Origin of the sequence: Rhodococcus sp. KB6 (assembly GCF_001445685.1) — a bacterium.
GTDB lineage: Bacteria > Actinomycetota > Actinomycetes > Mycobacteriales > Mycobacteriaceae > Rhodococcus_F > Rhodococcus_F qingshengii.
Genome location: NZ_LNAK01000134.1, coordinates 459532 through 516557 on the forward strand (window position 1 = coordinate 459532; position 57026 = coordinate 516557).

The window sequence follows — 57026 nt, forward strand, 5'->3', positions numbered from 1 at the left end:
GCCGCGTGCCTGGGGCCTGGTCCGCCGCGTCGGAATGGCGCGGTAGATCCACTCTTACAGACGTTTGGGGTTTACGGGTTGTTCCCGAAGGCGTTTCTTAGTGTTGTGTCTCACTGGAAATGCGCTGGGCAGGCATTCTCGGGTGAAGATTGTTCGCTGACAGCTGATTCGGATCGCCGACCTCAGCCCGATATTCTGGGCGGATGAACCCGGGACGCGAACCACTTGTCGACGAGAGCGTCGAGTTGCTCCACATGTGCACGCGCGAGGAGTGGGCGCGGGCACAACAGCTCGGTGAACGTATCCCCGACGGATTCGAGGCGGAGGGATTTGTCCACATGTCGACTCCGGCGCAAGTTCATCTCCCGGCCAATCGGATCTTTGCCGGCCGTGACGACATAGTCCTTCTGGCTATCGATCCGGCCTTGCTCGGCGGTCAGGTCAAGTACGAACCGGGTGTCCCCTCGGACCCGGAATCGATGCGATTCCCGCATCTGTACGCCCCGATTCCCGTCGCAGCCGTCACCGCTGTCGTCGAGTATTTTCCGGGCGAGAACGGCGTGTTTTCGCCGGTTCGGTAGGTCGCCGGTTGGCCGGTCGTGAACTGTGCCCTGCGGATTACGGCCCTCCCGCGATGCAGGTCACCGATCGGCGCTACCGTTGGTATATGAACGTAGAAGTCACCCCACTACCGGGGATCGGGACGCGCAAGGATTTTGTTCTGTCTTCCGGTCGTCGCGTGGGTGTCGTCACCCATCGGGACGGTCATACCGACCTCATCGTTTCCAAGGCAGACGACCCTGACGCGTGTGCTGCCTCGCTGCCTCTGACCACCGAGGAAGCGGCAGCGCTCAGCAATCTCCTGGGTGCCCCCCAGCTCGTTGCTCAGCTCGAGGAAGAGCACCGTGATCTTCCGGGCATTCGAACCAAACAGCTCTACATCAAGGACGGTTCTCGCTACGACGGACAGACCCTCGGGGACACCGGCATGCGCACGCGTACCGGAGTGTCCATCGTCGCCGTCATGCGGGCAGGACAGGTGAGCCCGTCTCCGAACCCCGACTTCACGTTCACCGGGGGAGACCTTCTCGTGGCAGTCGGAACGCCGGACGGTTTGGCTGCAGCGGCAAAAATCTTGGCCAACGGCTGACTGGCGCGTGGACACAACCACCCTCGCACTGATCGAACTCGGCGCGGTCTTCTTCGCGCTCGGACTGCTCGGACGGCTCGCTGCTCGCGTCGGCATGTCGCCGATCCCGTTCTACCTGATCGGCGGCCTGTGCTTCGGACAGGGCGGTTTCATCCAGCTCGGCGACATCGGCGAGTTCTCCCATCTGGCAAGTGAGATCGGGATCGTCCTGCTCTTGCTGCTGTTGGGGCTCGAATACACTGCGGCCGAGCTCGTCACCGGTCTCAAACGCTCGCGGGTAGCCGGCATCGTCGACATCGTCCTCAACGCCACCCCTGGCGCGGTTGTCGGCTTGATGCTCGGCTGGGGCGTCGTGGGGGCGACGGTCATGGCCGGCGTCACCTACATTTCGTCTTCGGGAATCATCGCCAAGGTGCTCAGCGACCTGGGGCGCCTCGGTAACCGCGAGACACCGGTCGTGCTGTCGATTCTGGTGTTCGAAGACTTGGCGATGGCGCTGTACCTGCCGATTCTGACCGCGATGCTCGCGGGCGTGAGCTTCATGGGCGGGCTCGAAGCGGTCGGGATCTCGTTGTTGGTCATCACCGTGGTTCTTGTCGTGGCCCTCCGATACGGACGGTACGTCTCCGCCCTCCTCGACAGTCCCGACAGTGAGACGCTCCTGCTCAAGCTGCTCGGTGCCGCACTGTTGGTCGCCGGCATCAGTTCGGCGATGCAGGTGTCGGCGGCTGTGGGCGCATTCCTCCTCGGAATCGCGATCTCGGGGTCGACGGCGCACAATGCCAGTCGCGTGCTCGAGCCCCTTCGAGATCTGTTCGCCGCAATGTTCTTCGTGGTCTTCGGTCTCAACACCGATCCCAGTTCCATTCCGCCAGTCCTCGGATGGGCCGCGATCCTGGCAGTGGTCACGGCGATCACGAAGCTGGTAACCGGCGCTTGGGCGGCCAGACGTCAGGGTGTCGCGCGAATGGGTCAGGCGCGCGCCGGTGCCGCTCTGATCGCCCGCGGTGAGTTCTCCATCATCATCGCAGGCCTCGCGGTGTCCGCAGGCGCCGTCGACGCCGAACTTGCCGCATTGGCAACTGCTTACGTGCTCCTGATGGCGGTCATCGGCCCGGTGGCGGCAAGAGTTATCGAACCGGTCGCCTCGTTGTACATCAAGGTTCGTACGAAGTCCTGATTGCGGTCCTATTCTGTCCGGATGTCGAACAGAATCGCCCGTCCCGCCGCGACCGCTCTGTGTGCGCTGATCATCTCGTGTGCACCGGTCCCGGCGCTCGCCGGTGGAATTCCCGCTCTCGACCACGCCGGACCCACAGCTGCGCAGGTTGCCGCGGATCGATCGCTACACCTCGAGGGTGCGTCGAACGCGCGTGACATCGGTGGCTACGTCGCCGCGGACGGGCAGACCGTTCGGTGGGGGAAGGTATTTCGCTCGAATGCCCTCGACAAGCTGACACCGTCGGATCTCGCGTCGTTGAGCGAACGCGGAGTGGAATCGGTCGACGACTTCCGTACGGTCGTCGAACGAACGCTCTCGCAGGATCGCCTTCCGAACGGGGCGCGAAGCAACTGGTTCGACGTCATCGGAACCAACCCCGCCAACCTCCCGGCGCTGGTGGACATGCCGACGATGTACGCGTTGATGGTGACCGATCCGGGGGCGAGCCGCGCATTCCACGACGCGCTGGTGAACGTCGCGAACACCGACGGTGCAGTCCTCTACCACTGCTCGGCGGGCAAGGACCGTACCGGTTGGATGACCGCAGTTCTCCTGACCGTCCTCGGCGTGAGTCGCACCGACGTGAACGCCGATTACATGCTCAGCAATCAGTACCTCACCGGACCCCGCACGGGGAGCGCGTTCATCGACGGCGTCGAACAGTCTTGGCTGGACACGTCTTTCGCCACGGTGGATCGGGTGTACGGCAACTTCGACAACTACGTCCGGGACGGCCTTCAGTTGAGCGAGGACGATGTCGCACAACTCCGGGACACACTCTTGGTCTGAGGCGGCAAACGCACAAGAGCCGCTCTCCGGAGATCCGGAGAGCGGCTCTTGTGTGCATAGCTGGTGTGACTAGTCGAGGTAGTCGCGCAGAACCTGCGAACGCGACGGGTGGCGCAGCTTCGACATCGTCTTCGATTCGATCTGGCGGATACGCTCACGCGTGACGCCGTAGACCTGTCCGATTTCGTCTAAAGTCCTCGGCTGACCGTCGGTGAGACCGAAGCGGAGGCGAACCACGCCGGCTTCGCGCTCGGACAGCGTCTCGAGTACCGACTGCAGCTGATCCTGCAGCAAGGTGAACGAGACGGCATCGACTGCGACAACAGCTTCGGAGTCCTCGATGAAGTCACCGAGCTGGCTGTCGCCCTCGTCGCCGATGGTCTGGTCGAGAGAGATCGGCTCACGCGCGTACTGCTGGATTTCCAGCACCTTCTCCGGCGTGATGTCCATTTCCTTGGCGAGCTCTTCCGGCGTGGGCTCACGGCCCAGGTCCTGGAGCAGCTCACGCTGGATACGGCCGAGCTTGTTGATGACCTCGACCATGTGCACCGGGATACGGATGGTGCGAGCCTGGTCGGCCATTGCGCGGGTGATGGCCTGACGGATCCACCACGTGGCGTAGGTCGAGAACTTGTAACCCTTGGTGTAGTCGAACTTCTCGACTGCACGGATCAGACCGAGGTTGCCTTCCTGGATGAGGTCCAGGAACGCCATGCCGCGGCCCGTGTAGCGCTTGGCCAGCGAGACGACCAGGCGGAGGTTGGCCTCGAGGAGGTGGTTCTTGGCGCGGTTCCCGTCGCGGCAGATCCAGCTCATGTCGCGTCGCTGAGCCGCAGGCAACTTCTCGCCCTTGTCAGCGAGGTCCTGCATGATCTGCACGGCGTAGAGGCCGGCCTCGATGCGCTTGGCCAGTTCGACTTCCTCTTCGGCGTTGAGGAGTGCGACCTTGCCGATCTGCTTGAGGTACGCGCGAACCGAGTCGGCGGACGCCGTCAGTTCGGCATCCTTGCGTGCCTGGCGGAGAGCCTCGGACTCTTCCTCGTCCCAGACGAAGTCGCCGGAAGCCTTGTCCTTCTCGGACGGCTCTGCAGCGGTCTCTTCGTCTTCGCCGACTGCTACGACCTCGACGACATCGGACTCGACCTCGGCAAGGTCGCCGTCCGTGATGTCGATGTCTTCCAACTCGACATCGCCGTCTTCGGCGTCAGGATCGCCGGCCTTCTTGGGGCTGGCCTTCTTAGCTGCTGCCTTCTTGGCCGGAGCTTTCTTGGCCGGAGCCTTCTTTGCTGCTGCCTTCTTGGCGGGGGCCTTTTTCGCCGGAGCCTTCTTGGCTGCCGGAGCGGTGACGGTGGCCGCCTCCACGGCTGGAGATTGTGGCTCTGACTCTGATGGAGAATCAGCAGTCTGACGTGTATCGGTGGCTGCCACGTACGCCCTTTCGTGACGGTGTCGTGCGGCGTCACGCCAGAGTGGTGATCCGGCGGAGAGGTCAATGGTTGTTGGCCGGCGCGCAGCCGGACTTCACCATTGTAACGACTCTCAGGAAACTCTTACGTCACGGCGGGCCGTAACAGGTAGATTTTCCGCTTTTCACGTGCAGGTTTTCTCATCCGGCGACGGAGGCCGGCCTGGTCAGTCCGACCGATGCGAGCGCAGCTCCGGCGATTCCCGCGGTGTTGAGAAGGGTGGCGGGGACGACCTTCGTGCGGTTGGTCAGATGCGGAATCCACTTCTCGTGCTTGCGGCTGATACCGCCTCCGGCGATGAAGAGATCTGGCCAGAGCAGGTTCTCGAAGGTGGTCAGAACTCGCGAGACCTCGACCGCCCACTCCTTGTAGCTCCAGTCCTTCTTCTCCTTCACCGACGACGCCGCCCGGTGCTCGGCTTCCTTGCCGTCGACCTCGAGGTGGCCGAACTCGGTGTTGGGCAACAGAACTCCGTTGTGCAGCACGGCAGATCCGATTCCGGTGCCGAAGGTCAACAAGATCACGACGCCGGAGGTGTCTTTGCCCGCTCCGAACGAGTCCTCGGCGATTCCGGCAGCGTCGGCGTCGTTGAGGACGGTGACCTCGCGCCCGCCCAGTGCCTTGCCGAACAGAGCGGCGGCGTCGGTGTCGATCCAGGACTTGTCGATGTTCGCGGCGCTTCGCGCGACGCCGCCGGTCACGACAGCGGGCAAGGTGATGCCGACCGGACCGGTCCACTTGGCCTGCTCGACGATCTCGGCGACAGTGCCCGCGATCGCATCGGGTGTGGACGGCTGCGGGGTCAGGATCTTGATGCGGTCACCGATCATTTCCCCGGTGCTCAGGTCGATCGTGCCGCCCTTGACGCCGCTGCCGCCGACGTCGATCCCGAAACCTGTGGTTGTCATCGTCCTGCGCTCCTGAGTGTCGAATTCGAGGTCACGATCTACCGTTGCAAACACTAACCCGAACAAGGACCCGGGCGCGTCCTCTCGAACCGCCCACCTCGAGACGTTCGAGTGGTGCCCCTCGGTAGAGATGTGTTGCGATGGTCCGGTGCGCCCTTCAGAAAGAACATTGCCCGACTTTTCCGCCGATTCTCTGGACCCCGCACAGTTGCGGGAAGTAGCCGTAGCCGTCGCCGAACGCGCAGCCGAACACGTCCGTTTGCGTCGGCCCGAGGTATTCGGCCTGGTGGGTTCCGGTGCCGCCGAGGGTGGTTCGGTTGCGGCGAAGAGCACGCCCACCGATCCCGTCACGGTGGTCGATACCGAAACCGAACAAGTGATTCGCGACCTTCTGGCGCAATTGCGCCCTGCAGATTCGATCCTGGGTGAGGAAGGTGGCGGAGACACCGACGATTCCGCGGGAGTTCGATGGGTTGTCGATCCCATCGACGGCACGGTGAATTTTCTCTACGGAATCCCCGCGTTCGCCATCTCGGTCGCCGTACAGATCGACGGGTTCTCGGTAGCCGGGGCTGTCGTCGACGTGTCGTTGGAAACCACGTACGCCGCGCATCGGGGCGGCGGTGCAACCATGACCACGGCCGACGGCGTCGTCAGCGACCTGCAAGCCAATGAGGTGACCGAGCTGTCAATGGCGCTGTTGGCCACCGGCTTCGGTTACGGAGCGGATCGCCGGAAGGTGCAGGGCACGTTGATCGGGCAGATCCTGCCGCAGGTCCGCGACATCCGACGCATCGGTTCGGCTGCGTTGGATCTGTGCATGGTTGCCACCGGCCGGGTCGACGCTCACTTCGAACACGGACTGAGTCCGTGGGACTGGGCAGCCGGCTCCTTGATCGCTTCCGAAGCGGGCGCCGTGATCAACGTCCCGGCGCCCAATTCCACGTCGGCCGACGGCGATGTCGTTTACGCGGTCGCTCCGGCGATCGCCGAGCAGTTCGCGCACATGCTCGGAGCTACCGGCGCAGATCAGCCGATTCCGAGCTGAGGCTTGTCAGCAGCGCGCCGTGCGCGCTGCTTTGAGTAGTGCGATGTCCATGGGGGCGACTTCGGCGTTTGCGGGCTGCTCGGCCAGAGCATGCAAGATCGCGGTGGCGTCGGTGTTGGGGGTCAGGGCGCCCTTGTTGTACGTGCCGAGAGCCAGGTCGACGGTGTCGTCGCCGCGGCCGTCCTGGACCAGTTCGGCGCAGGGGGCGACCAGCCAGACGGAACTGGCGGCGGCGAGGCCGTTCGCTCCGAATCGGATCTGACCCTGGCACTCCATGTTCTGGTCGACGTAGACGGGGTCGTTTCCGACCTGGACGTCCGGCGCGCTGGAGAAGCCGAACTCGCTCAGTTGCGCTGCCACCTGGGCCGCCTGACCGTGTTCACCGTTGGCGTTGAACACACGAACCTTGGTGGCGGCGAGGGGAGCGGGATCCACGTCGAGCAGCTTCGAGCGGTCGACGACGGTTCCCAGCGGTAGTGGCGCCGCTGCCGAAGGATCGGACGAAGGTTGCGGCAGGTTGCAGGCGACGGTGTCACTGACTTCCGCCTCGGCGCTCAGGATGCGGACCCACAAGACACTGCCGATCAATGCGAGTACCGCGAACACGGCGATCACCGGCCACGCGCGCCGACGGCGGAACGGACGTCCCTGGTCATCGGTAGAGCTGCCTTCGGTGATCAGAGAAACCACGGTATCCCTCGACTTTCTTGACGAAACTTCTACTTCGCCATCGGGCCGAGCGGCGCCGGCATGACGTTCGGTGCCTACCTTAGAGGGCCTGTGTGACGAGACAGCCGAAGCGAGGCTCGACGCGTCGAGTCCTTGTCGATTGCGAAACGGCAGTTGGCCGATTACCGGCCTGTTTCTACCCGGATTCGGCCCGAAAACATCGTGGAAAGGTCACAGCTTGCTCTTGCCTTGGTGACAATTCGCAGTCATTTTTCGGAAATTTCCGATTCGGTTACTACTTTCGTGCTCACGTCGGCTACTGTCTGGCGGCCCAGGTCGTTCAACTGGGCATCGGCCGGACGCCGAAATGACAACCAAATGAGGCGCAGATCACGTTCTCGGAAGGAACTTCCGGGCACTAATTCCGGTCCTGCAGCGTTATGCAGCGACAGGGAATGATCTGGATGCCACGGCGGTTTCCATGCGCATCAAGGATCTACCGGATTCTCGGCGCACACGGGACCGGGATACACGAAGAGGATGGGGTAGACGAGATGGCAACTGACTACGACGCACCGAGGCGTACAGAGTCCGACGAGGTTTCGGAGGACTCGCTCGAGGAGCTGAAGGCGCGACGCAACGAAGCGCAGTCAGCCGTCGTCGACATCGACGAGACGGACACCGCGGAGTCCTTCGAGCTGCCGGGTGCCGACCTTTCCGGCGAGGAACTCTCGGTTCGAGTTGTTCCGAAGCAGGCAGACGAGTTCACGTGTTCGAGCTGCTTCCTGGTTCATCACCGCAGCCGCCTGGCCAGTGATGCCAACGGACAGCTCGTATGCATGGACTGCGCTGCCTGATCTCCCTTCCCGGTGGTCGACCCGTCAGCGCGAGGGTCGACCAAGGGTCGGGAAGTACTGCTTTGCTGTGACCGCGCTGGTCAGAGATCCAGCGCAGCCAGCAGATCAGCGGGACGACGTGTGCTCACCAACCAGTACGGCGTGGGATCCTCCGGGTCGTCGAGCACGATCAACACCATTGTCTTGACCCATGGGCGATGCTGGACGAACGCCGACGGATCGAGTTGGCGCCCCATCGCAGCACTCTTCGCGGAAGCCGGCACTGCTGCCGCCCGTGAAATCAATTCGACCGGCAGGTGGGCTCTACCCACGTGCAGTTCCTTCACCCCTGCTGTCTCCACCACCTCGACGCGCATCCGGCTGAGCCAGAATGCCGCCCAGATCGGGATCGGGAGTAGTACGACGTACGCCAGGTACGAGAGAAGCCCCGGGCGGCCCATGTGGACCTCGGCCGCGAGGAGTCCGGCTACGGCCAACCCGGCGATCCACCACCAGATCGGCACCCACAGGCGCTCGGAGTACAGCGTCGTGGACGGGGGCGTTGTGGTGGCGACGTCAGGTCGAGATGTTTCGGGCACCTGTCAAGGATAGTCCGTCGCTACGAGTAGTCTTGGCCCACGTGAGCGACCATCTCTCCATCGCCTTGAAGCGACTGGATCCAGACCTGCCCGTTCCACAGCGTGCGCATCCCGGAGATGCGGGTGTGGATCTGTGCTCCACCAGCGACGTCACCATCGAACCCGGACACCGAACACTGGTCGGAACGGGGATCGCGATCGCTTTGCCGGTGGGCACCGTCGGGTTGATCCATCCGCGTTCCGGACTCGCCGCCAAATCGGGACTGTCGATCGTGAATGCGCCCGGAACCGTGGACGCGGGATACCGGGGCGAACTCAAGGTCTGCTTGATCAATCTCGATCCGGCCACAGCCATCGACATCCGCCGCGGTGACCGAATCGCTCAGCTCTTGGTTCAACGAGTCGAACTTCCGGTTTTCGAGGAAGTCGAATCGCTGGACGACACGACCAGAGGAACCGGAGGCTACGGTTCCAGCGGCGGGCACGCGATACTCGATACCGATGCGCCTGGCGCGGTAGTCGGAGAGGGAGTCTGAATCATGTTCGGACGCAAGAAGAAGACAGACGTCGACGAGGAAACCACCAGCTTCTTCGGTGACGAGAACGACGAGTCGGTGGAGATCGACGAGGTCGAAGACGATCTCGAAGTCACCGGCGACGAGTTCGGTGACGAATCGGAAGGCCCTTACGACATCTCGGAGATCGATTCCGACGATCCGACGGCAGGCCGTGACGGTCAGCGTCTTGATCTCGGTTCCGTTCTGGTGCCGATGCCGACCGGCGGGCAGTTGCAGGTCGAGATGGCGCCCAACGGTTCGCCGCAGGCCGTGCACCTGGTCACCGAGCACGGCCGCATCACGGTTGCTGCCTACGCCGCCCCGAAATCGCCCGGTCAGTGGCGTGAGGTCGTTGCCGAGCTCGCGCAGTCGCTTCGCGACGACAATTCCGCGGTGAGCGTCGAGAACGGCCCGTGGGGCCGTGAACTGGCTGCTGTGACGGCCAACATGGACCTGCGGTTCATCGGCGTCGACGGTCCCCGGTGGATGGTGCGCTGCGTGGTCGCGGGTCCGAGTGGATCCACCGCCGCGAACGCTCCTCTGGTGGCAATCGCACGGGACATCTTGCGTGACACCGTCGTCAACCGAGGATCAGAGCCGCATCCGGTGCGGACACCGCTGCCCGTGGTGCTCCCGCAGGTGCTCGCCGAGCAGTTGGCGGCCGCACACGAGCAGCAGTTGGCGGCAGCGCAGCAGCAACAGGTCGCCGCCCAGCAGCAACAGCAGTCAGCACCGCCCGCTCCGCCGGCACCTCCAGCACGGCCGACCCCGCCGCCTCGTAGCGGCGAATCCGGTTCTGCCATGCAGCAATTGGGTCAGTAACAGAATTTTCTTCAGGCGCTCGCGGTGGTATCGGATTCGATCGCCGCGAGCGCTTTGATGCAGGTGGACCCGAGAATCGCGGGGTCGCGCCCGATCATGTCGAGCGTCGTCGTGGCGACTGCGCCGCGGGGGAGTGAAGCCGCCCAGGCCTGCGCCACTGACGCGGGATGAACCGGATCGTCCACCGCCGACGCAATGCCGACCGGAACGCCTACCGCCCGTAGCGCGCTCTCGCCGAGTGAGTGGTACGACGCCGCCTCGTCGAGCGCAGCCGGGAGATCGGGCCACTGAGAGCGCCAGGAGCGCTCGAGTTCGGCTCCGAGCCACGCCGGACTCGACGCGAGCATCGCAGCGATCACCGACTCCAAGCCTTCGGAGCGCAGTTGCCCGGCGGTGAACCGCGCGCTCGCTGCTGCGGGGGCGTCGTCGGCCGAGCCCGTCCAGGCCGGAAGCGCTGCCAACACACTCACCGTTCGATCGGGATTGTCGGCGGCCCACTGGAGTGCAACGGCCGCTCCGATCGAGACCCCTCCGACGATGATTCGGCCGTGCGTGTCCGCGGCTCTGTCCATCGCGTCCAGATAGCCGTCCACGACACGCCGAGGGTCCGGTTCAATTGCGATGATGCGCACACCCAGAGCCTCCAGCGGCGCCCGGAATGCGCGGTCCGCGAAGTGGGCGTCAGAGCCTGTACCTGGGAGAACGACGGCAACGGTCGCCGATTCAGAGTTCTGCATCTCTTGATCTTGCCCGGTGCCCCCGAGACGCGGACTGACCGGTGTGGTTACACGCTCGTAATGGGTCTACAGTGGCGATCACACAGCCCTTCACGTGACGCGAAACCCTTGCGTCACACATGTTCGCAGGAGCGCGCAATGGCACCCGCCGCCGCAGGATATTTTCGTCGACTGACCCAGCGTCTGACCGAGGACGTCGACCAGTTGGACGCCCAGGAGATGGCCGAGTCCAACAAGGCTTCCGGAGGTCAGAAGGCATGCGATTGTCGTCGCGGTGAAGAAGTCACGATGGTGGGCCGACTCCGCAGCGTCGACGCGTGTCCCAAGTCGGGAAATGCCAGCATCGAGGCCGAGTTCTTCGATGGCACCGAGATGATCAATCTCGTCTGGATCGGGCGTCGCCGGATCCCGGGAATCGAGACCGGTAAGACCCTGCTGATCCGCGGTCGTGTGGGCGAGCGTGACGGTCGCAAGGCGATCTTCAACCCTTACTACGAACTGCGCGGCGAATAGGCGCGTTTCCCGCATTTACCGTGCAACTCGGTGACTGTGGCACCCTCGACAGGTGACTGAAACACAACAGCGATCGGTAATCGACCAACTCGGCGGGCTGAGTGGTCTGATCTATTCGTCTTTGCCGATTCTGATTTTTGTCCCGGTCAACAGCATCTGGAATCTCACCGCGGCAATCTGGGCCGCATTGGGCGTCGCTGTCGCTATCGCGGCCTGGCGCCTCTTCCGCAAGGATTCCCTCCAACCCGCTATTTCCGGTTTTCTCGGAGTCGGAGTTTCCGCATTCATCGCCTACCGCACCGGCGACGCCAAAGGATATTTCCTCTTCGGTATCTACACGAGCCTCGCCTACGGTGCGGTCTTCCTGATTTCCATCCTCGTGCGCTGGCCCCTCGTCGGAATCATCTGGGGTTATCTCAACGGGCACGGCAATCTCTGGCGCAAGCACAGCTCCGCCGTCCGGCTCTACGACGTCGCGACGGCAGCGTGGGCGCTGGTCTTCGGTGCGCGGTATCTCGTTCAGTCACAGCTCTACGACACCGACCACACCGGATGGCTCGCAGTCGCGCGTATCGGCATGGGGTGGCCGTTGACCGGTTTGGTGCTGCTCGTGACGGTCTGGGCTGTGCGTAAGGCCGATCGCATCGTCGAGCCTGAACCGGTTGTGGAGCCCGAAAGCAGCGAGCCCACCGCCACGGACGCAGGGTCCGAAGAGGTGGGCTCGGTGAATCTGACGAAGCCGCGCGAAGACCGCGATCTCAGCTGATCAGGTCCTGGTACTCGGGGTGCTTGTCGAGGAACTTCACGACGTACGGGCACACCGGATGAACCTTGAGGCCGCGTGCTCGTAGGTCGTCCAGAGCCTGGCGGACGAGAACCCCGGCCAATCCGAAACCTTCGAAGGCGGGGTAGATCTCGGTGTGGTTGAACGAGACGACGTCACCGGAGGTGGTGTAGTCCTCGATCCCGGCGAGGTCGCCGTCGGCATGGATCTCGTACCGGCTCTGGGCCGGATTGTCGGTGACTACGGTGTTTTCGGGCGCTTGTGCCATGTGATTCCCTTTCGTCGTCAGTGTGTTCGTCGGTCAATTCTCCAGGCGGAGTGCAACGCGCAACTGATCCTCGGCGTCGACGGCCGCAACGAAGAGCAGTTCGTCCCCGCCTTCGATGGGATCGTCCATCTGCGGGACGATCACGCGTCCGCCACGCAGGATGGTGACCAGTGCGCAGTCTCGCGGAAGTTCGAGTTTCTTGACGGCTTTTCCGGCAAGAGGTGTGTTGTCGGGCAACGTGATCTCGACGAGGTTGGCCTGTCCCTGCCGCAGTGTCATCAGTTTGACCAGGTCACCGACCGAGACGGCCTCTTCGACGAGCGAAGCGAGCATCCGCGGTGTCGAGACGGCGACGTCCACGCCCCAGGACTCGTCGAAGAGCCACTCGTTGCGGGGATCGTTGACGCGGGCGACAACTCGGCGAACACCGAACTCGGTTTTCGCGAGCAGACTGAGGACCAGGTTTGCCTTGTCGTCTCCGGTCGCGGCAATCACGACCTCGTACGACTCCATCGACGCGTCCTCGAGTCTGCTGAGTTCGCAGGCGTCCGCGTGCACCCACTTCGCCTCGGGCACCGACTCCGGTTCGATGTGATCGAGTTTGCGTTCGATCAGCATGACGTCATGTGAGCTTCGAATCAGCTCTCGCGCAATGGAACGGCCTACGGCGCCGGCTCCGGCGATGGCGACCTTCATCGAGAACTTCCAATCACGTTGTAGTGCAACACAGTCGCAGTCTTGTTGTGGGGGGCGGCGTACGGATCAGTCATCTGCGGCCTCCCTCAGTCGTCGCTCGGCGGCGGGTTGCCGGCCAGTGCGACAGCTTCGGCGACGGTTCCCGACACGGCGGCGATGTAGACCTGATCGTCGGCCTGGATGACAGTCTTGCGGTCGGGGAGAATGCCGGTCCCGAAGCGGATGATGAAGGCGACTCTCGAACTGGTCGCGCCCTCGAGGAGCGCGATCGGCTTGCCCGCCCAATCCTCGTGCAGGGCAAGTTCGGTGATGGCGACAGTGCCCGAAGGATCGCGCCACTTCGCAGTCTGACTTTCCTTGGTCAACGTGTGCAGGAAACGATCCGTCGACCACGGCACGGTGGCGACCGTGGGAATGCCGAGTCGCTCGTAAACGGCGGCACGCTTGGCGTCGTAAATACGTGCGACGACGCGTTCGACGCCGAAAGTCTCGCGTGCGACTCGCGCTGCGATGATGTTGGAATTGTCTCCCGAGGACACCGCGGCAAAGGCGTCGGCCCGCTCGATTCCCGCCCGGACCAGCACGTCACGGTCGAACCCCATTCCCAGAACCTTGGTTCCCGGGAAGTCGAGATCGAGACGCAGAAACGCACTCTGATCGCGGTCGATGACGGCGACCTCATGTCCGATCCTGGTCAGAGACGCGGCGAGGGAAGAACCCACTCGACCGCACCCCATGATGACGACATACACGCCCTACTCCGTTCATGGACCCTCATGGCGCGATTGCACGCCGAATCGAACGGTACAGCCCCTCACGGGAAGAGCAAGTACAACGGTCGCTCGCGTGCCGGTTGTCACGACAAAAGGTGAAGTTGGGGCTCTGATGACTCCGAATCGGGCGAGACGGCTTACGCTTTGCACGTGTCTAAGCTCTCGACCGCTACCAAGCGGCTCCTGCTCGGTCGGCCGTTCCGAAGCGACAAACTCGGGCACACGCTGCTACCCAAGCGAATTGCACTACCGGTCTTCGCGTCCGACGCGATGTCGTCCGTCGCGTATGCCCCCGAAGAAATCTTCCTGGTTCTCTCCGTCGCGGGTATTTCCGCGTATGCGTACACCCCCTGGATCGGATTGTCCGTCGCCATCGTCATGGCTGTGGTGGTGGCGAGCTACCGCCAGAACGTCCACGCATACCCCTCCGGTGGCGGCGACTACGAGGTCGCGACGGTCAACCTCGGCCCGACCGCCGGTCTGACCGTCGGTAGTGCGCTGATGGTCGACTACGTGCTGACGGTCGCCGTGTCGATCTCGTCGGCGGCGTCGAACATCGGCTCGGCTCTGCCGTTCGTCGCGCAGCACAAGGTGTTGTTCGCGGTTGCGGCGATCGTGTTGCTGACCGCGGTCAACCTTCGCGGTATCCGTGAATCGGGGACCGCGTTCGCAATTCCGACCTACGCATTCATCGTCGGCATGTTCCTGATGCTCGGGTGGGGATTCTTCCGGATCTACGTCCTCGGTGAGGATGTGCACGCGGAATCGTCGTCGTTCACGCTCAACGCCGAGGATTCGCATCTGTACGGAATTGCCTTCGCGTTCCTGATCGCCCGCGCATTCTCCTCGGGCTGTGCCGCACTGACCGGCGTCGAGGCCATCAGCAACGGCGTACCGGCGTTCCAGAAGCCGAAGTCGCGCAACGCTGCCACGACCTTGCTGCTGCTCGGGTCGATCGCCATCGTCCTGCTGATGGGCATCATCATCCTGGCTCAGAAGATCGGCATCGTCTACGCACACAATCCGCAGGAACAGCTGGTCGGAGCGCCGGAGGGCTACCATCAGAAGACCTTGATCGCGCAGATCGCCGAAGCCGTGTTCAGTGGTTTCCCGATCGGTTTCTTCTTCATGGCGATCGTCACGGCACTGATCCTGGTTCTGGCCGCGAACACCGCGTTCAACGGATTTCCGGTACTCGGATCGATCCTGGCGCAGGATCGGTACCTACCGCGTCAGCTGCACACGCGCGGCGACCGACTGGCATTCAGCAACGGAATCCTCTTCCTCTCCGGTGCTGCCATCGCATTCGTCGTGGTGTTCGGCGCCGAGGTCACCAAGCTCATCCAGTTGTACATCGTCGGCGTCTTCGTCTCGTTCGTGCTCAGCCAGACGGGCATGATCAAGCACTGGACTCGGCATCTGAAGTCCGAGACCGACAAGGCGCAACGGGCCCGTATGCAGCGCTCGCGAGTGATCAATTCGATCGGTCTGGCAATGACTGCCACCGTCTTGATCATCGTTCTGATCACCAAGTTCGCTGCCGGCGCATGGATCGCCATCGTCGCGATGGTCGCGATCTTCATCGTGATGAAGATGATCCGCAAGCACTACGACAGCGTCGCAGCCGAGCTCGAGGAGCAGGAGTGGGACGGCGTACTGCCCAGCCGCACGCACTCGATCGTGCTCGTCTCGAAGTTGCACATGCCGACGATGCGAGCTCTCGCCTACGCGCGAGCCACGCGACCGGACACCCTCGAAGCCATCACGGTCAATGTCGACGAGCCGGACACCCGTGCACTCGTGCGTGAGTGGGAGAAGAGCGACGTGACGGTTCCGCTCAAGGTGATCGAGTCGCCGTACCGCGAAATCACCAAGCCGGTTCTCGATTACGTCAAGCGTGTACGACGCGATGCTCCGCGTGACGTCGTCACCGTCTTCATTCCCGAGTACGTCGTCGGACACTGGTGGGAGCAGATCCTGCACAATCAGAGCGCGCTTCGTCTGAAGAGTCGTCTGCTTTTCCAGCCCGGCGTGATGGTGACCAGCGTTCCGTGGCAGCTGAGTTCGTCGGCAAAGGCGAAGCCGCTCGACATCGAGAAGACCGCAGGTGCCACGCGTCGCGGTTACGACACCGGCGAGAAATGATCACCGGCGAAAAATGATCGGCAACATCGAAATGGCAGGCGTAGTTCGTTGAGTGAGAATTGGACCGGACAGACCTTCGAGGTCGATCTGGGCAACCCCGGTCACGGCGGGTTCGTCGTCGCCCGGCACGAGGGGCGGGTCGTGTTCGTCCGTCACGGTTTGCCGGGGGAGCGGGCGCTGGTCCGGGTGACCGAGGACAAGGGCGGATCGTTCTGCCGCGCCGACGCGATCACCGTTCTCGACGCTTCTCCGCATCGGATCGATCCGACATGCCCGATCTCCGGCCCGGGCGGGGCGGGCTGCTGCGACTACTCGCACGCGGATCTGAGCGTCCAACGTGAGATGAAGACCTCGGTCGTGCGGGAGCAGCTTCTGCGACTGGCTCGTGTCGAATCGGACGTCGAGGTAGAGGAACTGCCCGGAACCGGAGGCGGAACGGGTTGGCGCACGCGAGTCCGGTTGGCGGTGGACGGGCACGGTGTCGCCGGATACCACGCGTACCGCAGCAACCGGATCGTCACAGACCTGCGGTGCACCCAGATCGATCAGAGCGCGTACGACGGTCTCGGCGGTGCGCAGTGGGCGCCAGGTAGCGAGCTGCAGGTCGTTCTCGACGCTGCGGGCGAGCGGCACGTCGTGGAAATCGCGGCACCCGCGGTGGCCAAGACGGGACGGCGGACGCCCGGGCGACGCGGCGCGATGGCACGCCGAGCGGCAAGCGGCGGCCCGCGAAAGACCCGAGTTGCCATCGGATCGGACACAGTGACCGAGCGCGTCGGCAGTCGAGAATGGGCGCTGGCCGCGACCGGTTTCTGGCAGGCCCATCGCGGCGCTGCGGCCGCGTACTCACAGGTGGTCGGGGAGTGGGCCGGAGCCGCTACCGCGGACACGGCCTGGGATCTCTACGGCGGTGTCGGCGTGTTCGCAGCTGTGCTCGCCGAGCTTGTCGGGCCGTCCGGCGTGGTGGAGTCCGTCGAATCTTCGGCGCGTGCAGTCGCGGACGGGCAGGCAGCGCTGTCCGATCTCGGTCAGGTGCGCTTCCACAGCGCCCGCGTCGAGAACATCATCGCGGATCTGGAGCGTTCGCCTGCTGTCGTCGTGCTCGACCCGCCACGTGCGGGGGCCGGCCGTCCGGTCGTGGAAGCTCTCGCCTCAACGGGCGCTGAGCGGATAGTCCACATCGGGTGCGACCCGGCGTCGTTCGGTCGCGATATCGGCCTCTACCTGGAGCAGGGCTTCAGAATCGGTGGCCTCCGGGCGTTCGACGCGTTCCCCCAGACTCACCACATGGAGTGCATCGCGCTCCTCGAACGCTGAGACGTCCCGAAATCTTTCCCTGAAACGGTGTGACGCTTCTCGCGTTCACAACAGTTGCTTGCATTACGCAACTAATCGTATAGTTTCGTTCTGCAAGTAGTTTTCCGTTTTCAAGTCACGGCTCGTTCGGGCCACTCGAATTCAGGGGTAGGCAATGTCGGTACAGCCGGAGACGGCCCAAGCGCTCGTCGACACGATCTTCATGTTCGGCAGATCGCTGCGAGCCGCGGTCACCACCGGTGCAGACAGCCTGCTGCCGCCTGCGCTGGTCAGTGTGTTGTTCATGCTGGCAGCGCGTGGGGAGTGCCGACAGAACGAATTGGCCGTCGATCTGTGTGTCAGTCAGTCGTCGCTCAGCCGACAAATGTCGGATCTGGTCGACGCTGGGTATGTCGAGAGAAATCCCGATCCGGCTGACAAGCGGGCGTTCCGCATCCGAGTATCGGAAGAGGGACACGACGTTTTACGGAGAACCACGCAGCGGCGTGCGGCGCGTTTGCGCAACATGCTCGAAGACTGGAGCCAGGAAGAGGCCATGGCCGCAGTGACATCGCTGCAACGTCTCAACGAGACGTTCGGCGCATCGAATCGGCAGGCCTCACCGGCAGTTCCGCACACGGGCGTAGAAAGTATTGGGAGATAAGGCACATGGCAGCAACAGTAGGAGAAACCCGGGCAAGTACCGGAGGTGACGGATCGGCTCGCGAAGCGGGCGCGATGACTCACCGCGAAATTCTCGAAGCACTCACCGGACTCATCGCAGCGCTGTTCACCGCGCTGCTCAGTAGCACCATCGTTTCCACAGCGCTTCCCACGATCATCGGTGAACTGCACGGAACTCAGACGCAGTACGCCTGGATCATCACGACAGCGTTGCTCGCCACCGCGGCGTCGACGCCGATCTGGGGCAAGCTTGCCGACCTCTACAACAAGAAGGTCCTGGTCCAGACCGCGATCGTCATCTTCGTGATCGGCTCGGTCATCGCCGGCGCGGCGCACAACGTTCCGTTGCTGCTCGGTGCGCGTGTCATCCAGGGCATCGGTATGGGCGGTCTGACCGCTCTCGTCGTAGCCATCATCGGCACGATCATCCCGCCGCGAGATCGCGGTCGCTATTCCGGATACATGGGTGCGGCCATGGCCGTCTCGATGTCCGGTGGACCGATCCTCGGCGGCGTCCTCGTGGACACTGCCGGCTGGCGCTGGTGCTTCTATGTATGTGTTCCGCTGGCAGTCATCGCATTGTTCCTGCTTCAGCGCACACTGCACGTCGAGACCGTGAAGAAGGACAACGTCTCCATCGACTGGATGGGCGCCACCTTGCTCACCGCCGGTGTCAGCGTCCTGCTGATCTGGGTTTCGTTTGCCGGTCAGGACGACTACTACGCCTGGTTCTCGAAGGAGTCGGCCTTCTTCGTCATCGGTGGTCTGGCCCTGCTCGGCCTGACGATGTTCGTCGAATCCAAGGTCAAGGATCCGATCCTGCCGATCAAGATCATCACCGAGCGCACCACGGCTCTCGCGATCATCGCCTCGATCGCAGTTGGTGTCGGCCTCTTCGGCGCGACGACGTTCCTGACGCAGTACTTCCAGACCGCACGCGGATTCGATCCCACCGAAGCCGGATTGCTCACCATTCCGATGGTCGCAGGCATGCTCGTCGCCTCGGTCGGCTCGGGCCAGCTGATCACCAAGTTCGGTCAGTGGAAGCCCTTCATCGTCGCCGGCGCAGTTCTGCTGCTGGTCGGTTTCGGGCTGCTGTCGACGATCGACCACGCAACCAGCCTGTGGACAATCGGAATCTTCATCGCCATCGTGGGTCTCGGTACCGGCATGCTGATGCAGAACATCGTTCTCGCCGTGCAGAACACGGTCAGCGTCGAGAACATCGGCGCGGCCAGCAGTATCGTGGCGTTCTTCCGCACCTTCGGCGGCGCGATCGGCGTGTCGGTGCTCGGTTCGATTCTTGCGACCCGCGTCAAGACACTGACAGTCGATTCGGTCTCCACCTTGCCGCCCGAGCAGCAGGCAGTAGCTGGCAAGAGCCTCCAGGACGGCCTCGACCTGAGCAATATGCCTGACTTCGTCTCGCAGATCGTTCGGTTCGCCTACGGCGACGCAACAGGACGGATCTTCCTGGTCGCAGCGGTCGTCGCCGTGGTCACGCTCGTGTCGGTCATCTTCATCCCGAACCGTCCGTTGCGCACCACCATCGACATGGCAACCCCCGACGCCGAGCAGAAGTTCGAAGAAGAACGCGAAGAGAAGAACGAGGAGAAGAACCTCACTCGCTGATCCGCAAGCCCGGCTGGTCTACTGCCGGCCGCGTCTTCTGAATTACTGTTGTCACGCCATAGCCCATCGAACGCGGACCGAGATCGATTCTTCGATCTCTCCGCGTTCGACGGCTATCGGGGCCGAATCCGCTTTCATCGCCGCGACACGTCCGCGCATCGGCACGATCTGGTCGAAGTCCTCGAGCACCTCGAGGACTTCGACCAGATCTTTGTCTGCCAGGTCTGCGAACTGTCTGGCCTTCGATTCGGCTGCCGTCCAGGCCAATTCGCGTGCTCTTGTCGCCAGATCGCTGCGGTCGTCGAGATCGAACTCCAGTCCGTCGAGCCGAATCGCGTCGCCACCCACCGATACACATGCCGCGATGACGGCAGCGGGGGAGTTCGCCGCTTCCGGCTCCAGCTCTCGCAGTACGACTCGGAAAGTTGTCGATGCCGTGAATCCTGTTGTCTCCTGGCGGCCTCCGTCGCTCCACTGAGTCTGCGGATGGACGCTCAGCCCGGCGGTGGTGAGGTCCGCTCCGCGCACACCGCGCGCGTGCAGGGTCTCGGTCAGCGCAGTGGACAGACGCGCGACGGCGTCGAATGCGTCGGAAACGGCCGTCTGTGTCACCGATACTCCGATCGTCAATCGCACGATGTCGGGAACAGCTGTTGCAGTGGCAGTTCCGGTCACCGTGACAGTGGACGGCTCCGAGGTGAAGGCGGTGGTGGGCACGTGTGGCTCCTATCCGATTCGTCCGGCGGATATGACACTCCGCAACATCAGGTCCAATTGCTCGTAGGCGCCCGCAGCCAGTCGTTCGAGAAGCGCAAGTTTCAACTCGGGTGCCTGTGCGGTCAGTTCTGCATATCGCTCCGGAGTCAGCACGGCCACGGTGACCGTGGAATCGGCGCGGATGTCGTTGAGGAACGGAGTGTCGAGGAACATCGTCATCTCGCCGAACGTCATTCCGGCGGAGAGCGTCGTGATGCGGTGCTCGACCCCGTGCGCGTCGGTGAACATGGTGCTGACCTGGCCACTGAGAATCAGGTAGAAGCCAGACGCCGATTCACCTCGGCGGGCGATCTTCTCGCCGCGGGCATAGGTTCGCGTCTCCAACTCTGCCGAGAATCCCTCGATCTGTGCCGCGGACAGAGCATCGAGAACTGGGTGGTCCTCGATCGAGATCGTCGACGCCTGCCGTTCGGCCTCACAATGCACCGCAAGCAGCGTGTCTTCGCACCACTGCATGGCGGAATCGAGATCCGCAAAAACCCGACCACTTCTTCTGGCGGGGTCGATGCTCGAACTTCGTTGTCCCAGCAGTCCTTGCGGATCGACGACGGCCACAGCACAAGCCTGCTCGGCCAGCTGAACCTGCAGCGCAGTGATCATGCGCACCGCGACGTCGCTGGCGTCGTCGACGCGGCGGACGTCGATGACGACAACTTCGAGGCCCTCGTCCACCGAGCCGATTTCGCGGACCGCCGATTCGGCACCGGTGAAGAGGAGATCGCCGTGCAGTTCGTAGACCCGGCTGCGCTTGCCGACGTCGTCGAGCACGGCCTGTTCGGTCGGGGTGCGTCGTACTCGCGACGGTGCTTCGATGACGCTGTATCTGGCCCGGATCGACGAGCGTGACGCCCGCGTCACGTGGAGGAAGTGCAGTTCGAGTTCCTTCGACAGTGCCCGGGCAGAAGCAACTCCGCGAACACTGTTGCCGTGAACGTCGAGCCTGGGGGAGTACACGGCGATGCCGATCTGGCCCGGCAGAACCGCCAGCACTCCGCCGCCGACACCGCTCTTGGCCGGCAATCCGACCTCTACCAGCCACTTGCCGGCGCCGTCGTACATCCCGCAGGTTGCCATGACACTGAGGACCTGTTCGACGCCTGCGGGTGCCAGCGCACGCTCGTGGGTGAGCGGATTGACGCCGTTGTTCGCCATCGTCGCAGCCATCAGACTCAGATCACGGCAGGTCACGTCGATCGAACACTGACGGAAGTACAGGTCGACGGCCTCGTCGGGATTGCCGGTGATGACGTCGAAGGATCGCAGCATGTGGCCGATCGCACGGTTGCGGTGACCGGTGCGGGCCTCGGAGGTGTAGACGGCTTCGTTGAAGGTCAGCTCGCGGCCTGCGTATCGCGAGTACGCCGAGCGGATGCGCTCGAAGCGGGCCTCGGGATTCGGTCCGGCAACCAGTGATGCAGCGGTGATCGCCCCGGCATTGATCATGGGGTTTCGTGGCCGTTCGGTGAGCGGGTCGAGGCTGATTTCGTTGAACGGCTCGCCGGATGGTTCGACGTCGATTTTCGCGGCAACCGCCTCGCTTCCTCGATCGGCGAGAGCCAAGGCGTAGGTGAAGGGCTTCGAGATCGACTGAATGGTGAACGGGATTCGCGAGTCACCGATCTCGTAGACGTAACCGTCTACGGTGGCGATGCAGATTCCGAACGAATCGGGGGCGACCGCCGCGAGTTCGGGGATGTAGTCGGCCAACTCGCCTTCGTCGAGTGATCGGACTTCGTCGAACACTCGCGTTATCAGGTCGTCGACCACAGTTCCCATACGTCGACCTTAAGCTGACATGGCGGTCGTTTTGTGGAAGAAGAGTTGCCGAGTCGATCGCGACGGATCCCATTTGTCTGTGATTGCGATCACGAGCGATCCGCGGGATTTCGCTGTTACGCGAAGTCACACCGGAATCGGGCCGAGTCCGCGTGTCGGTTCGCCGGAACGCTCCGTAGACTGGCAGCACTGTCGCGAAGACAGCCGCGGCGCGCACCGGTGCAGCTGTGAAGCACGGAGGGAGCGATCTCGTTGGGTGTTCTTGCCCGCATTCAGGGTCCTGACGATCTACGTCAGTTGAGCCACGCCGAGATGACGGAGTTGGCCGACGAGATTCGTGAGTTCCTCGTGCTGAAGGTCGCTGCGACCGGTGGTCACCTCGGGCCCAACTTGGGCGTCGTGGAGTTGACCCTCGCACTGCACCGAATTTTCGACTCGCCGCAGGACGCGATCATCTTCGACACGGGCCATCAGGCCTATGTACACAAGATCCTCACCGGTCGTCAGGATCAGTTCGACACTCTGCGTAAGCAGGGTGGACTGTCCGGGTATCCGTGCCGCGCCGAGAGCGAACACGACTGGGTCGAGTCTTCTCACGCTTCCGCCGCGTTGTCCTATGCCGACGGCCTCGCGAAGGCCTTCGCGCTGACGGGTCAGAATCGCCACGTAGTTGCCGTCGTCGGTGACGGCGCGCTGACCGGCGGAATGTGTTGGGAAGCTCTCAACAACATCGCGGCAGGCAAGGACCGTTCGGTGGTGATCGTCGTCAACGACAACGGTCGCTCGTACGCACCGACCATCGGCGGACTCGCCGACCATCTCTCGGCACTGCGCACTGCGCCGAGTTACGAGCGCGCCCTCGACAGTGGCCGACGCATGGTCAAGAGACTGCCCTGGGTGGGGCGCACCGCGTACTCCGTCCTGCACGGAATGAAGGCGGGTCTCAAAGACGCGGTCAGCCCTCAGGTCATGTTCACCGATCTGGGTATCAAGTATCTCGGACCGGTGGACGGACACGACGAAGCCGCCATGGAATCGGCATTGCGCCGGGCAAAGGCCTACGGCGGACCGGTCATCGTCCATGCCGTCACTCGTAAGGGCAACGGTTACGCACACGCCGAGAACGACGTGGCCGACCAGATGCATGCCACCGGTGTCATCGATCCCGTCACCGGTCGCGGCACCAAGTCGTCTGCGCCGGACTGGACGTCGGTCTTCTCGGCCGCGTTGATCGAGCAGGCTTCGCGTCGTGAGGACATCGTCGCCATCACCGCGGCGATGGCCGGGCCCACCGGCCTCGCGGCCTTCGGTGAGAAGTTCCCCGATCGGATCTTCGACGTCGGTATTGCAGAGCAGCATGCGATGACCTCGGCCGCCGGTCTTGCACTTGGCGGACTTCACCCCGTCGTTGCTATCTACTCGACCTTCCTCAATCGGGCTTTCGACCAGTTGTTGATGGACGTCGCTCTACTCAAGCAACCGGTCACAGTCGTGCTCGACCGCGCCGGGGTCACCGGAGTCGACGGCGCCAGCCACAACGGCGTCTGGGATCTTTCGCTGCTCGGAATCATCCCGGGGATCCGCGTCGCGGCACCGCGTGACGCAGACACGCTGCGGGAAGAGTTGGACGAGGCGCTTCTCGTCGACGACGGCCCAACCGTCGTTCGTTTCCCGAAGGGCGCTGTACCCGAAGCGATTCCGGCCGTGAAGCGACTCGACGGAATGGTCGACGTTCTCAAGTCCAGCGAGGGTGAGCGCGGCGACGTGCTCCTCGTCGCGGTGGGCCCGTTTGCATCCCTGGCACTCGAGATTGCCGAGCGGCTCGACAAGCAGGGCATCTCGGTTGCCGTCGTCGATCCGCGGTGGGTTCTGCCGGTCGCGGATTCGCTGGTGAAGATGGCGGACAAGTACGCCCTCGTGGTCACCATCGAAGACGGTGGTCTGCACGGCGGCATCGGTTCGACGGTCTCGGCCGCGATGCGGGCAGCCGGAGTGCACACGTCGTGCCGCGACATGGGCGTTCCCCAGCAGTTCCTCGATCACGCCAGCCGCGAGGCCATCCACAAGGAACTCGGACTCACGGCTCAGGACCTCTCCCGCAAGATCACCGGCTGGGTGGCGGGGATGGGCAGCGTCGGTGTCCACGTCCAGGAAGGCGCGTCCTCGGCGTCGGCTCAGGGCGAAGTCGCGCAAGGCTGACAGCTCGTCTCACGATAATCTTCACTACGATCTCGAAAAGCGGTGGCCCACGGATCAATCCGAGGGCCACCGCTTTCGGTGAAATCGTGAGAGTTCGCTACTGGACGGATTCGAGTGTGCTGCCTCGCGTTTCCTTCACGAACCTCAGGACGACGAACAGCGACAACACTGCCATGACGGCGTAGCCGGCGTAGGTGTACGACAGATTCCAATCGGCCAGTGCCGGGAACGTCCAGGACACCAGGAAGTTCGCGACCCAGTTGGTGGCGGTCGCAATTCCCACTGCTGCAGCACGCACGCGGTTGGGGAACATTTCGGAGATCAACACCCAGACGACCGGGCCCCAGGACAAGGCGAAGAAGAACACGAATGCGTTCGCCCCGATAAGAGCGATAGTGGCATTGGCTCCGGTCAGCGTGGCCACGGATTCGCCGATCTCGTTCTTGGTCACTGTTGCCGAATGGAAACAGAACGCTGCGGTGCCCAGTGAGATGGCCATACCGGCGGAACCGACCAGCAACAACGGCTTTCGACCGACCCGGTCGATGACGGCGATGGCGACGAACGTACCGACGATGTTGACCAAGGCGCTCACGACGCTGATCAGCAGGGACCGGTCAGCGCCGAATCCGACCGCCTGCCAGAGGGTGCTCGAGTAGTAGAAGATCACGTTGATGCCGACCAACTGCTGCAACGCGGCGAGTGCAATACCGACCCACACCAGATGGGAAACCCCGAGCCGCTTCGAGAAGAGTTGGCGGACTGTGGTCTTGGCTTGCTTCTCCGTCAGAGATTCGCGGATCTCGTTCATGCGTTCGGTGACGGCGTCGTGATCTCCACCTTCGAGATCGGAGATGATCTTGCGAGCACGATCGTCCTTGCCCTGCGCCACGAGGAACCGTGGAGACTCGGGAATCGTGGTTGTCATGATCAGGTACAGGACTGCGGGAACCGCCTCGAGCATCAGCATCCACTGCCAGGCTTCGAGGCCTGCGATCTGATTGCGATCACCACCGGCCGCGGCCTGGAGGGCGTAGTTGACCAACTGTGACACGGCGATTCCGAGAACGATAGCCAGTTGGTACATCGAGCCGAGACGTCCGCGAATCGCGGCGGGGGAGATCTCCGCGATGTAGGCCGGGGCGATGACTGACGCGAAACCTACTGCCAGGCCGCCGACCACGCGCCAGAACGTGAGGTCGTAGACGCTGAACGGAATTGCGGAGCCTACGGCGCCGATGATGAACAACACCGCGGCTATCTGCATGACGCGGATGCGGCCGAGTCGGTCGGCGAGTGTGCCTGCGATCCAGGCGCCGAGTGCTGCGCCGAGCAGAGTCAGTGAGACCGTGAGCCCGGTGCCCGAGGCGCCGATGTCGTACTTGTCTCGGATCGCACCGACCGCCCCGTTGATGACGGCGGTGTCGTATCCGAACAGAAAACCGCCGAGCGCGGCGGCGCCGGCGAAGAGCACTGCATGTCCGACGTCGGCGCGAGTAGCGCCTGATCCTCCGCCGGAGGCGGTTCCGCTGAATGCCATTCCTGCCCCCTCAAAGGCCCTACGGTCGACACCCCGATGCGCCGATCCATCCGCGAGCACTCTGCACGCTACGCCCACCCGGGCAGATTTGGCGGGGACTCACGCGCCGTTACCCAGCTGAGTCCATTCCCGCAGCGAATCAGCTGGACACAGTAATGCCGTATTGATTGCAGTTATTATGCAAACAATATGGTAAGTGCAGGTGAGGGCGCTTTACTCGCCCGAGCGGCGCTCGGCTTTTGCTGCGATGTCTTCGAGATCCTTCGCCATGAATTTCCGGGTCACCCGCGCGCCCAACCGACCGAATACCGCTGTGAAGATCTTCGAGATACGTGAAGTGGATTCGGATTCACCGGAGAAATACATCTCGAGGATCGTGCCTGTGGCGTCAGGCTTCAGCGTGAACCCACTCGTGTAGTTCATGCCGTGGGAGTTGGCTTTGACGACGGTGCGGGTGGGAGCCTCGACCTCGGTGACCCACATGTCCTCGGTTGCTTCCTTGCCCATCATCTTCCGAGTTTCACGCCACTTGGTGCCGACGGCGTATCCCTCTCCGGCGAGCCGTTCGATACGGATCACGCCGGAGAGGGTGTCGGCAGCGTTGTCGAGGTCCGTCAGGACCTGCCACACAGTGTCCGCCGGTGCGTTGACGTGCCTGGTTACGGAGATCGAAAGTTCGGCCATGCAGGTGAGCATAAAGACCGTGACCGACACTGCATCTTTTCTAGGCGGAGGCGCGCTTTGCGGCTTCGCTCAACGTCGGTGTGATCTGGCCGAGGACCCAAGGCGTGCTCAGGACGTTGACGTTGCTCAGTCCGCCGATGACGCGGGTGTCGCTGAGGAATGCGGTGGATCCGCGTTTGACCGCGTCGAGTCCACCGACTGCGGGTATGCCGGACGGATCACCGGAGCCGTCGGTGAAGCCGACGATCACATCGGCGTCGATGTCGGCGATGTTCTCGTAGGAGATCGTCTTGAAGAACGATCCACCTGCATTGTCCGCGGCTAGCTTCTCGACGCCCGGTGCGTTGACGAACCCGAGTTCGGTCAGCACCTGGACCCGCGGATCAGTGGGCAGATAGACGTTGATGTTGCTCGAATCGGTGTCGAAGTTGACCACTGCCAATGTCTTTCCGGCGAACTCCGGGTGGGCTGTGGCGGTATCGGCGAGAGTCGCGTCGAGGCCGTCGACGAGCTTGTCGGCCTCTTCGCTCTTGCCGACTGCCTTGCCGACGATGCGGGTCTGGTCCTGCCAGGATGTCTGCCAGGCCGCGCCGGGGTAGGCGGCCGTCGGTGCGATCTTGCTCAGTTGGTTGTAGACGGATTCCTCGAAGCCCTCGTACGGCGCGAGGATGACGTCGGGGGTCAACGACGCGATGGACTCGATCGGCGGTTCTCCGCTGGCCGGCATGTCGAAGAGCGTTGTCTTGTCCGCGTCGAAGTAGTCCTGCGCCCAGGGCATGACGCCGTTGTCGTCCGCGCCGTAGGTGTACTTGGGCTGTCCGACCGGAGTCAGATCGAGTGCGTACAGGATGTCCTGCGCGTTCCATCCGAGGGTGACGAGGCGCTCGGGCTTCGAGTCGATGGTCGTGGTGCCGAAGGTGTTCTCGATGCTGACGGGGAATCCGCCCGTACCTTGGGATGGCGTGGATGTGCCTGAATCCGAGGAGCACGAGACAAGTGCGGTGACCGCGATTGCAGCCGCACCGAGGGCAGTGAAGCCCCGAACAGAAGTTTTCATGAAGGGCAGCCTAACCTACTGAATTTCGGCAGCCAAACGAAACCGATTGTGCCGTTTATGCAGGTGGGAGTCGGATCTGGACCGCGTTTCTCAGTGCACCGTTTCGGTGGGCAATACTTTCCTCGTGCGATCACAGCAGAAGATTCTCGGCGCCGCCCTCGGACTGATCGAAGGTGGCGGATTCGAGGCTGTGAACATTGCCGCAGTTGCCACCGCGGCCGGTGTCTCGCGCCAGACGGTGTACTCGATTTTCGGCACACGTGAGGAGGTCGTCTCCCAGGCGATGGGCGGTCTCGCTGTCGAGGTTCTCGGGGAGATCACGGCACAGGTGGAGTCGGTCGACACGGCGTGTGATTACGTCGTCGAATTCATCGTTGCCGCGCGAACTGCCGTGCGTGCTCACCCGGTGCTCGCGACTCTGCTCCTCGCCGAGCGGGGAAACCCTGTCTTCGATCTCGAAATGATGAGTCGAGCAATACCTTTCGCTGGTCAGATGCTCACCCCTATGGTCGAACGTGGCCTCGCCACCGAGGCGGAGTTGGATGAGATAGTGGAAATTGCCGTGCGACTGGGGCTTTCGGTTGTTGCATTCGACAGTGACCTCGTACATTCCGACGACTCCTTGCGGGCCTTTCTCTCGAGGTGGCTCGGGCCCGCAATCCGGTCGACCTCGTAGTTCCTTGCCTGCTCCGCCAAAACCTTGACACTCGAGCGTCAGAGTGTCTAGTTTTGGCGTGCCCGGAATTCTCTGGCGACATTCTTCGAGGGAGCACCAGTCATGTCCGGAGTGAAACGTAGATCGTTCTTGGCCGGTACGGCCGCCGTGGGAGTCGCGATGATGGCGCCACGCACTGCCAGGGCTGCAACAGGGATTCCGCTGACACGTGAAGTGCACCGTGTCGTGGTTATCGGATCGGGGTTCGGCGGCGGGGTGACGGCACTTCGCCTGGCCGAGGCGGGGGTTCCGGTCACTTTGCTGGAGAGAGGGATTCGGTGGCAGACCGGGCCGAATGCCGAAACTTTCCCGCACCCCGCCAGCCCGGACAAGCGCATCCTCTGGCATCAGTCCAACCCGACTCTGTTCGGCAGGCCGGCGATCTTCGAGCCATACGCGGGTTTGTTGGAGACGGTGACCGGTGAGAACATGACCGCGATCTGCGCAGCCGGTGTGGGCGGCGGATCGCTTGTGTACCAAGGGATGACGCTGCAACCGGAAGAAGCGGTCTTCAACACGCACTTTCCGGAGGAGCTCGATTACGCACGAATGGGCCGCGTCCATTACCCGCGGGTGGCGCGGATGCTGCAAGTGGAAACTGCACCAGACGAACTGATTTCCAGCCCGAACTACGAGGCGGCACGTGTATTCGCGCGTAACGCAACGCGTTCCGGTCTACCCGTGTCGAAGATTCCGATGCCGATCGACTGGAACTTCGCGTTGGCCGAACTGAGGGGTGAGATGAAGCCGTCTTACACCAACGGTGACGGCGCGCTCGGTGTCAACAACGGTGGCAAGCATTCGGTGGATGTCACCTACATTGCGGCTGCGGAAGCGACCGGATTGGTGAATGTGGAGACTCTGCACCAGGTCACCGATGTCGAGCGGGCCGCCGACGGACGGTGGCGCGTGTACGTGGACCGGACCGACATTTCCGGCAAGATTCTCGAGAACAAGATCTTGACGACGGATGCGCTCGTGATGGCTGCAGGCAGCATGAACACCACCAAACTCCTGGTCCGCGCCGCGGCGACGGGGCGGATCACGGATCTGCCGGACGAGCTCGGCGCAGGGTGGGGGACCAATGCCGATCGGATCTACATCTGGTCGGATCTCGCCGAGAACTTCGGTGCGACGCAGGGCGGGCCGGTCGTCTACGGCAGCCGGAACTGGGACGACCCGCATAATGCGTTCACCGTCATTCAGGCGTCGTTCCCGCCCGTTGCGTTCGACGCTCACAGCACGGTGATGGTCGGATTCGGTGTGAGCGGCGACCGAGGTCGGTTCGTGTACGACTCGGCGCGGGGTGAGGCGGTGCTCCGTTGGCCGAAGGACGGGGATTCGGCGATCCAGCAAGGCCACATCGGACCTGCGGCCCAGCAGATCGCGGCAGGAGGACTGCTCACCGACACCAACGCGTTACTGCCGTCCACCTGGCATCCCCTAGGCGGTGCCTGCATGAACTCGGTGTGCGATCTTGATGGGCGGGTTCTGGGCCAGCGGGGGTTGTACGTGCTCGACGGCGCTCTGCTGCCGGGGAACTCCGCTGCGTGCAATCCGTCGATGACCATCGCCGCCGTCGCGGAGCGCGCGCTCGAGAACATCGTGAAAGACGATGTGGGAACACTCTTCTGAGCCTGCAGAACGTCACGGACGGCGCACCCGAGGGCACGCCGTCCGTGACGGGTCGATCGACTGACTCAGACGCTGGCAACACCGGGCGCGAGGAAGCGCTTGCCGTTGACGGCCTCGGAGGTACCGGTCCGGTCCAGGTACGGCGTGATGCCGCCGTTCCAGAATCCGAATCCGCCGCCGAGCAGCAGGCAGAGGTCGATGTCCTCGGCTGCCGCTACGACGCCCTCGTCGAGCATGATCTGAATTTCCTCGGCAAATGCACGACGTGTGCGCTCGAGGACCTCTTCCGAAGTTGACACCTTGTCACCCTGCGGCCACAGTGCGGCGACCTCGGGGTCGACGGCCTGACCGTTCTCGCCCCAGGTCCACACGCCGGGCTTGCGGGCCTCGACGAGTGCTTCGAGTCCGGGTGAGCTCTTGAACCGGTCCGGGTACGACTCCTGCAGGGTCTCACCGGTGTGCAGTGCCACTGCGGGTCCGACGAGGGCCAGCAAGGTGAACGGCGACATGGGCATGCCGAGTTCGGCGATGGCATTGTCTGCGACGTCGAAGGGGGTGCCTTCGTCGACGGCGGACATGACCTCACCCAAGGTGCGGGTGACGAGGCGGTTGAAGACGAAGCCGGCCTTGTCGCCGCAGAGGACGGCGGACTTCTTCAGCGACTTCGCGGTGGCGAAAGCCGTTGCGAGAGTGGCATCATCGGTCTTGCTGCCCTTGATGATCTCGAGGAGGGGAAGAACGGCCACCGGGTTGAAGAAGTGGAAGCCGACCACACGCTCGGGATGCTCGAGGCCGGACGCCATTTCCGTGATGGAGAGCGAAGAGGTGTTGGTGGCGAGGATGGTTTCGGGAGCAATGAACTGCTCGAGTTCCGCGAAGACCTTCTTCTTGACGTCCATGTTCTCGAAGACGGCTTCGATGACGAAGTCGGTCTTGGCGAACGCGGCCTTGTCGAGGGAACCGGAGACGAGCGCCTTGAGGCGGTTCGCAGCGTCGGGGGACATGCGCCCCTTGCCCTGGAGCTTCTCGATCTCGGTGTGGACGTAGCCGACACCCTTGTCGATGCGTTCCTGGTCGATGTCGGTCAGGATGACCGGCACCTTGAGCTGGCGGACGAAGAGCAGCGCGAGCTGGCTGGCCATGAGGCCGGCGCCGACGATGCCGACGCCGCTGACCTTACGAGCGAGCGAGCGGTCGGGTGCTCCGGCGGGACGCTTGGCGCGCTTGTTCACCAGATCGAAGGCGTACAGACCAGCCCGGAGCTCGTCCGTCAGCAGAAGATCGGCAAGAGCCTCGTCCTCGGCCGCGAAGCCCTTGTCGAGCGAGGCGGCATCGGTGATGTCGGTGCTGCGAGCCAGTTCGAGCAACTCGACGGCCTTGACGGCGCCGGGAGCGTTGCCCTTGGTCTTGCCGTCGACGATCGCCTTCGCACGAGCAATCGCGTCGTCCCAGCCCTGGCCACGATCGATCTCGGGGCGAGCGGGGGACACTGTGCCGGCGAGGACCTGCGACGCCCAGGCGAGGGACTGCTCGATGAAGTCGGCGGAATCGAGAACGACGTCGACGACGCCGAGTTCGAGTGCCTTCTTGGGGGAGAGCACCTTGTTCTGGTTCAGCGAGTTCTCGATAACCACGGTGACGGCGTTCGACGGGCCGACGAGGTTGGGGAGCAACTGCGTTCCGCCCCAACCGGGGACCAGACCGAGGAATGCTTCCGGAAGACCCAGTGCGCCCGCATTGGCGGCAACCGTGCGGTAGTGGCTGTGCAGTCCGACCTCGAGGCCGCCGCCCAGAGCGACACCGTTGATGAAGGCGAACGTGGGAACGGACGACTCACGCAGGCGTCGGAACACCTTGTGGCCCAAGCGGCCCAGCTCGAGTCCCTGCTCACGAGAGGTGATCGCGGGAACACCCTTGAGGTCCGCGCCGGCGGCGAAGATGAACGGCTTGCCGGTGACGGCGATGGCAACCGGGTTGGCGGCAAAGGCTTCGTCGAGGGCGGCGTCGAATGCTGCGAGTCCGCCGGGACCGAAGGACGACGGCTTGGTGTGGTCGAAGCCGTTGTCGAGGGTGATCAGTGCAAACGGGCCCTCGATGCCGGGGACCGAGATGATCTTCGTGTAGGCGTTCGTCACGACCTCGTCGGCGAATGCTGTTGCAATATCAGACATTTAGTTGACTCCTGCCTGGTAGTCAGCGTGGTTCGGGTTCTCCCAGATGACGGTGCCGCCCATGCCGAGGCCGATGCACATGGTGGTCAAGCCGTAGCGCACGTCGGGGCGTGTCGCGAACTGGCGGGAGAGCTGCGTCATCAGGCGAACGCCCGAGGAAGCGAGGGGGTGGCCACACGCGATGGCGCCGCCCCACTGGTTGACGCGCGGGTCGTCGTCGGCGATTCCGTAGTGCTCGAGGAACGCGAGGACCTGAACGGCGAACGCCTCGTTGATCTCGAAGAGTCCGATGTCCTCGATCTTGAGGCCGGTGCGTGCCAGCAGCTTCTCGGTGGCGGGAACCGGGCCGATGCCCATGACGGCGGGGTCGACGCCCTGGTAGGCGAAGCCCACCATGCGCATGCCGACCGGCAGGCCGAGCTCGGCTGCGGTGTCCTCACCGGCGAGCAGTGCTGCGGTGGCACCGTCGTTGAGTCCGGCTGCGTTACCGGCGGTGATGCGTCCGGCCGGGCGGAACGGCGTCTTGAGCTTCGCGAGATCTTCGACGGTGGTTCCGGGGCGCGGCGGCTCGTCTTCGGTGGCCAGACCCCAGCCCGCGGAACTGCGGGTGGCGACGGGGACCAGGGTGTCGGCGATGAAGCCGGCCTTCTTGGCAGCGTCGTACTTGTTCTGGCTGTTGACGGCGTAGGCGTCCGTGCGGTCCTTGGTGATGGTCGGGAACCGGTCGTGCAGGTTCTCGGCGGTGTTACCCATCACGAGGGCGCTCGGGTCGACCAGGCGGTCGGCGAGGAAACGCGGGTTGGGGTCTGCGCCCTCACCCATCGGGTGGTGACCCATGTGCTCGACGCCACCGGCGATCACGACGTCGTACTGGCCGAAGCCGATGCCCGACGCGGTCGTGGTGACGGCGGTCATCGCGCCGGCACACATGCGGTCGATGGCGAATCCTGGAACGGTTTCGGGGAGACCGGCGAGGATCGCAGCGGTGCGGCCGATGGTCAGGCCCTGGTCGCCGGTCTGCGTGGTGGCTGCAACGGCAACTTCGTCGATCCGTGCGGGATCGAGCTGCGGGTTGCGGCGAAGCAGCTCACGAATCGCCTTGACGACGAGATCGTCTGCGCGCGTGTCGGCGTACATGCCTTTCGGGCCGGCCTTGCCGAACGGGGTGCGAATGCCGTCGACGAAGACGACGTTGCGTTGGTTGTTTGTGGATGGAGCCACGCGAATTCCTCCTGATGGAGCTGCCCACCGCACCGAAGGGCGGTGAGACGTTGGTTCGGCGATCACGGCCAGGCGTCCGGCCTCGTATCGAGCGTACTACTGCCCATTACTGACCGGTAACTTAACGTGCCGAATTGCTCCAACCTCACACCGGGGTCAGGTCAGGATTCCGGCTCTTCCACTTCGGGCTCGGCCGGGACCACGGAGTTCAGTGCCTCGGCGAGGACGGGAACGGTCAAAGTGCGTTGCCAGCCACGTGCGCCACCGGAAGTGAGCTTGGTCTCGATCGCAGTCTCGACTTCGGCGATGTCCGAGTCGGGTTCCAGTTTCCAGTCCCAGCACAGGCGCCTGACCAGGTCGGGTTGGAGCAGATTCTCCACGGGCACCGAAACCTCTTTGCTCAGGTCCGACAGTGCTGCGCGCGCCGCGGTCAACCGATCAGCCGCCGCTGGATCCTGGCGGGCCCAGCGACCGGCAGCGGGCGGCCCGACGATGGGCGGGGTTTTCGGCGGAAGCTCGCTGTCGGGGAGCTTGCGCGCGGCTTCCAGTGCATCCATCCAGATACGCGAATAACGGCGTTGACGTGGTCCGCCGAAGACGGGAAGCGAGCGGAGCGCGTCCAACGACCGAGGATCTTTGAGAGCGGCATCGATGATCGCGGAGTCAGGAAGAACCCGACTCGGAGACACGTCGCGCTTGCGTGCGAGATCCTCGCGCGCCTGCCACAGCGCCCGTACCGCCGCCAACTGACGGGTGGTCTTGAGTGAGGTGATGTGCGACGTACGACGCCAGCGGTCCGGTTTGGGCTTGGGCGGGCCGGCCAGACGGATGTACTCGAACTCTTCCTTCGCCCACTCGAGCTTGCCTTGGGATTCGAGTTCGGCTTCCATTGCGTCGCGCAGTTCGAGAAGCACTTCGACGTCGAGGGCGGCGTAGTTCAACCAGGCGTCCGGCAGCGGACGTGTCGACCAGTCCGCAGCCCCGTGACCCTTGCGAAGTTCCACTCGCAGGGTTCGTTCCACGATCGCGGCGAGTCCGACTCGCTCGAACCCGGCCAGTCGTCCGGCCAGTTCGGTGTCGAACAGCTCGGCCGGCGTCAGGCCCAGTTCGGCGAGGCCGGGGAGATCCTGATCGGCAGAGTGCAGCACCCATTGCAACGGGTTGATCACCTCGGCCAACGGCTGCAGGTCTTGCGCTGTCGGAATCGGGTCGAGCAGGAACGATCCTGCTCCTTCGCGTCGAAGCTGGATCAGGTACGCCCGTGCCGAATAGCGGAATCCGGATGCGCGCTCGGCGTCCACGGCGAGCGGGCCGTGGCCGGAGGCCAGCGCGGCCGCGGCGTCGGCGACACCGGCGGCAGTGGTGATGACGTCCGGAACTCCGTCACGCGGAACGAGCAGCGGAACTACGTCGGAGGTGGGCTCGGTTGCATCATCGGTGACTTCGGACATGGTCACTGACTCTACGTCGCAGTCGGGGCCGGGGTTGTCACCTCAGCGTCGAACAGTTCGTCGAGTGCGGCTCCGAAACCTTGCGCGAGCTGGTCCAATTCGGGTGCCAGATCGGAGCAACTGACGATGCCGACGTCGAGTTTTCCGTCGAGAGACATCACCGTCACGTTGAGACCTGCTCCGTGAAAGATCGGGCCGAGCGGGAACATTCCCTTGATCTGGGCACCGAGGAAGTAGAGCGGGACCGGCGGTCCAGGCACATTCGACACGACCAGGTTGGACACGACGGGGTGACGCTCGGCGAGTTTGAGCGACGAGTACACGCGCATGGCGGCGCCGAACACCGCCGGCGAAGCGAACTGCGACCAGTCCTGGAGCATGTTCGCGCCCAGAGCCTCGTTGTGGTTCTTCGAGGTGGCGTTGTAATCGCTGATCGCGTGCAGGCGTTCGACCGGATCGGCGATCTGGGTGCCGAGTTGCGTGAACATGCCCGAGATCTGGTTCGTGCCCGGACGATCGGATTTGCCGTGGACCGACACCGGCACCATGGCGACGAGGGAGTCCTCCGGCAGCTCGTCCCGGTCCTCCAGATACTTACGCAGTGCCCCGGCGCAGAGCGCGAGAACCACGTCGTTGACCTTGACGCCGTGACGGTCCTTGACGGCTTTGACCTTCGCGAGATCGAGTTGGCTGAACGCGACGTTGCGGTGACCGGTGATCGCGCCGTTGAACGAGGTCCGCGGCGCGGTGAACGGAGCAGGCATCGCTTCACCCTTTCGCGCACGCGTCACCCACTTCGGGAGCATGGCGATTCCGCCGGGGACCAGACGGGCAATTCTTGCGGGTCGGGCGATGACGGCCATGAGTCCGCCGATGGCGATGTCCAGCGTTCCCGCGTCGCCCGCACCCTGTGCTGTGGGATCCACGAGCGCCGGTGAATCCGGTTCGAGACTGCACAGCTGAGCCAGGATGTTCGCGCCGGTGACACCGTCGGCAGCGCTGTGATGGATCTTCGACATGATGGCGATCTGTCCGTCGGCAAGTCCCTCGATCACCCACATCTCCCACAGCGGTCGGGAACGATCCAGCGGTTGGCTCGCGATGTGTCCGGCGAGCTCTGCCAGTTCCGCGTGTGTGCCGGGAGCAGGTACCGCGGTCCGGTGGCAGTGCCGCTCGATGTCGAAATCGTGATCGTCGACCCACACGGGGTAGTCGAGATTGAGACGGGAATCTTTGAGTTTGCGCCGGAAGGTCGGCATGGTGGCCATCCGCGAGTCCAACTCGCGAAGCAGCTTCCGGTAGTCGTAGCCGCCCGGGATGGTCGTGGGGTCGAGCAGGACAAGTCCACAAACGTGCAATAGCTGGGTCGGGGTTTCCAAGTAGAGGAAGGTCGCGTCGAGTCCGCTGAGACGTTGCATGACTCATTCTAGAACAGGTTCTAGTATTTTTCCGGGGGAATGCTCAAACGAATAGCAGAGTCAGTCGTTCTGCCGCGACAGCGTGGTTATCCCGGCAGGCGGAAGCCCCGCCGCGTACGCGAGAACCTCGCAGAAAGCCTCGACGTGGTGAGCCAATTCGGACGAAGTTGCAGTCCAGGACGCTCGCAACTCCAGTTGATGGGCTCGCGGAGGCCCGGCGATGTCGCCGTACCGCACGGAAGTTGTAGCTGTGACCGTACCGCCCAGGGCCACAAAAGGTTCCGGTCCGGCCTCCAAAGCGTCCACCAGCCAACTCCAGGCTACTTCGGGAAGTAGTGGATCCGCGGCGACGGCTTCGTCGAGATCGGCCTGGATGTACGCCACCAACCGCATGGTGCCGTTCCACGCCTCGTCGCCGTCCGGATCGAACAACAGGATCAGGCGGCCGAAAGCGTCACCTTCGGACTGCTCGGCCACGACGTCGGAGTCCGGGTGGAGAACCTCGGCCCCCACCGCGTGGCTGTACGGAGCGAGGCGCTGCGGCGGGCGGATGGGACCGACCTCTATCTCGGGCCGAACCCGCGCAGCGGTCATCGCCTCCACGGCGGCACGGAACTCGGCCGGGTCGGCTGTCGATCCGGATGTCGTCACAGGTCAGGACGTTAGTCGGGGATGCGGGCGGGGAGGTGGAGGCGCGCCGACCGAGTGTGGCTCGGGTGTGTGGCCGCTCACGAACCGCTCGGGTGTCCGATCCCGAGTGTGGGACGTGGCAGCATTGAGTCGATCGAAGACACACGTTGGCGGAGAGCGCGAGGACTGATGAGCGGGTTGGACAACATGAATTCAGGCATTACCGGGTCGGCGGAATACAGCGCTCGGCGAGTCTTGCCCGACGCACCGTTGCTTGCCGCGGCGACCGGACGCACTCCGAGTCGACGGCCGGTGTGGTTCATGCGTCAGGCCGGGCGTTCGTTGCCGGAGTACCGCGAGATCCGCGCCGGGATCGGCATGTTGGAATCTTGTTTCGATCCGGCGCTGGTCTGTGAGATCACGATGCAGCCGGTGCGCCGTCACGACGTGGACGCGGCAATCCTGTTCTCGGACATCGTCGTTCCACTCAAAGCCGCGGGAATTGATCTCGACATCGTTGCCGGCGTCGGACCGGTGGTCGCCAATCCGATTCGCTCCATCGCCGACGTTGCAGCACTCCCGCGACTGGTTCCCGAAGAGGTAGGCGCAATCGCGCAGGCCGTTCGGCTTCTCACCACCGAGTTGGGCTCCACGCCGCTGATCGGCTTTGCCGGAGCGCCGTTCACTCTGGCGTCGTATCTGGTCGAAGGTGGTCCGAGCCGGAACCACGAGAAGACCAAAGCGCTCATGCACTCCGATCCGAAGACCTGGCACGCGTTGCTCGGAAGTTTGGCCGACACCACGATCTGCTTCCTGCAGGCGCAGCTCAAGGCGGGCGTCGACGCGGTCCAGCTGTTCGACTCGTGGGCCGGCGCGCTCTCGCTGGCCGATTATCGGGAATTTGTCCTGCCGCATTCCGAGCGAGTGTTCGCCGAGGTTGCCGCTGCCGGCGTCCCGCGTATCCACTTCGGTGTCGGCACCGGTGAACTTCTCGGCGCGATGGGGGAGGCAGGCGCCGACGTCGTGGGTGTCGACTGGCGGATTCCGCTCGACGTCGCGGCTGGTCGTGTCGGTCCGGGTAAGGCGCTGCAGGGCAACCTCGATCCCGCCGTACTGTTCGCGGGCCCCGAGGTGATCGATCGTGAGGTGCGCCGGATCGCCGCCGAAGGGGACCGCGCGATCGAGGCCGGTGCCATCGGCCACATCTTCAACCTCGGCCACGGAGTTCTTCCCGACACCGATCCCACGGCGATCACCGCGGCGGTGGAGCTGGTGCACTCGCTGTGACGACCAATCGGCCGTCGGTCGCGGTGATCGGAGGAGGAATCTCCGGTCTGGTTGCCGCGTACCGGCTTCGGCGCAGTCTGGGCTCCGAAGCGGACATCACGATCGTCGACGACTCACCGCGACTGGGCGGGAAGCTGCGAACGATTGATCTGGGCGGTGGCCCGATCGACATCGGTGCCGAGGCTTTCATCGCCCGTCGGCCGGAAGTTCCTGCGCTTCTCGCCGAGCTGGGTCTGACCGATCAGATCGTCTACCCTGCGGGGCTGAGCCCGTTGATCTGGTCTCAGGGATCACTGAGTCGGTTGCCCACCGGAACCCTGATGGGAATCCCGGCATCGGCGGAGTCGGTGAGAGATCTTGTCGACGAGCAGACCCTGGCTCGCATCGCCGCCGAGGCCGGCGTCCCGCTGGAGTGGACCCGCGGTTCCGATTGCAGTGTTGCCGAACTGGTTTCGCAGCGATTCGGTGATCAGGTGGTCAGCCGATCGGTGGATCCGCTTCTCGGTGGGGTGTATTCGGGGCTGGCGGAGACCATCGGCGTGCGTGCAGCTTTGCCGACACTCGCTGCGGCCCTCGATGCGGGCTCTCGGAGCCTCACGGATGCAGTCGCAGCCGCATTGCCGACGCCTGCACCGGGGCCGGTGTTCGGAGCGCTCAGAGACGGGTACGGCATCCTGCTCGATGCGCTGCAGCAGGCCGCCGACGCGACCTTCGTCCGCGGCGAGGCTTCTGGGTTGCGCAGCGACGGGGCTGGTTGGAACGTCGATCCGCTCGGAAGCGTCGACGCGGTGATTCTGGCCGTCCCGGCGCCGCGCGCAGCGGCGCTGTTGGCCGGAGTCGATGCGGATGTTGCGAGTACCGTCGCTCGGATCGAACTGGCGTCGTCCGCGGTGGTGGCGCTCCGGTTGTCCGGGCAGGTCGAACTTCCGCAGAATTCAGGGATCCTGGTAGCCACCGACGCCGACCTGACCGCCAAGGCGTTCACGCTGTCGAGTCGAAAGTGGACACACCTCGCTGATCGCGGTGAGCACCTCGTTCGGGTGTCGTTCGGTCGATTCGGTGCATCGGAGATCGTCGACCGGTCGGATGGCGAGTTGATCGACTTCGCGCGCGCCGATCTCGAGACCGTGACCGGAATCACCGAGGAGCCAGGCGCGACCTTCGTACAGCGGTGGCACGGAGGTCTTCCCCAATACGCCCCAGGTCACACGGAAATCGTGGCTGAAATCGAGTCCGGGATGACGCAGTTCGACGGCCTCGCCCTGGCCGGGTCGTGGCTGCACGGCGTCGGGGTTCCGGCGTGTGTCGCAGTCGGCACGACGGCGGCTACACGGATATTCGAGCGAGTGGCACGATAGACCCATGGCACGCCTTGATTTCGACAAACTGAACTCTGAAATCCGTTACCTCATGTTCTCCGTGTTCCAGGTGGAACCCGGTGTGCTGGGCGATGATCGGGAAGCTGCGGTCAAGGACGCCCGCTTGTTCTTCGAGGGTCTCGAAGACAAGGGCGTCGTGGTTCGCGGGATCTACGACGTCGCCGGCCTGCGCGCCGACGCGGACTTCATGATCTGGACCCACGCGGCCACCATCGAGGAACTGCAGGCCGCGTACGCGGATTTCCGTCGCACCACCGTCCTCGGACAGGCCAGTGCTCCCATCTGGAGCAACTCGGCGGTGCACCGCCCCGCGGAGTTCAACAAGAGCCACGTGCCCTCGTTCATCGCGGGTGAGGATCCGGGCGACTACATCTGCGTCTACCCGTTCGTCCGCTCGTACGAGTGGTACCTGCTCCCCGACGAGGAGCGTCGCAAGATGCTCGCCGATCACGGTATGGCTGCTCGTTCGTACAAGGACGTTCGCGCCAACACGGTCCCGGCCTTCGCCCTGGGGGACTACGAGTGGATTCTCGCGTTCGAAGCACCCGAGCTCATTCGTATCGTCGATCTGATGCGCGATCTACGTGCCACCGAAGCTCGCTTGCACGTTCGCGAAGAGGTGCCGTTCTTCACCGGCCCGCGCGTGGACATCGAGAAGCTGGTCCTTTCCCTTCCCTGATCTGCTTCGAAAGTAATTCCTGTGACAACTGCACCGAACCGGCGTCGTCAACACATGTCCCATTGGGGAATGTTCACCGCCGAATCGGTCGCCGGCGAGGTGACCGCCGTGCATCCGTACGAGGGTGATGCGAATCCTTCGCCGATGCTCGGGAACCTCGCCGGTTCGGTGCGCAGTCGGGCTCGTGTTTCGGGCCCGGCGGTGCGTACGGGTTGGCTCGAGAACGGGCCGGGTCCCAGCGACCGACGTGGAGCCGACGAATTCGTCTCGGTCTCCTGGGACGAACTGACCGAACTCCTCTCGCGTGAACTACGTCGCGTGGTCGACGCGCACGGAAACAAGGCGATCTTCGGCGGCTCGTACGGCTGGGCCAGCGCCGGCCGATTCCATCACGCGCAGAGCCAAGTTCACCGATTTCTGAATCAGCTGGGTGGATACACCAAGTCAGTTCACAGCTACTCGCTCGGTGCCACCGGTGTCATCATGCCGCGTGTGGTCGGAACGCACTGGAAGTTGTTCGCGCGCTCCACGTCGTGGGACGTCATCGCGAAGCACTCCGAACTCCTCGTCTCGTTCGGAGGAGTGCCGATCAAGAACACCGGAGTCAATGCCGGTGGTACGAGCGATCATCCGACGCGCGGGGCGCTCGACGCGTTTCGTGCCCGCGGCGGAAAGATCGTCTCCTTCAGTCCGTTGCGTGACGACGTCGAGGGTGACTGTGAGTGGATCGCACCCGTTCCGGGAACCGACGTTGCAATCATGCTTGCCCTGGCCTTTGTCCTGGCGTCGGAGGACCTGCACGATCGCGATTTCCTGGGCCGTTTCTGCGTCGGTTACGAACGCTTCGAGGATTACCTGCTCGGACGTTCCGACGGTGTACCGAAGGATCCGCGCTGGGCGCAGAAGATCTCCGGTGTGTCGGCGGAGTTCATCACCGACCTGGCTCGGAGAATGGCGTCTGGCCGGACGCTGGTGACCGTCACGTGGTCGTTGCAACGCATCAAACACGGTGAACAGGCACCGTGGATGGGCGTGACACTCGCAGCGATGCTCGGCCAATTCGGGCTTCCGGGTGGAGGTTTCGGGCACGGCTACGGTTCGATGAACGAGCCGGGTCTGGCTCCGGTGCCGTATCCCTTGCCGACCTTCTCGCAAGGTGTGAATCCGGTGTCGGATTTCATTCCGGTAGCCGCGATTTCCGACCTGCTGCTTTCGCCCGGGGAGGAGTTCGATTACGACGGCCGACGCTTGACCTATCCCGACATCCGGTTGGTCTATTGGGCCGGTGGCAATCCGTTTCACCACCATCAGGATCTCCCGAGGCTGCGACGGGCATTTGCGCGTCCGGACACGATCGTCGTTCACGATCCGTACTGGACGCCGATGGCCCGCAACGCCGACATCGTTGTCCCGTCGACCACCTCGCTCGAACGAAATGACCTGAGCTGCACTCGAAACGACCCGCTTCTGGTCGCGATGCAGCAGGTCGTTCCACCTTTCGAGAACTCGCGTGACGACTACGACACGTTTGCCGCTCTCGCTTCTGCGCTCGGATTCGGGGAACAGTTCACCGAGGGGCGATCCTCACAGGAGTGGATCGAGCATCTCTACGGTCAATGGCGGCCGTTCGTCGATGCAGACGGCGGCAACACACCGACGTTCGAGGACTTCTGGGCAGAAGGGCACTACCGGATGCGAACCGAAGACAACCTCGTGCTCTTCGGTGACTTCCGTGAGAATCCCGAGAAATATCCGCTCTCGACTCCGAGTGGGAAGATCGAGATCTTCTCCGAGACCATCGAGTCCTTCGGCTACGACGACTGCGCCGGCCATCCGCGCTGGTACGAGCCCGACGAGTGGCTGGGTGGACCGCGAGCCTCGCAATTCCCGCTTCACTTGATCGCCAATCAGCCCAAGACGCGTCTGCACAGCCAACTCGATCACGGCGCTGCGAGCCAGGCGTCGAAGATTCAGGGACGCGAGCCGATTCGTATGCACCCCGATGCAGCGGCCGCGCGCGGCGTCTCGGCAGGAGACGTGGTGCGGGTGTTCAACGATCGCGGAGCGTGCCTTGCTGGTGTGATCGTCGACTCGGACTTGCGGAGCGACGTCGTCCAACTTTCCACCGGTGCCTGGTACGACCCGCTCGATCCTGCCGATCCCGACTCTCTGTGCGTGCACGGCAATCCCAACGTTCTGACACCGGACATCGGTACGTCGTCACTCTCGCACGGGTGCACCGGCCAGCACGTTCTGGTGCAGATCGAGAAATTCGACGGGGCCCTGCCGCCGGTCAAGGCGTTCGATCCGCCCGTGCTTCGTTCACGCTGACGGAACCGATCGGCCACCTCTCGCGTCGAACCTCGTGAGCGCCTGAATCAGGTGTCACGATCTATCGAAGGTGGGGGCCATCGTGAGTGCAGCGGATGTTGGTTCGATGCGGGGGCAAGTCGAAGTACTTCGGGCTCAGATCGATTCGATGCAGCACGTTCTGTTGGAGCGGACTCGATCGCTGGCGGACTTGCAGGAGAGGATCGCTCGAGCGACGGCGAGCGCGCGTTCGAGTGACGGCAGCGTGGAAATCGTCGTCGACGCCTCGGGGGCGGTGGTGGGAGTCGATCTCTCGGGGAGTTCTTACGCCAAGCATTCGCCGGCAGCGTTGGGGAATCTGATCCTGGCTACGGCCGCGTCTGCGGCAGAAGACATACGCCGACAGGTTGCCGAGATGACGAAGCCGCTCACGGAGGCGGCCGGAATCGACTTGCCGGACCTGGTTCCGGGCGTGCTCGGATTGCGCGAGATTCTCGAACCTCGTCCGAGCTCCACACCGGCTTCCTGCGACGAGAACTGGGACCGCACCGTTCTGAGGAGCTCCGGCAATGTCTGAGCTGGGCGTGAATGTGGCCGCGATGAAAAGTGCTGCACCAGCCTTCGCGGTGGTCGCTGCCGATCTCGACGAGGCGCGGAGCGCTCTCGACGCAGTGGTCGCCGCCGAAGAGGGTTGCTGGGGCACTGACCAGTTCGGATCCGCATTCTCAGGCGCATATGTTCCCGGTGCTGAGTCAGCAGTCGGTGGGATGACGCTGGTCGCGGGCGCGCTGCGCGAATTGACCGCCACGCTGATCGAGATCACCGATCGTTTCGAATCGATCGACACCTCGCTTGCCGACGACATGGCGGGTGGGCTCTGATGGGACTCGAGATTCCAGGCTGGTTACAGGCGGTTGCGTCGGTCGCGGTGGGCAGTGACTGGCCGCAAGGAGACGAAACGGCACTGTGGAGGTTGGGTGATGCCTGGTCAGGCGCGGCTGATCGGATCGAGGCTTCGGCCGCTGCCGGTGGTTACGGATTGCAGGCAGTACTGGCATCGATCGACGGTCGAGCCGGCGACTCGTTGTCTCGGTATTGGTCCGAGGCCGGGGGAGTTGCGGAGGTCTTCGAGCGGTTGTCCTCTGCCGCGGCCGAACTGGGTCAGTCATGCACCGATACCGGCACGGACATCGAGTACACCAAACTGTCGATCCTCGCGGCGCTGGGCGCACTGGCGCTCGAGATTGCCGCCATGGTGGCGGCTGCTGTCCCGACACTGGGTGTCAGTACCGCCGGGGTCGTGGCGGCTGAGGTCGCAACGACACTCACGGTCCGAATGTTGTTGCAGCAATTGTTGATACGAGTGATCGAGGCTGCGGCAGTGGAAGCTGCCGCTGCCGTCTTCTCCGGCCTCGCCATTCAACTCGGGCAGATGACGATGGATCATCGCCAGTCGATCGACGGTGGCAAGGTCGTGACCGAGGGGCGCGACGGTTTCATCAAGGGACTTGCGAACGGAGGGTTGAAGACGACGCCGGATCGTGTCGGCCCTGACCCGAACCCGCTCCCGACCGGTTCGAGAGTGCAGGAGATCGCGCGGGGCGCCTTCGACGACGCGGTGTCGGGAGCGTCCGCTGCGATCGTGACGAAGGAAGTCACGGGCGGCGACGCCTCGTTGACTGACATCACTTCCGGCGCGATCGGTGGCGGGATCGGTTCCGTCAAAGACGGACTTGTCGCTCGCAACGAGGACCTGAATGCGGCCGGTCTGAGCCCGACTGCGCTGAACTGGGACTTCTGAGTGGAAAGTCTCGAATCGTGGGCTACCAGTGACACGGGGTAGCCCACGACCTGGCTACTGAGCGGGCTTGAGAACCAGCGAGATCGAGTTGATGCAGTACCGCTGATCGGTCGGCGTCGGGTATCCCTCGCCCTCGAAGACGTGACCGAGGTGGCTGTGGCACTTCTTGCAGATGACCTCGACCCGGCGCATTCCGAGTGAGCTGTCTTCTTTCAGGATCACGGCATCCGAATCCGCCGGATCGAAGAAGGACGGCCACCCGCAGTGCGATTCGAACTTCTCGGTGCTGCGGAACAGTTCGGCTCCGCAGGCCCGGCAGGAGTAGACACCTTCCGTGGTGGTGTCGGTGTACTCGCCGACGAAGGGGCGTTCGGTGCCGGCTTGGCGCAGGACGGCGAACTCCTCCGGCGTCAGTTTTTCGCGCCACTCGCTCTCGGTGTACGTGACCTCAGGTGTGCTGTCGATGCCATCGTGTGAAGAACTCATGCCTCCACGCTAATGCTTTGTCGCCGTTTCGGCTTCGTGGGCAGGTGAGACGGTATCGAGTGGGGGATCGAGGAGGTACGCGGGATCGATTCCCCGATCCAAGCGGCCCTCTCGACGCGCGACCAGATACCGGTATCCGAGGACACAGAAGATCACGATCAGCAGAAGGCTCCAGCCGAGGGTGCTCTTGGTGTATTCGGCCGCCCGGCCGAAGGTCGGCCAGCGGTTCGACCACCAGCTGTCGAACGTCATGAAGCCGTAGACGGCGAGCCAGGCCGGCCAGTTCCGCATGACCGAGTTCTTGAGCACCACGGACATCAGGAGCGGGAGCAGCATCATCGAGTAGTACATCTGGCCGAGCGAGGGCAGCAGGAACGACGCGGTCATGATCACACCGGTCGCGGTGGTGAGGAAGAACAGTTCGTCGTTGCGGTAGTAGCGGTACAGAAGCCACAGCGAGACGACGACCATGGCGGCCAACACGACGCGCAAGAGCAGGATCAACCATTCGGGCAGACCGAAGTAAGCGCCGTTTCCGACAATCGAACTGTTGAAGTAGTCACGAGATTCGAGCAGGTACGGCACGGTGCGGCGGACGAAGTCCATCGGATCCGACGCCAGCGGCCATGCCACGACCGTGAGAATGAACGGGATGCCCAGGGCGGTGACGAACACCTTCCACTGACCGCGAACGAGTGGCAGCAGGAGCAGCGGCGCGAGAGTGGGTTTCACTGCGATGGTGAGACCGATCGCGGCGCCGGCCCACAGATCCTTCTTGCGCATCAGCAACAGGAGGAAGGCAACTTCGCCCAGCAGGACGAGGCCGTTGATGTTGGTGAACACCAACGTGTTGGTGACCGTCTCCGACATGAACGCGCCGAGCACCAGAATCGGCGCCGCGATGGAACTGATCGTCAGGTCGAACAAGCGCAACAGCAGGTAGAGAGCCACGAGAATGGCGACGGCATTGACACCGATGAACAGCCACCGTGAGCGCTCGGGATCGAGGATCGCCAGGGGTGCCATCAACAAGGAACCCGATGGTGGGTACAGGTAATGGGGGTCTACGGAGTTGAAATCTGCGGTGTAGACGTCGCGCCCGTTCCAGAACGCCAGCGCGGCGTTGTAGACCGGTCGGAAGTCATCGGTGATGGCGCCGTTGACTGCTGTGACGATGACACGATTGAGCACTGTCATCACGGCGATCGGCCACAAAACGAAGTTGACGACTTGTTGGGTTGTCCGCCCGGTACGCGGCTCGAGCTGTCGAAGGAACACTTCGGCACGGTACACCGGAGCAGGGTGTGATCGGGGGATGCACCCCTTTTCGGTCGTGGTGGACGAGCGCCCGAGTCAGGCCGGGCACACGCTTCCGTTACTGGGAAGGGAGGCGTCGCTGAGGTAGAGGCGCATCGCCTGTTGAGCGCAGGTGGATTGTGCCGCGGGGTGACCCGCACCTTGCCAGTCCAGAGTTGCGAAGCGCGATCCTGCATTGGTCACGACGCCGGTGACGGTCGAGAGTCCGGAGTTCCCGACGGCCGGGTCACCCTGACCGCTCAGCACGAGGACTGGGGGCTTCAACTGATTCGGCAGGGGGGAGTTGGCGGTCGACGGCCAGCTGGCGCACGCCAGCAACCCGAGCGCGGCTTCTCGCCCGAACACCGGATAGTTGGTGCCCCAGGTGTCCGCAAGCTCGCGCGCACGCCCGATGCCCGGCCATTGCATGCCGTCGGTGCACCGTCCGATGAACTGGCCGTCGCCGTCCACCTCATTCTCCGCCCGGGCGGCGCGCTCTCGAATCGGCGAAGCGTTGCCGGTACCGAGCGCGGACAGAGCGTCGGACAGTGAGCGGGTCTCCTGCTCACGGTTGGTTCCGGCAGTCCACAGGCTGGCCGAAATCGCGTTCGACACCGCAGCGGCGGACAGCGGCTGGAATTCATCGGCGCGAGCGCGCTCCATCAAGTCCGTGACCGATTTCTTCGGATCAGGTCCGAGCGAGCACCTCAGCGCCACACATCGCTGAGCGAATGCCGCCAATGCCGCTTCCTCGCCCTGCACGCGGCTTTCGGCCTCGGTGGCAGCGTCGGTGGCCACCGGAGCGGGAGAATCGAGGATCAATCTCGCGAGGTTGTTCGGGTGGGCCGCCGCATAGCTCAGCGCGATGTCCGAGCCGGACCCTGCCGACCACAGAGCGATGGTCTCGACGCCCCACCGTGTACGTAGAGCGTCGATGTCCTCGGCAGCGGAGTCCGCGCCGAACTTCAGTTCTTGAGGGTCGAGGTAGTCGGTGCAGGCAATGGTGGCGTCGTGACCGAGAGCGGCGACCGCATCGGCGGCGTCACCGGTGGAATCCGCGTCGAACTGGCCCAGATCGTGAAGGCCGCGCCGAATTTCCGGCGTCATGCAGTCGATTGCGGTGGACCTGTCGATTCCGCGTCGATCGAGGGCAACCACGGGATGTTCGGCGAGAACCGTGTTCAAGCCGGATGCGGCGAGCATGGCCAGAGAGTTTCCCGACGAACGATCGGTGCCCGATGTGAACACGATCGGATACGCGTCGGCAGGCGTCGACGAGGTCCGAGCGCGGGTCAAGCCGGCAGTGAAGTTGCCGTCGATGGCGCCGGTCACGTCGATGGGGGCATTGAATTCCGCGCATTCGAGAATGACACCGGCGCTCGACGCCGCGAGAGCCTGGTCGGCGAGTGACGTGCCGGTGCAGTCTCGCCACGGTATGTCATCGGTCGGGACGCCAGGGTCAACCGGCGGCGCATCGGGCGACGGTCCCTCGCTCTGGGCAGGGCTGCCGTCGGTGCGGCCTTCGACCGCGACGGCGGGCCGAAGCGACGGACCGGCGCCGCACGCACAACACGTCGCGAGGACGACGGCCATCAAAGCAACTCTGCGCATGCCGACCAGAGTGCCAGGTTCACCGACGTGGCTGCTGACGAACCCATCGAGTGAGGATCGTGCCGTCCGTATCACCGAGAATGTGCGCGGGACGCATGGCTGTGGGCATTGCGTTGGGGGAGAGTGAGATTCGGCCGACTTTGCTCCCCACCAGTTGAGGTGACGTGGTGATGCAGAGTTCGTCGACGGCATTGTCCTCGATCAACTGCCCGAAAAGTGACGGTCCGCCCTCGCACAGCACGCGACGGAGCTTGCGAGCCGACAAGGCCCTGTCGATGTCGCCGCTGGTGACGTTCGGTGAGTCCGTCACCTCCACCTGCGCTCCGGCAGATCTCAGCGCCGAAATTGCCGCGGAGTCCGCGTCGCGACCGACAACAAGGATCGGTGGAACTTCGGTATCGCGAAGGAGTCGGCTTTCGGGGTCGATCGACGCGTGCGCCGAGACGACGAGGATCGGTGGGACCGGAGCGAGGCCGTCGGCAGTGCGACGCGCCCGGGCTTCGTCCGAGACCTGCACACCCCCGTAGTTCTCGGCTCGCGCTGTGCCTGCGCCGACCACGACGACGTCACAAAGTTCGCGCAAGATCCCGAATACCGACTTGTCTGCCGGTGTGCCCAGTCCACCGCTCACTCCGTCGACGGCGACGCACCCGTCGATGCTGGAAACGAAGTTCACGCGCATCCAGGGTTGCGAGAGGTTCTCCGGATAGGCGTACAAGCCGCGGAGTTCGTCGTCGTGGCCTGGTGTGAAGTAGGTCGCAATATCCATACGGTGCACATGAGAGATCACATCACGTAGATACCCTTGACGGATGCATGAACGTCTTGTCGATCGAAGCCCGGTGGTACCCGCCGATCAACTGGTAGCTCAAATGGTGCCTCCCGCAATGTTCGACGAGGTGAGTTTTGCGTCCTACATTCCTGATCCGAAGGAACCGAGCCAGGCAGCTGCTGTCGCCAAGGCCGAGGAATTCTCCAAGCGCGTCACCAAGATCCGTAGTGGTGGACGCCGCGGACTGTTCGGCAAGAAGACCCAGGCGACCGGCGTCGGCCTGTACCTCGACGGCGGGTTCGGTGTCGGTAAGACTCACTTGCTGGCGTCGATCTTCCACAGCGTTCCGTCGCCGAAGGCTTTCGGAACCTTCGTCGAGCTGACACACGTCGTCGGCGCTCTCGGCTTCAACAAGGCGGTCGAAGCGCTCGCCGACCACAGCGTTCTCTGCATCGACGAGTTCGAGCTCGACGATCCGGGCGACACCATGCTCGTATCCCGCCTCCTTTCGGAGCTTTCCGCGCGCGGCGTGTCCATCGTCGCGACGTCGAACACGCTTCCCGGCCAGCTCGGGGAGGGTCGCTTCGCCGCCCAGGACTTCCTGCGCGAGATCAAGAAGCTCGGCTCGATCTTCGAGACGATTCGCGTCGACGGCCCCGACTACCGTCACCGCGATCTCCCGCCCGCACCCGAGCCCATCTCCTCGGAGGAGTTGGTCTCTCGGGCCGACGCCATCGACGGCGCCACGCTCGACAACTTCGACGAGCTGTGCAAGCACCTCAGCACCCTGCACCCGTCGCGGTACAACAAGCTGGTCGAGGGTGTGAAGGCCGTGTTCATCGACGGTGTCCACCCGGCAACGGATCAGTCCGTTGCACTGCGCATCGTGGTTCTCGCCGACCGCCTGTACGATGCGAGCATCCCGGTCACCGTTTCCGGCGCACGCCTTGACGAGATCTTCACCCCCGAGATGCTCGCCGGTGGGTACAAGAAGAAGTACTTGCGCGCGACCTCGCGCCTGCTCGCACTTTCTCGTTTCGAGGTCGCGGCCGGCTAGTCTGCACGCCTGTCAGCTGACGGGGCGCTCCATCACGAAATCGTGGTGGAGTTGTGCGCCCACGAGGAAAGTCTTCGTGCCGACCTGTGTGAAACCGTGCTTTGCGTAGAACTTCTGGGCGCGCAGGTTCTCCTGATTGACGCCCAGCCAGATCCCGGCACTTCCGCTGCGTCGTGCGTGGTCGACAACCGCGTCCATCAAGGATGCTGCCGCGCCGGTTCCGTGGTTACCCGGAAGCACGTACAACTTGCTGAGTTCTGTTGTCGGGCGAAGTGTCACAGCAGCTTTGACGTCCGGGTCGGCGGGCTCGTCGTCGACAAGCATCGCGTAGCCGACGATCGAACCGTCGCGAATGACCTTGAGAACGGTTCGCGTCGGATCGGTCAGGTACTCGGAGAACTTGTCGACGGAGAGAACGTTGTCGATGAAGGCACTGATGTCGTCGTCGGATGCGTCCGGCGGACACGCCAGTGGAAATGTCACCGCTGCCACGTCGGCGATTGCTTCGGAATCCCAGATCCCGGCCCGGTCAACGGTGATCGTCACGTCAGTTTCTGCCTCTCGCGCACACAATTCGGTCGATCAAGTACACCACTTTCCTCGGGCGCAATGCTCAAGCGGCGTTCTCGGCGACCGGAGTTGTGGCTCGTTTCGGTGCGAACGCGGGAGCAAGAGCTATCAAGATCGCGCAGAACGCCAGCGGAATCAGGAACCCGATTCGAAGGTCACTGAAGGCAGCGACCGCGCCGACGATGCCGCCGCCGACGACTGTGCCGACGTAGTTGAAGAGGTTGATGCGTGCGATCACCGCATCGACCTGATCCGGGGGAGCCATCCTGCCGGCAGCGCTGAAGCAGATCGGAGCGATCACCGGTACCCCGAGCCCGACGATGAGGAACCCGGCGATGGCAACGGCGGGAGATTGCGCGAGGACGACAACTGTCATACCGACTACGCCGATGAGAGAGCCGATCCGCACGACGGTGGTCTCACCGAATTTCCCGACCCAGTAGTCCCCGGTCAGTCGTGCGACAAGTGCCGCGATCTGATACGCCGCCACGGAAAGGGCAGCGGTCCCGGCGTCGGCGAGCAGTTCGTCCTTGACGTACAGAGTCGACCAGTTTCCGACGCTGAAGTCGACCGCGTAGAACAATGCCATCGCGACGCCGAGGAGGACGAAGGCGCGGGTGGGTACCGCGAATTTTGCGGTGCTCGTGATGTTTGCCTCGGCAACCGGAGACTCGGACCGATCGAGCAGTTGCGGGCCGAAGGCCAGAAGCATCAGTCCGACAACAACTCCAGCGATCACCTGCGTGACGCGGATCGAAATGTCGAGGCCTGCGGTAGCAGAGATGAACAGGGCGCCGACAATCGCTCCGACGCTCCAGGAAGCATGGAACGAGGAGAGGATGAAGCGGCCCTTGGCGTGTTGGATCGAGACTGCCTGCATGTTGGCGGCCGCGTCGACCATGCCGAGTCCGATGCCGTAGATCGCCAGGAAGACGAAGAACATCGCTGCGTTGGGCGCAATTCCGGTTGCCCCGCCGAAGACTGCGATGACGGCGAGCCCAGTTCGCAGGGTCATCTTGCTCGACGTTCTCACGGCCAGCATCTCGGCGAGCACGCTGCCGAGCCCGGCGATGACGGACACGGTGACAACCGCAACCACAACCAGTGTCTCGCTCAGCTCGAACAAGTCCTTGTACTGCGGCAGCTGCGTCAGAATGGCGGCGAGCAGAAATCCTTGAAGTCCGAAGGCCACCGAAGTGGCGATCCGAGCCCTCGTCAGGGTGCGGGTGTTATCCGTCATCAAGCAGGGCCTTTGTCTCGTTCGTTCGGTTAGGCCGAACGGTACTGGATCTTGATACTGGTCGAGTGTCCAACAAAGCTGCGTGTTTTGCACGGTTCTTTGATTAACTGACCGACATGACTCGGCAGCCGACACCAGAATTTCCGACTTCCTTCGTCTGGGGAACCGCCACTGCGGCCTATCAAATCGAAGGAGCTGTGGCCGAAGACGGTCGCGGACCGTCGATCTGGGACGAGTTCTGTGACCGTCCCGGTGTTGTCGTCGGGGGCGACACCGGGACGGTCGCTGCCGATCATTATCACCGCTGGGAGTCGGACATCGAGCTGATGAATCAGCTCGGGCTCGACGCCTATCGGCTGTCTCTGTCGTGGTCGCGCATTCTGCCCACCGGATCGGGGGCCGTGAATGCGAAGGGGCTCGACTTCTACGACCGCCTGATCGACCGACTGTGTTCGGTGGGAATTACTCCTGCCGTCACGCTCTTTCACTGGGATCTGCCCCTTGCCTTGCAGGAGCAGGGCGGCTGGATGAACCGCGACACCTCGTATCGGCTGGGGGAGTATGCGCAGGTCGTCGGCGAGCGACTGTCGGATCGGGTCGGAATGTGGATGCCGCTCAACGAACCAGTTGTGCACACGCTTTACGGGCATGCCCTCGGAGTTCACGCCCCCGGACTGGCCCTGGGGTTCGAGGCTTTCCAAGCCGCACATCACCAGCTGCTCGGGCATGGCCTCGCTGTCGAAGCGCTTCGGGCAACCGGATGCACGAACATCGGAATCGCCTCGAACCATGCTCCGGTGCGTGCCGCTTCGGATTCGCCGGAAGACGTGATGGCTGCCGACATCTACGACCACGTCGTCAATTGGATGTTCGCCGACCCGGTTCTGGTCGGGAAGTACCCGGCCGACGAATTCGCTCAGCTGCTCAGCGGTCCTGTCGACGAGGACTTGAAAATCATCGGGGCGCCGCTCGACTGGTACGGGATCAACTACTACGAGCCGACGATGATTGCCGCTCCGGTGGAAGGCCAGGGGACCGAAGGTGTGCTCGAAGTCGACCTCCCCCCGGGCCTGCCCTTTGCCCCTGTCGCGATTACCGGTTATCCCACAACCGATTTCGGTTGGCCGATCGTTCCCGAGGGGCTGGGCGAGATCTTGCGGACGTTCCACGCCCGCTTCGGTGACGCACTGCCGCCGATCTACATCACCGAAAGCGGATGTTCATTCCACGACGCCCCGGATGCCGCAGGCGTCGTCGACGACGAAGCACGAATCGACTATCACGATGCGCACCTTCGCGCGCTCCGATCGGCAATGGACGACGGTGTCGACGTCCGCGGTTATTTTGTGTGGTCACTTCTCGACAACTTCGAATGGGCTGCGGGATACAAGGAGCGATTCGGCCTGGTACACGTCGATTTCGACACCCAGAAGCGCACACCGAAGACCTCGTTCGAGTGGTATCGCGCCCTGATCGCCGAGCACAAAGCGGCTCAGGTCTGACCTGTGCGGAGGCGGTCTGGGTTGCATTCTCGAACCGGGCCGCCTAGCCTCGTCTCTCATGAAGCGAATTCTCGTAGTAAGCCGCCGTAGCGGGGTCTGAATCGGACCGACCCCTCGCTGCGGGTCGTCTTGCTACCAGTTGGTCCTCCACTTCATTCCAGGAAGACCACGATCATGACTTACAACTTCGCTTTCGCTTCTGATTCTTCTTCTGCTGCTGATCCCTTCGCGGCGCGTCACGGCAAATCTCTGCCCGCCGGCTTGCGTGCCGAATGCTCAGCGATGTCGTGGACCGAGTTCGAGTCCACGTATGCGGCTATGAGCGGCCCGATCCGTCTGGGTGCGTGGTCCTCCGAGAAGATTGCGCCGGGTCGTTGGACCTTCGAAGCGACTCTCGGTCTGGGGGAGCGTATCCAGAAAGCGTCCGCCACCTCGACCGGCGCGATCTCGGCCATGACGTCGATGCTGCACGACGCGGGAATCTCGCTCGAGATCCTGTCTTTCCATCAGCACCAGATCGGCCACCGCACTGCGACGTTCATCTTCACCGAGTGCGACGGCCGTCGGAGCTGGGCGATGGGTATCGCGGAGTCGTCGACGGAGTCCTCGCTGCGCGCGATGACTTCGGCAGCGAACCGCTTCTCTCACTGAGCAGTTACAACAATCTGATCAGCTACATCAACCGCAGTACTGACGTGGATTCCCGAGGGGGCTTGCGTCAGTACTGCGGTTGATGTGTTCGGCGCTCGAACGCAAAAAGCCGGAACCCTGAGGTTCCGGCTTCTTGCATTCTCAAATGGTGCGCGATACTGGGATTGAACCAGTGACCTCTTCCGTGTCAGGGAAGCGCTCTCCCGCTGAGCTAATCGCGCGGGTTCTGGAGAAAAATGGAGCGGACGACGGGATTCGAACCCGCGACCCCAACCTTGGCAAGGTTGTGCGCTACCAGCTGCGCCACGTCCGCATGAGCAATGAACTCCGTTACGGGAACTCAGTACTTTTCTAACTTATCAGACCTGCAAGCAGGTCTTGACCATCAGGCCCGAAGGCCTGACGTGGTGCGCGATACTGGGATTGAACCAGTGACCTCTTCCGTGTCAGGGAAGCGCTCTCCCGCTGAGCTAATCGCGCGAGGTGGAGACGGGAATCGAACCCGTGTGCACGGCTTTGCAGGCCGTTGCCTCACCACTCGGCCACTCCACCGTAAAAGGTTGAGTCACACCTCTCGAGCGGACGACGGGATTCGAACCCGCGACCCCAACCTTGGCAAGGTTGTGCGCTACCAGCTGCGCCACGTCCGCATCGCACCGTGTTGCTTGGGGAGCTGCTCGCTCTCCTCGGTGCGTTGGAAACATTAGCCGACCGTGTTGGATACACACAAATCACCAGCTCAGTGGCGTGTTCGGAGTCGAATCGGCCCGTCGCGCGCGTTGCAACTGTCCGTCTTGGCGATGAATACGGTCTGAAATCAGCTCGAATTCGTAGATTTCGGGGTCGCCTGGAGCAAAACGAATGCCAACCTGGTGATTCGTATTCATCGCGCAGCCGTGTTAATGTTCCAACTCGTTCGAGCGCATGCGTTCGGATGACTTACGGTCCCGTGGCTCAGTGGGAGAGCGTCCGCTTCACACGCGGAAGGTCGCTGGTTCGATCCCAGCCGGGACCACAGAAAAATACTGAAGGCGTTCCCGATCATCGGGGACGCCTTCAGTCGTTTGAGAGCACAGCTGTTTGAGAGCACAGCTGTTCGAGGGGCACGGTCGTTTCGGCATGCAGACCGTCGTCGCAGGTCGCCGGGCGACGATTTCGGTAGCCTGGTCGGTGAGACATTTCGCGACCGAAAAGGTGACTGCTTTGAGTACCGAAAAGGTCGATTCTTCCGTCGACGATTCAGACCTGTCCGTCTTCCAGGACGCAGAGTCCCGCTGGGAGCGGTGGCGCGCGGGAATCGCCGCGCGGCCCACCCTCAATCTTGCGTACCGCATCGGCGTCGGAGTCGTGGGCACGATCGTGTTCGCCGCCGGCATCGTGGCTATTCCGTACCCCGGGCCCGGTTGGCTCATCGTTTTCGCCGGCCTCGGCATCCTGGCGTCGGAGTTCGCGTGGGCACATCGACTCCTTCATTTCGCGAAGGCTCGATACGACCGGTTCATGGAATGGTTCGGCAAGCAGTCGCTGTTCGTCAAAGGGTTGGGCGTTCTGTTCACCACAGTGATCGTCCTGGCGACTTTGTGGGTGCTCGGCACTTTCGGCCTGATCGGGACATGGGTGGGCCTGGACTACTCGTGGCTCGAGTCGCCGCTGTGAGTTGAACGCGGCCCGGTTTCCTTCACTCGGTTGTCTCACCATGTCGGTAGGGCCGATAACATGATCGTGCGCGTGCTCGCAGTGGGTACGACGCCTGTCTAACTTGTCGCAATACCTTTAGGAGCACATCGCCGTGACCAGTCCCGCGCCAGAGCACTCAGCCGCCCCACTTCGGGTGCCCGCGGGGACGACCGCCGGGACTGCAGTGCGCGAAGCCGGATACCCCACGAAGGGGCCCGACGTGATCGTCGTTGTCCGCGATGGCGAGGGAACGCTCAAGGATCTGTCGTGGACACCTGAGGTCGATGTCGACGTCGAGCCGGTGGCAGCATCCACGGAGGACGGCCGCAGCGTCATCCGGCACTCCGCGGCCCACGTCCTCGCGCAGGCGGTTCAGAAAGAATTCCCCGACGCGAAGCTCGGCATCGGTCCGCCGATCAAGGACGGCTTCTACTACGACTTCGCGGTGGACCGCCCGTTCACTCCGGAGGATCTGGCCAAGCTCGAAAAGCGTATGAAGCAGATCATCAAGGGATCACAGCGCTTTTCGCGTCGAGTGGTCGATTCGATCGAGGACGCTCGGGTCGAGTTGGCCGACGAGCCGTTCAAGCTCGAATTGATCGACGACAAGTCCGGTATCGACGATCCCGAGATCATGGAGGTGGGTGGCAACGAGCTGACCATCTACGACAATCTCGATCCTCGTACCGGCGACAAGATCTGGTCCGATCTGTGCCGCGGCCCGCACATTCCGACCACCAAGCACATCCCGGCCTTCAAGTTGACCCGAAGCTCCGCCGCCTACTGGCGTGGCAACCAGGACAACGCCGATCTTCAGCGTGTCTACGGCACCGCGTGGGAGTCCACCGAGGCTCAGGACGAATACCTCGAACTGCTCGCCGAGGCCGAGCGTCGTGATCACCGCAAGCTCGGTACCGAACTGGACCTCTTCAGCTTCCCCGACGAGCTCGGTTCGGGTCTGCCGGTGTTCCATCCCAAGGGCGGCATCATCCGCACCGAGATGGAGAACTACTCGCGCAGCCGCCACATCGAGGCGGGCTACGAGTTCGTCAACACTCCGCACATCACCAAGGGGCATCTGTACGAGGTTTCCGGTCACCTCGACTGGTACCGCGACGGCATGTTCCCGGCGATGCACGTCGACGAGGAACTGAACGAGGACGGCACCGTGCGCAAGCCGGGCCAGGACTACTACCTCAAGCCGATGAACTGCCCGATGCACAACCTGATTTTCCGTGCTCGCGGACGCTCGTACCGTGAATTGCCGTTGCGGCTCTTCGAATTCGGCTCGGTCTACCGCTACGAGAAGTCCGGCGTCATCCACGGACTGACCCGCGTGCGCGGCATGACCCAGGACGACGCTCACATTTACTGCACCCGTGAGCAGATGCGCGACGAGCTGACCACCACGCTGCAGTTCGTGCTGAACCTGCTCAAGGACTACGGCCTCGACGACTTCTACCTCGAGCTGTCCACCAAGAACCCGGACAAGTTCGTCGGTAGCGACGACGTCTGGGAAGAGGCAACTGCAACTCTCGCCGAGGTCGGCGAAGCTTCCGGGCTGACTCTGGTGCCTGATCCGGGCGGAGCCGCCTTCTACGGTCCCAAGATCTCCGTTCAGGTCAAGGACGCACTCGGCCGCACCTGGCAGATGTCGACCATCCAGCTCGACTTCAACCTGCCCGAGCGGTTCGAGCTCGAATACACCGGCACCGACGGCGTCAAGACTCGTCCGGTCATGATCCACCGCGCGCTGTTCGGCTCGATCGAGCGGTTCTTCGGTGTCCTGACCGAGCACTACGCGGGCGCGTTCCCGGCGTGGCTGGCGCCGGTGCAGGTC

At 63.4% G+C, this 57026-nt stretch carries 53 protein-coding genes and 6 tRNA genes (1 of these 59 running past the window's edge); 30 read left to right on the forward strand and 29 right to left on the reverse strand.

What is annotated here, in order from left to right; genetic code table 11:
* Positions 1 to 203 precede the first annotated feature (203 nt).
* From ASU23_RS22070 to ASU23_RS22085, 4 genes are all read left to right on the forward strand, one after another.
* A complete protein-coding gene (locus ASU23_RS22070; RefSeq protein WP_007732832.1) occupies positions 204 to 581 on the forward strand; it encodes a DUF952 domain-containing protein in 378 nt (125 codons plus the stop codon).
* An 86-nt stretch (positions 582 to 667) separates the two neighbouring features.
* Positions 668 to 1150 carry a cation:proton antiporter regulatory subunit gene (locus ASU23_RS22075; protein WP_021344116.1) on the forward strand — a complete coding sequence of 161 codons (483 nt, stop codon included), beginning with the start codon at positions 668 to 670 and terminating at the stop codon, positions 1148 to 1150.
* Between the two features lie 7 nt (positions 1151 to 1157).
* Complete coding sequence (locus ASU23_RS22080) at positions 1158 to 2330, forward strand: cation:proton antiporter (protein ID WP_003942634.1); 1173 nt, start codon at positions 1158 to 1160, stop codon at positions 2328 to 2330.
* A gap of 21 nt (positions 2331 to 2351) precedes the next feature.
* On the forward strand, positions 2352 to 3161 hold the full coding sequence (locus ASU23_RS22085; RefSeq protein ID WP_054781895.1) for a tyrosine-protein phosphatase: 810 nt from the start codon (positions 2352 to 2354) through the stop codon (positions 3159 to 3161).
* A gap of 69 nt (positions 3162 to 3230) precedes the next feature.
* On the opposite strand, the gene ASU23_RS22090 is transcribed toward ASU23_RS22085, so the two are convergent.
* Together ASU23_RS22090 and ppgK are read right to left on the reverse strand one after the other, a co-directional pair.
* A complete protein-coding gene (locus tag ASU23_RS22090; RefSeq protein WP_019748245.1) occupies positions 3231 to 4589 on the reverse strand; it encodes an RNA polymerase sigma factor in 1359 nt (452 codons plus the stop codon).
* Positions 4590 to 4767: 178 nt separating this feature from the next.
* Positions 4768 to 5535, reverse strand: coding sequence for a polyphosphate--glucose phosphotransferase (gene ppgK, locus ASU23_RS22095; protein ID WP_042449945.1), 768 nt, complete (start codon positions 5533 to 5535; stop codon positions 4768 to 4770).
* 169 nt (positions 5536 to 5704) lie between these two features.
* Between ppgK and ASU23_RS22100 the strand changes: the two genes are divergently transcribed.
* Positions 5705 to 6583 (forward strand): inositol monophosphatase family protein, encoded by an 879-nt coding sequence (locus ASU23_RS22100; RefSeq protein WP_042449947.1) that lies wholly within the window; start codon positions 5705 to 5707, stop codon positions 6581 to 6583.
* Positions 6584 to 6589: 6 nt separating this feature from the next.
* Here ASU23_RS22100 and cei read toward each other — a convergent pair whose 3' ends face one another.
* On the reverse strand, positions 6590 to 7273 hold the full coding sequence (gene cei / locus ASU23_RS22105; RefSeq protein WP_003942618.1) for an envelope integrity protein Cei: 684 nt from the start codon (positions 7271 to 7273) through the stop codon (positions 6590 to 6592).
* Positions 7274 to 7806: 533 nt separating this feature from the next.
* Between cei and ASU23_RS22110 the strand changes: the two genes are divergently transcribed.
* Positions 7807 to 8109, forward strand: coding sequence for a DUF4193 domain-containing protein (locus tag ASU23_RS22110; protein WP_003942593.1), 303 nt, complete (start codon positions 7807 to 7809; stop codon positions 8107 to 8109).
* Between the two features lie 80 nt (positions 8110 to 8189).
* Here the strand turns inward: ASU23_RS22110 and ASU23_RS22115 are convergent, their stop codons facing one another.
* Entirely contained in the window at positions 8190 to 8687 is a 498-nt protein-coding gene (locus ASU23_RS22115) for a DUF3093 domain-containing protein (protein ID WP_003942596.1), read from the reverse strand.
* Positions 8688 to 8728: 41 nt separating this feature from the next.
* On the opposite strand from ASU23_RS22115, the gene dut reads away from it, so the two are divergent.
* Together dut and ASU23_RS22125 are read left to right on the forward strand one after the other, a co-directional pair.
* A complete protein-coding gene (gene dut / locus ASU23_RS22120; protein WP_058038714.1) occupies positions 8729 to 9223 on the forward strand; it encodes a dUTP diphosphatase in 495 nt (164 codons plus the stop codon).
* 3 nt (positions 9224 to 9226) lie between these two features.
* Positions 9227 to 10066 carry a DUF3710 domain-containing protein gene (locus ASU23_RS22125; RefSeq protein ID WP_003942585.1) on the forward strand — a complete coding sequence of 280 codons (840 nt, stop codon included), beginning with the start codon at positions 9227 to 9229 and terminating at the stop codon, positions 10064 to 10066.
* Positions 10067 to 10077: 11 nt separating this feature from the next.
* Here ASU23_RS22125 and ASU23_RS22130 read toward each other — a convergent pair whose 3' ends face one another.
* A complete protein-coding gene (locus ASU23_RS22130) occupies positions 10078 to 10803 on the reverse strand; it encodes an alpha/beta fold hydrolase (protein WP_058038715.1) in 726 nt (241 codons plus the stop codon).
* A 138-nt stretch (positions 10804 to 10941) separates the two neighbouring features.
* On the opposite strand from ASU23_RS22130, the gene ASU23_RS22135 reads away from it, so the two are divergent.
* Positions 10942 to 11316, forward strand: coding sequence for an OB-fold nucleic acid binding domain-containing protein (locus ASU23_RS22135; RefSeq protein WP_030536883.1), 375 nt, complete (start codon positions 10942 to 10944; stop codon positions 11314 to 11316).
* A gap of 52 nt (positions 11317 to 11368) precedes the next feature.
* The gene (locus ASU23_RS22140) at positions 11369 to 12082 is read left to right on the forward strand and encodes a DUF3159 domain-containing protein (RefSeq protein WP_003942611.1); all 714 of its coding nucleotides are present in this window, start codon (positions 11369 to 11371) and stop codon (positions 12080 to 12082) included.
* Here the strand turns inward: ASU23_RS22140 and ASU23_RS22145 are convergent.
* The 3 genes from ASU23_RS22145 to ASU23_RS22155 all read right to left on the reverse strand — a co-directional run bounded on the left by ASU23_RS22145 (position 12075) and on the right by ASU23_RS22155 (position 13816).
* The gene (locus ASU23_RS22145) at positions 12075 to 12368 is read right to left on the reverse strand and encodes a GNAT family N-acetyltransferase (RefSeq protein ID WP_003942641.1); all 294 of its coding nucleotides are present in this window, start codon (positions 12366 to 12368) and stop codon (positions 12075 to 12077) included. The genes ASU23_RS22140 and ASU23_RS22145 overlap by 8 nt on opposite strands.
* Before the next feature lie 33 nt (positions 12369 to 12401).
* A complete protein-coding gene (locus tag ASU23_RS22150; RefSeq protein WP_003942632.1) occupies positions 12402 to 13064 on the reverse strand; it encodes a TrkA family potassium uptake protein in 663 nt (220 codons plus the stop codon).
* Positions 13065 to 13150: 86 nt separating this feature from the next.
* Positions 13151 to 13816, reverse strand: coding sequence for a TrkA family potassium uptake protein (locus tag ASU23_RS22155; protein WP_003942587.1), 666 nt, complete (start codon positions 13814 to 13816; stop codon positions 13151 to 13153).
* A gap of 171 nt (positions 13817 to 13987) precedes the next feature.
* Here ASU23_RS22155 and ASU23_RS22160 point away from each other — a divergent pair, with 171 nt between their 5' ends.
* The 4 genes from ASU23_RS22160 to ASU23_RS22175 all read left to right on the forward strand — a co-directional run bounded on the left by ASU23_RS22160 (position 13988) and on the right by ASU23_RS22175 (position 19594).
* On the forward strand, positions 13988 to 15982 hold the full coding sequence (locus ASU23_RS22160) for an APC family permease (protein WP_007732857.1): 1995 nt from the start codon (positions 13988 to 13990) through the stop codon (positions 15980 to 15982).
* A gap of 48 nt (positions 15983 to 16030) precedes the next feature.
* Positions 16031 to 17299 carry a class I SAM-dependent RNA methyltransferase gene (locus ASU23_RS22165; RefSeq protein WP_058038716.1) on the forward strand — a complete coding sequence of 423 codons (1269 nt, stop codon included), beginning with the start codon at positions 16031 to 16033 and terminating at the stop codon, positions 17297 to 17299.
* A gap of 154 nt (positions 17300 to 17453) precedes the next feature.
* Positions 17454 to 17942: a MarR family winged helix-turn-helix transcriptional regulator gene (locus ASU23_RS22170; RefSeq protein WP_003942624.1), complete on the forward strand. Its 489-nt coding sequence runs from the start codon at positions 17454 to 17456 to the stop codon at positions 17940 to 17942.
* A 74-nt stretch (positions 17943 to 18016) separates the two neighbouring features.
* Positions 18017 to 19594: an MDR family MFS transporter gene (locus ASU23_RS22175; RefSeq protein ID WP_047269338.1), complete on the forward strand. Its 1578-nt coding sequence runs from the start codon at positions 18017 to 18019 to the stop codon at positions 19592 to 19594.
* Positions 19595 to 19645: 51 nt separating this feature from the next.
* Here ASU23_RS22175 and ASU23_RS22180 read toward each other — a convergent pair whose 3' ends face one another.
* The gene (locus ASU23_RS22180; protein WP_003942616.1) at positions 19646 to 20311 is read right to left on the reverse strand and encodes an SIMPL domain-containing protein; all 666 of its coding nucleotides are present in this window, start codon (positions 20309 to 20311) and stop codon (positions 19646 to 19648) included.
* A gap of 9 nt (positions 20312 to 20320) precedes the next feature.
* Positions 20321 to 22147, reverse strand: coding sequence for a glutaminase A (gene glsA, locus ASU23_RS22185; RefSeq protein WP_003942619.1), 1827 nt, complete (start codon positions 22145 to 22147; stop codon positions 20321 to 20323).
* Positions 22148 to 22399: 252 nt separating this feature from the next.
* Here glsA and dxs point away from each other — a divergent pair, with 252 nt between their 5' ends.
* The gene (gene dxs, locus ASU23_RS22190; protein ID WP_058038717.1) at positions 22400 to 24346 is read left to right on the forward strand and encodes a 1-deoxy-D-xylulose-5-phosphate synthase; all 1947 of its coding nucleotides are present in this window, start codon (positions 22400 to 22402) and stop codon (positions 24344 to 24346) included.
* Between the two features lie 97 nt (positions 24347 to 24443).
* Here the strand turns inward: dxs and ASU23_RS22195 are convergent, their stop codons facing one another.
* The 3 genes from ASU23_RS22195 to ASU23_RS22205 all read right to left on the reverse strand — a co-directional run bounded on the left by ASU23_RS22195 (position 24444) and on the right by ASU23_RS22205 (position 27627).
* The gene (locus ASU23_RS22195) at positions 24444 to 25886 is read right to left on the reverse strand and encodes a sugar porter family MFS transporter (RefSeq protein ID WP_007732869.1); all 1443 of its coding nucleotides are present in this window, start codon (positions 25884 to 25886) and stop codon (positions 24444 to 24446) included.
* Between the two features lie 213 nt (positions 25887 to 26099).
* Positions 26100 to 26570, reverse strand: a complete 471-nt coding sequence (locus ASU23_RS22200) for an SRPBCC family protein (RefSeq protein ID WP_242692391.1) — start codon at positions 26568 to 26570, stop codon at positions 26100 to 26102.
* A gap of 40 nt (positions 26571 to 26610) precedes the next feature.
* Positions 26611 to 27627, reverse strand: a complete 1017-nt coding sequence (locus tag ASU23_RS22205; protein WP_007732870.1) for an iron-siderophore ABC transporter substrate-binding protein — start codon at positions 27625 to 27627, stop codon at positions 26611 to 26613.
* 124 nt (positions 27628 to 27751) lie between these two features.
* Here ASU23_RS22205 and ASU23_RS22210 point away from each other — a divergent pair, with 124 nt between their 5' ends.
* Both ASU23_RS22210 and ASU23_RS22215 read left to right on the forward strand, forming a co-directional pair.
* A complete protein-coding gene (locus ASU23_RS22210) occupies positions 27752 to 28303 on the forward strand; it encodes a TetR/AcrR family transcriptional regulator (protein WP_003942617.1) in 552 nt (183 codons plus the stop codon).
* A 102-nt stretch (positions 28304 to 28405) separates the two neighbouring features.
* The gene (locus ASU23_RS22215; protein WP_082661446.1) at positions 28406 to 29977 is read left to right on the forward strand and encodes a GMC oxidoreductase; all 1572 of its coding nucleotides are present in this window, start codon (positions 28406 to 28408) and stop codon (positions 29975 to 29977) included.
* A gap of 65 nt (positions 29978 to 30042) precedes the next feature.
* Here ASU23_RS22215 and ASU23_RS22220 read toward each other — a convergent pair whose 3' ends face one another.
* The 5 genes from ASU23_RS22220 to ASU23_RS22240 form a co-directional block, all read right to left on the reverse strand.
* Positions 30043 to 32148 carry a 3-hydroxyacyl-CoA dehydrogenase NAD-binding domain-containing protein gene (locus ASU23_RS22220; RefSeq protein ID WP_058038719.1) on the reverse strand — a complete coding sequence of 702 codons (2106 nt, stop codon included), beginning with the start codon at positions 32146 to 32148 and terminating at the stop codon, positions 30043 to 30045.
* Entirely contained in the window at positions 32149 to 33369 is a 1221-nt protein-coding gene (locus ASU23_RS22225; protein WP_003942598.1) for a thiolase family protein, read from the reverse strand.
* A 161-nt stretch (positions 33370 to 33530) separates the two neighbouring features.
* Positions 33531 to 34820, reverse strand: coding sequence for a ribonuclease D (locus ASU23_RS22230; protein WP_042449928.1), 1290 nt, complete (start codon positions 34818 to 34820; stop codon positions 33531 to 33533).
* Between the two features lie 11 nt (positions 34821 to 34831).
* Positions 34832 to 36238: a wax ester/triacylglycerol synthase family O-acyltransferase gene (locus ASU23_RS22235; protein ID WP_058038720.1), complete on the reverse strand. Its 1407-nt coding sequence runs from the start codon at positions 36236 to 36238 to the stop codon at positions 34832 to 34834.
* A 60-nt stretch (positions 36239 to 36298) separates the two neighbouring features.
* Entirely contained in the window at positions 36299 to 36889 is a 591-nt protein-coding gene (locus tag ASU23_RS22240) for a DUF3000 domain-containing protein (RefSeq protein ID WP_003942604.1), read from the reverse strand.
* A 198-nt stretch (positions 36890 to 37087) separates the two neighbouring features.
* Here ASU23_RS22240 and hemE point away from each other — a divergent pair, with 198 nt between their 5' ends.
* The 7 genes from hemE to ASU23_RS22275 all read left to right on the forward strand — a co-directional run bounded on the left by hemE (position 37088) and on the right by ASU23_RS22275 (position 44324).
* Positions 37088 to 38155, forward strand: a complete 1068-nt coding sequence (gene hemE / locus ASU23_RS22245) for a uroporphyrinogen decarboxylase (RefSeq protein ID WP_172827084.1) — start codon at positions 37088 to 37090, stop codon at positions 38153 to 38155.
* A complete protein-coding gene (locus ASU23_RS22250; RefSeq protein WP_058038721.1) occupies positions 38152 to 39513 on the forward strand; it encodes a protoporphyrinogen oxidase in 1362 nt (453 codons plus the stop codon). Before hemE ends, ASU23_RS22250 begins: the two co-directional genes overlap by 4 nt.
* A 4-nt stretch (positions 39514 to 39517) precedes the next feature.
* Positions 39518 to 40213, forward strand: a complete 696-nt coding sequence (hemQ, locus tag ASU23_RS22255; protein ID WP_003942644.1) for a hydrogen peroxide-dependent heme synthase — start codon at positions 39518 to 39520, stop codon at positions 40211 to 40213.
* A 54-nt stretch (positions 40214 to 40267) separates the two neighbouring features.
* Positions 40268 to 42544: a molybdopterin guanine dinucleotide-containing S/N-oxide reductase gene (locus ASU23_RS22260; RefSeq protein ID WP_058038722.1), complete on the forward strand. Its 2277-nt coding sequence runs from the start codon at positions 40268 to 40270 to the stop codon at positions 42542 to 42544.
* 82 nt (positions 42545 to 42626) lie between these two features.
* Positions 42627 to 43100, forward strand: coding sequence for a YbaB/EbfC family nucleoid-associated protein (locus ASU23_RS22265; protein ID WP_223304570.1), 474 nt, complete (start codon positions 42627 to 42629; stop codon positions 43098 to 43100).
* Positions 43093 to 43404 (forward strand): hypothetical protein, encoded by a 312-nt coding sequence (locus tag ASU23_RS22270; RefSeq protein ID WP_003942588.1) that lies wholly within the window; start codon positions 43093 to 43095, stop codon positions 43402 to 43404. Before ASU23_RS22265 ends, ASU23_RS22270 begins: the two co-directional genes overlap by 8 nt.
* Complete coding sequence (locus tag ASU23_RS22275; protein ID WP_003942627.1) at positions 43404 to 44324, forward strand: hypothetical protein; 921 nt, start codon at positions 43404 to 43406, stop codon at positions 44322 to 44324. The genes ASU23_RS22270 and ASU23_RS22275 overlap by 1 nt, the downstream gene beginning before the upstream one ends.
* Before the next feature lie 54 nt (positions 44325 to 44378).
* Here ASU23_RS22275 and msrB read toward each other — a convergent pair whose 3' ends face one another.
* From msrB to ASU23_RS22295, 4 genes are read right to left on the reverse strand one after another with little or no spacing between them, the layout of a single operon-like run.
* On the reverse strand, positions 44379 to 44810 hold the full coding sequence (gene msrB / locus ASU23_RS22280) for a peptide-methionine (R)-S-oxide reductase MsrB (protein WP_003942631.1): 432 nt from the start codon (positions 44808 to 44810) through the stop codon (positions 44379 to 44381).
* A 9-nt stretch (positions 44811 to 44819) separates the two neighbouring features.
* Positions 44820 to 46103: a glycosyltransferase family 87 protein gene (locus ASU23_RS22285; protein ID WP_042449935.1), complete on the reverse strand. Its 1284-nt coding sequence runs from the start codon at positions 46101 to 46103 to the stop codon at positions 44820 to 44822.
* 60 nt (positions 46104 to 46163) lie between these two features.
* Positions 46164 to 47717 (reverse strand): alpha/beta hydrolase, encoded by a 1554-nt coding sequence (locus ASU23_RS22290; protein WP_058038723.1) that lies wholly within the window; start codon positions 47715 to 47717, stop codon positions 46164 to 46166.
* Between the two features lie 19 nt (positions 47718 to 47736).
* A complete protein-coding gene (locus ASU23_RS22295; RefSeq protein ID WP_042919913.1) occupies positions 47737 to 48486 on the reverse strand; it encodes a pyrimidine reductase family protein in 750 nt (249 codons plus the stop codon).
* Between the two features lie 43 nt (positions 48487 to 48529).
* Here ASU23_RS22295 and zapE point away from each other — a divergent pair, with 43 nt between their 5' ends.
* Positions 48530 to 49546, forward strand: a complete 1017-nt coding sequence (gene zapE / locus ASU23_RS22300; protein WP_058038724.1) for a cell division protein ZapE — start codon at positions 48530 to 48532, stop codon at positions 49544 to 49546.
* Positions 49547 to 49558: 12 nt separating this feature from the next.
* Here the strand turns inward: zapE and ASU23_RS22305 are convergent, their stop codons facing one another.
* Together ASU23_RS22305 and ASU23_RS22310 are read right to left on the reverse strand one after the other, a co-directional pair.
* On the reverse strand, positions 49559 to 50092 hold the full coding sequence (locus ASU23_RS22305; RefSeq protein WP_003942603.1) for an N-acetyltransferase: 534 nt from the start codon (positions 50090 to 50092) through the stop codon (positions 49559 to 49561).
* A 67-nt stretch (positions 50093 to 50159) separates the two neighbouring features.
* Complete coding sequence (locus ASU23_RS22310; RefSeq protein ID WP_058038725.1) at positions 50160 to 51356, reverse strand: MFS transporter; 1197 nt, start codon at positions 51354 to 51356, stop codon at positions 50160 to 50162.
* Between the two features lie 116 nt (positions 51357 to 51472).
* Here ASU23_RS22310 and ASU23_RS22315 point away from each other — a divergent pair, with 116 nt between their 5' ends.
* Positions 51473 to 52858 (forward strand): GH1 family beta-glucosidase, encoded by a 1386-nt coding sequence (locus tag ASU23_RS22315; protein WP_054781938.1) that lies wholly within the window; start codon positions 51473 to 51475, stop codon positions 52856 to 52858.
* A 174-nt stretch (positions 52859 to 53032) separates the two neighbouring features.
* The gene (locus ASU23_RS22320) at positions 53033 to 53509 is read left to right on the forward strand and encodes an alpha-isopropylmalate synthase regulatory domain-containing protein (protein ID WP_003942597.1); all 477 of its coding nucleotides are present in this window, start codon (positions 53033 to 53035) and stop codon (positions 53507 to 53509) included.
* A 146-nt stretch (positions 53510 to 53655) separates the two neighbouring features.
* Here ASU23_RS22320 and ASU23_RS22325 read toward each other — a convergent pair.
* The 5 genes from ASU23_RS22325 to ASU23_RS22345 all read right to left on the reverse strand — a co-directional run bounded on the left by ASU23_RS22325 (position 53656) and on the right by ASU23_RS22345 (position 54159).
* Positions 53656 to 53730: transfer RNA gene (locus ASU23_RS22325), tRNA-Val, on the reverse strand.
* A gap of 16 nt (positions 53731 to 53746) precedes the next feature.
* Positions 53747 to 53822: transfer RNA gene (locus ASU23_RS22330), tRNA-Gly, on the reverse strand.
* A 92-nt stretch (positions 53823 to 53914) separates the two neighbouring features.
* A tRNA-Val gene (locus ASU23_RS22335) sits at positions 53915 to 53989 on the reverse strand.
* Position 53990: 1 nt separating this feature from the next.
* Positions 53991 to 54061: transfer RNA gene (locus ASU23_RS22340), tRNA-Cys, on the reverse strand.
* A gap of 25 nt (positions 54062 to 54086) precedes the next feature.
* Positions 54087 to 54159, reverse strand: a tRNA-Gly gene (locus tag ASU23_RS22345).
* 293 nt (positions 54160 to 54452) lie between these two features.
* Here ASU23_RS22345 and ASU23_RS22350 point away from each other — a divergent pair.
* The 3 genes from ASU23_RS22350 to thrS form a co-directional block, all read left to right on the forward strand.
* Positions 54453 to 54524: transfer RNA gene (locus ASU23_RS22350), tRNA-Val, on the forward strand.
* A 230-nt stretch (positions 54525 to 54754) separates the two neighbouring features.
* On the forward strand, positions 54755 to 55165 hold the full coding sequence (locus tag ASU23_RS22355; RefSeq protein ID WP_085989954.1) for a TIGR02611 family protein: 411 nt from the start codon (positions 54755 to 54757) through the stop codon (positions 55163 to 55165).
* Positions 55166 to 55298: 133 nt separating this feature from the next.
* On the forward strand, positions 55299 to 57026 hold the 5' portion of the coding sequence (thrS, locus tag ASU23_RS22360; protein WP_058038726.1) for a threonine--tRNA ligase. 330 nt of this gene lie beyond the right edge of the window; the window shows 1728 of its 2058 coding nt (coding positions 1–1728); its start codon is at positions 55299 to 55301; the stop codon falls past the right edge of the window.

Coding starts and splice junctions, on each gene's coding strand:
- ASU23_RS22070 (WP_007732832.1), top strand. CDS start 204: ATGAACCCGGGACGCGAACCACTTGTCGACGAGAGCGTCGAGTTGCTC.
- ASU23_RS22075 (WP_021344116.1), top strand. CDS start 668: ATGAACGTAGAAGTCACCCCACTACCGGGGATCGGGACGCGCAAGGAT.
- ASU23_RS22085 (WP_054781895.1), top strand. CDS start 2,352: ATGTCGAACAGAATCGCCCGTCCCGCCGCGACCGCTCTGTGTGCGCTG.
- ppgK (WP_042449945.1), bottom strand. CDS start 5,535: ATGACAACCACAGGTTTCGGGATCGACGTCGGCGGCAGCGGCGTCAAG.
- ASU23_RS22110 (WP_003942593.1), top strand. CDS start 7,807: ATGGCAACTGACTACGACGCACCGAGGCGTACAGAGTCCGACGAGGTT.
- ASU23_RS22125 (WP_003942585.1), top strand. CDS start 9,227: ATGTTCGGACGCAAGAAGAAGACAGACGTCGACGAGGAAACCACCAGC.
- ASU23_RS22130 (WP_058038715.1), bottom strand. CDS start 10,803: ATGCAGAACTCTGAATCGGCGACCGTTGCCGTCGTTCTCCCAGGTACA.
- ASU23_RS22135 (WP_030536883.1), top strand. CDS start 10,942: ATGGCACCCGCCGCCGCAGGATATTTTCGTCGACTGACCCAGCGTCTG.
- ASU23_RS22145 (WP_003942641.1), bottom strand. CDS start 12,368: ATGGCACAAGCGCCCGAAAACACCGTAGTCACCGACAATCCGGCCCAG.
- ASU23_RS22150 (WP_003942632.1), bottom strand. CDS start 13,064: ATGAAGGTCGCCATCGCCGGAGCCGGCGCCGTAGGCCGTTCCATTGCG.
- ASU23_RS22170 (WP_003942624.1), top strand. CDS start 17,454: ATGTCGGTACAGCCGGAGACGGCCCAAGCGCTCGTCGACACGATCTTC.
- ASU23_RS22175 (WP_047269338.1), top strand. CDS start 18,017: ATGACTCACCGCGAAATTCTCGAAGCACTCACCGGACTCATCGCAGCG.
- glsA (WP_003942619.1), bottom strand. CDS start 22,147: ATGGGAACTGTGGTCGACGACCTGATAACGCGAGTGTTCGACGAAGTC.
- ASU23_RS22195 (WP_007732869.1), bottom strand. CDS start 25,886: ATGGCATTCAGCGGAACCGCCTCCGGCGGAGGATCAGGCGCTACTCGC.
- ASU23_RS22200 (WP_242692391.1), bottom strand. CDS start 26,570: ATGGCCGAACTTTCGATCTCCGTAACCAGGCACGTCAACGCACCGGCG.
- ASU23_RS22205 (WP_007732870.1), bottom strand. CDS start 27,627: ATGAAAACTTCTGTTCGGGGCTTCACTGCCCTCGGTGCGGCTGCAATC.
- ASU23_RS22215 (WP_082661446.1), top strand. CDS start 28,406: ATGTCCGGAGTGAAACGTAGATCGTTCTTGGCCGGTACGGCCGCCGTG.
- ASU23_RS22220 (WP_058038719.1), bottom strand. CDS start 32,148: ATGTCTGATATTGCAACAGCATTCGCCGACGAGGTCGTGACGAACGCC.
- ASU23_RS22230 (WP_042449928.1), bottom strand. CDS start 34,820: ATGTCCGAAGTCACCGATGATGCAACCGAGCCCACCTCCGACGTAGTT.
- ASU23_RS22235 (WP_058038720.1), bottom strand. CDS start 36,238: ATGCAACGTCTCAGCGGACTCGACGCGACCTTCCTCTACTTGGAAACC.
- hemQ (WP_003942644.1), top strand. CDS start 39,518: ATGGCACGCCTTGATTTCGACAAACTGAACTCTGAAATCCGTTACCTC.
- ASU23_RS22260 (WP_058038722.1), top strand. CDS start 40,268: ATGTCCCATTGGGGAATGTTCACCGCCGAATCGGTCGCCGGCGAGGTG.
- ASU23_RS22270 (WP_003942588.1), top strand. CDS start 43,093: ATGTCTGAGCTGGGCGTGAATGTGGCCGCGATGAAAAGTGCTGCACCA.
- ASU23_RS22275 (WP_003942627.1), top strand. CDS start 43,404: ATGGGACTCGAGATTCCAGGCTGGTTACAGGCGGTTGCGTCGGTCGCG.
- msrB (WP_003942631.1), bottom strand. CDS start 44,810: ATGAGTTCTTCACACGATGGCATCGACAGCACACCTGAGGTCACGTAC.
- ASU23_RS22290 (WP_058038723.1), bottom strand. CDS start 47,717: ATGCGCAGAGTTGCTTTGATGGCCGTCGTCCTCGCGACGTGTTGTGCG.
- ASU23_RS22295 (WP_042919913.1), bottom strand. CDS start 48,486: ATGGATATTGCGACCTACTTCACACCAGGCCACGACGACGAACTCCGC.
- zapE (WP_058038724.1), top strand. CDS start 48,530: ATGCATGAACGTCTTGTCGATCGAAGCCCGGTGGTACCCGCCGATCAA.
- ASU23_RS22310 (WP_058038725.1), bottom strand. CDS start 51,356: ATGACGGATAACACCCGCACCCTGACGAGGGCTCGGATCGCCACTTCG.
- ASU23_RS22315 (WP_054781938.1), top strand. CDS start 51,473: ATGACTCGGCAGCCGACACCAGAATTTCCGACTTCCTTCGTCTGGGGA.
- ASU23_RS22320 (WP_003942597.1), top strand. CDS start 53,033: ATGACTTACAACTTCGCTTTCGCTTCTGATTCTTCTTCTGCTGCTGAT.